Raw genomic sequence first — 56,325 nt, forward strand, 5'->3', positions numbered from 1 at the left:
AGCTGGTAGTCGGACATGATCAACGGCGACAGCGACATGAGACCGCAGGTCAGCGCTAGGTCCACGAGGACGAGCGGCCACCGCCTGCCCCACGTCGTGCTGTAGGCGCGGCTCGTGAAGACGGACCACAGCGCCATCACCCCGAGCGTGGTCCACGCGAGCCACGGCCGTACGTAACCGGACTGGTTCGCGATGATGTTCGCCGTCGCGAAGAGGAATGTGACTATGCGTAGCGCAATCGTCCCGCGCCACAGGGGCGTGGTCGGGTCGTCGATCACCTTCGTCACACGTTCGGCAGGCTCTTTGCGCACTCTGTGCTCCCTTCGGACACCATCCTGCCGCGTGAACGTGTGCTGGCTAACCCCCAGGTGGCCGTCTTCTGCCGAACGGAGGAATGTGCGACGCTCTCCGGGTTCGGGGGAGGGCGAATGCAGGTGCGGGACTGGCCGTTGTGGACTTTGCGGCGGCCCGCGCTCTGCTACTGGTTGTTCATCGACATGGTCGCGCTCGCGACCGTCGTGCACGCGATCGTTTCGTCGGAAACGCCGTCACCCTCCGAAATCGCCAGGTTCGCGGCCATCGCGGGCACAGCGGGCGCGGTGATCATCGGCAGCTCCATCTACAGCCACCGGCTGGGCGAGACCGAGCGCAACCCGTGGGCGGCCCACCTCTGCTACCTGACGGCGGGCATCCTGGCCCTGCCGCCGAACCTCCTGGTGCTCCTGCTCTTCGGCCCGGCCCTGCACTGCCTGCTGGCCCAGCGCCCGGAGACCCACCGCTGGCTCTTCACCCTGAGCGCCACCGCCCTCGCGGTCTTCGGCACCCGCTACGCCCTCGGCTGGGTCGACCCCCACGCCAACCTGCTGGTCCTCACCCTGGGCGCGGCCCTGCTGCTGATCCTGCGCGCGGGCCTGATCTCGTTCGGCCTCAAGCTCCGCAGCCCCTCCGCGACGTTCGAGGAGAACGTCGGTGAACCCATCGACGCCGTCCTGGGCATCGTCGCGGTGTCGATCGGCGGCCTCATGGGCTGCGTGGCGGAGACGAACGCCATCCACGCCCTGATCGCCGGCCCGCCGCTGGCCCTGCTGGAACGCGCCGCCCAACTCCCCCAGTGGCGCCGCTCGGCCCAGCGCGACGCCAAGACCGGCCTGGCCAACGCGGTGCACTGGGACAGCCGGGCCCGCTACGAACTGACCAAGGGCTCCGGCCGCACCCGCCCGATGGCCGTGATGCTCATGGACCTCGACCACTTCAAGCGCGTCAACGACGAGGTCGGCCACCTGGCGGGAGACGCCGCGCTGGCCGCGATCTCGTTGCTGCTGCGCGGCACCGTTCGCCGCGGGGACCTGGTGGGGCGGTTCGGCGGCGAGGAGTTCGTCGTGCTGCTGCCCGAGGCCACGCCGGACGAGGCCGAGTCCGTCGCCGAACGCGTGCGCAAGGCCGTGGCGGCTCTTCGCGTGCCGACGATGGCCACGAACGGGAAGCCTCACGAGCTGCACGGGCTGACAGTGTCCATCGGGGTGTCGACGACGACTCGGTTCGGGTACGAGCTGCCGGACCTGCTGGTTGCGGCCGACGCGGCGTTGCTGGCGGCGAAGGCCTACGGCCGCAACCTCGTCTCGATGGCTTAGAGCTCCTTGACCCGTTCGCTCTTGTCGTCCTTCGGCGCCGTGTCCTGAGGGTTCAGCACGTCCACCTTCTCCGGCTTCTGCTCGGCGTCCGCATCGGACACCAGCGACCGGATCCCGGAGTTCAGCACCGCGAGCAACGGCACGGCCAGCAACGCCCCGGCGATGCCCCCGGTGACCAACCCACCGGCGATCGCCAGCACCACGGCCAACGGGTGCAGCTTGACCGCACGCCCCAGCAACAGCGGCTGCAACACGTGCGACTCCAGCTGCATCACGCCGATGAGCACGGCCAGCACCACAAGCGCCGCGATCGGTCCGTTGGTCACCAACGCGATCAAGACCGCGACGGCACCCGTGAACACCGCACCGATGATGGGGATGAACGCACCGAGGAACACCAACGCGGACAGCGGCACGACCAACGGCACCCCGATGATCGCCAGCCCGACGCCGACACCGACGGCGTCCACGATCGCGACCACGGCCGTGGCGCGCACATAAGAAACGAGAGAGCCGAACCCGCGACGCCCCGCCACGTCGACACGCTGCCGCACGTCCCGAGGCACCGCACGCGTCACGAACCGCCAGATCCCGTCACCGTCGTGCAAGAAGAAGATGAGCGTGAACAGCGCCAGCAACAGCCCGGTGAGCAGCTCGCCCAGAGTGGCGGCGGTCGTCAGAGCACCGGACGTGATCTCCGCCTGGTTCTCCTTGATCGTCTTCACGATCTCGTTGACGTAGTTCTGCAGCTGCGCGTCCGACAGGTGCGCGGGCCCGTCCTTCAACCACGTCTGAATGGTGTCGAGCGACGCCGCCACCTGCGACTGCAGCTCCGGCAGACCGCGGGAGAACTCGCTGATCACGAACGTCAGCACGCCGCCGAGCGCACCGATGCCGATGATCATCATCAGGGTCACCGCCACGCCGCGCGGCACCCGCCACTCGACGAGCTTCGACACACCGGGCGAGAACAGGGCGGCCAGCAGCAACGCGATAGCGACCGGGATCACTATCGACGCGAGGAAGCTGAGCGCGTACGCGACCACGTACAACGCGGCGATCACGACGACGAAGCGCCAGCTCACCGCCGCACTCACGCGCAGCAGCTTCGGGACGCGGCCGCTGATCTCCGACTCCGGCGTGCTCATGTGCCTCACGTTAACTGTTCGGACCCTCGCCAAGCCGGAACTCCACCAGGGATGATCCGACTCGTCAGGGGAGGACGAAGTGATCAAGCCGGAAGACTTGACCGAAGTCGAGCGCCAGGTCGCGGCGGCTTATGCGGGCGGGACCGAGTTGGACCTGACCGGACAGAGCGCTCGCGGCGAGGTGCTCACCGGTCTGCTGACCGGTTTGTACCGCGTTCCGCGCAAGGGACTACCCGCTCTGAGGCTCCGCAACGCGCGGATCACCGGCAAGTTCGAGCTCGAGGGCACCCGCGTCACACGCGTCATCGACCTCACCCACTGCACGTTCGAGGAGTCGCTCGACCTCCGCATGGCCCGCCTGATCGGCCTGAGGCTGCGCGGCACCCGCGTTCCCGGTCTCCAGGGCCGCAACCTCAGGGTCTTCAGCGACCTCGTCCTCGAGGCCGGCTTCACCTGCACCGGCACCGTCGACCTCACCGACGCCGCCGTCGACGGCACCCTGCGGCTCGCCGGTTCGGTGCTGCGGTCCGAGACCGACCACGCGCTGCTCGGCGCGCGGATCCGGGTCAGCGGCTCGGTCCAGGCCATCGCGATGCGCGCGAACGGCGAGGTGCGGCTGCGGGGCGCGGCGATCGGCGGCAGCGTCCACCTCGGCGGCGCGCGGTTGCTCAACACCGGCAAGGACGCGCTCGACGCGTCCGGGATCGTCGTCGTGGGCAACGTCTTCTGCAACGCCGAGGGCGGCCGCTTCACCGCGGACGGCCGGGTGCTGTTCGACGGCGCGCGCGTCAACGGCAACGTCGAGTTCACCGGCGCCCGCCTCAGCTCCGCGCACCGCGTCGACAACCAGGTGCTGGTCCTGCCGCACGGATCGGCGGACGAAGCGGCGACGCTCGTGGCCGACCGCATCCGGGTCGAGGGCAACCTGGAACTCGACGACGGCTTCACCAGCACCGGCACGGTCCGCCTGCCCAACGCGAGCATCGGCGGGTACCTCCGGCTGTCCGGCGCGGTGATCGGGCCGCGCGACGTCGCGGAGGAGCTCGCCGGTGACGTCACGAACCGCATCCCCGTCGCACTGCACGCGGACGGCATGCAGGTTCGTGGTGACGTCGAGGCCCGTAGCGCGGTCAACGGCGCGGGCACCCGTTCGCAGCCGTTGCACACCTACGGCCAGGTGCGGCTGTCCAACGCGCACATCATGGGCAGCGCCAGCATGTCCGGCGTCTCGTTGCACGGGCCCGGCATCGACGTCCTGTTCGCCGACCGCCTCCAGGTCGGCGGCACGCTCTTCCTGCGCGAGCTGAAGGCCAAGGGCTCGGTCCGGCTGCAGAACGCGAACATCGGTTCCACGCTCGACATGTCCGGCGCCGAGCTGACCCTCCCGCGGCTCCGCCCCAACGGCACGCAGAAGCCGTCGCTCGACGCCCGCGCCATCACGATCGGCAAGGACCTCCTGTGCAGCCGCGGGTTCACCGCGGTCGGCGGCGTCCGGCTCCGGCTGGGCGAGGTCGGCAAGATGGCGACGTTCAGCGACTCGCACCTCGGCTCCACGTCCGCGGACATCGCGCTCAACGCCTACGGACTCACGGTCCACCAGTTCCGCCTGCACATCCCCGAGGGCCAGCAGCCCAAGGGGAAGATAGTGCTGAGCCGCCTCAAAGCGGTGTCGGTGACCGACGGGCCGGGGCTGTGGGACGCCGAGGGCGGCGTCGCCGTGGACGACTTCGAGTTCGCCGGCATCACCGCCGACCCGGACGTGCCGGTGCAGACGCGGCTCAAGTGGCTGCTCAAGGTGCAGCCCGACTTCGCGCCCGGACCTTACGAACAGCTCGCCGCCGTCTACCAGCAGGGCGGTGAGGAGGAGCTCGCGCAGAAGGTCCAGCTGGAGAAACAACGGCGCCGCTACTCCGAGCTCGGTCGTGCGGGGCGGATCTGGGGCGTCGTGCAGCGGTGGACCGTCGGCTACGGCTACCGCCCGTGGCTCGCGATCTGCTGGCTCGCCGTCTTCTGGCTCTTCGGCGCGCTCTGGTTCGCCTGGCACCCCATGGTCAAGCTCAACAAGGACGAGGACCCGGTGTGGAACGCCGCGTTGCTCGCGCTCGACCTCCTGATCCCGATCATCGACTTCGGCCACGACGGCAAGTGGCAGTTCACCGGTGCGTCGCAATGGATATCTTCGCTGCTCGTGGCCGTCGGATGGGTCCTCGCGTCGACCGCGGCGGCCGGTGCCGCACGCGTGCTGAAACGGGTGTGAGCCAAGGGAAGCCGTTCACACGATGTGGTTAACCGAGCGCTCAGAGCGTGCATTCGGGGTGGATGGACTGGCAGAGTCGCCGACGTCGACTTGATCAGCTTGATCGTCGGCGAATCCCTTGAGCGCCACCGAGTAGCGAGGTTTCCTGCGTTGTTCTCCACTGGTCAGCGAGCGAAGACGGGAGCGAACGGCATGCGCCGCTTCGCCACCCGAGCGCTGCTCGCCGTCGGTGGAGCGATCGCGGGAACGGCCGTTGCCTGGGCGCTCACCACGTCGTCCGCCAGCGCGGCGGATGCGGTGTCCCCCGCGGACGCGCAGCAGTTCGACGTCGTCAGCAAGATCGTCGCCAAGACGGACGAGAAGCTGCCGGTCGTCGTTCCCGCTGCCACCGCGGTGCACAAGCTCGACGAGACCTTGCGCGCCGAGCAGGAGAAGGCTCGCGCCGCCCTGCCGGACGTGCAGGTCTCCCAGGCGGTCGAGAAGATCGCCGCTCGAATCCTGCCGCAGGTCACCAGGATCGGTCAGTCCAGCAGCCCCGCCACCGAGCGGGCCATGGACGTGACGTTCCCGGAGATCCCGGCCCCGGCCGCGGATGCCGTTCAGTCGTCGGCACCCGTGGTCTCGCAGTTCACCGGCACGTCCGGTGGCAGTTGGACGGATCTGTTGGAGCACAACGACGTTGTCGTGCCCTCCGAGCAGCGTCCGTCCCTGCCCAGCAACCCGTTCCCGAAGCTGCCCGTCCCGGCCCCCGCGCCGGTGCAGTGCTCTTCGTGCAACGACGGTTCTGGTTCTGCCAAGGGCAGCCTGATCGCTGCTCTCGCTGCACCCGGTGACGCTCACGGCATCTCGTCGACGCGCGCTCTCGCGCCGTCCACCGACGAGGTCACCGTGACGCCGGGCAAGCAGCCCGGTATCAACCCCGACTGATTCCAGCGCGCGGTCCGCGACAGCCCACCTCCCCTGGCTGTCCGGAAGTCGACCGTCGCGCTTTTTTCTTGCGCTCAAACAGGTCGATCACCGCGTGCGACTCCCCCGGTGATGACGCGCCTTCCCCTGCGCGTTTCGGCCCCACCCCCTTGAGCCCCCGTCGCTTTCTCGACGGGAAACCGATGAAGGAGATCTAATGCAGACCTGGGCAAAGCGCGGACTTCAGACCGCGTTTGTCACTGGTGGTTTGCTGATGCTCGGTACGGGCATCGCTTCTGCCCAGGAGAACGTCGACCCGGACGCAGCGCCGCCGGCCGTCGACGTCGCGGCCTCCGTTCCGGTCAAGGCCGACCAGAACAAGCTGGCCACTCCGGTCAAGGAGATCACGGTCCCCAAGGTGGACCGCACGATCAGCACGGACCGCGTCACCAGCGCGGTGCCCACCCGCACGGCAGCGCCCGTCGCGAACCCGCTGGTCCGCCAGGCAGGCGAGCGCCTGCAGGGCACCCCGCTCCAGAACCTGGTGCGCGGCAACACGATCCAGGCGCACGTCGATGTGCCGATCAACATCTGCGGTAACGCGATCGCGGTTCTCGCCAACACCGAGGCGACCGGCGACTGCTCGCAGCACACCCACCGTGACGGTTCGATCGTCACGGACGGCGCGGGCCAGGCACTTGCCGGCAACGTCGTCGCCGTCAACCACATCCTGCCGGTCCAGATCACCGGCAACGCGATCGCGGCCGGCGGCAACGCCGCGACCAACACCAACGCCGAGCAGGTCTCCACGACCGGCGGCGACATCAAGACCAGCGGTGACCGCGGTGCCATCTCCGGCAACGTCATCGCCGAGCAGGGCGCGACCCCGGTTCAGATCACCGGCAACGGCGTGGGCGCGGCGGGCATCGCCGACGTCAACTCCACCGCTGACACGTTCGCGTCCTCCGAGGGCGACGTCTGGACGAGCGGCAAGAACAGCTCGATCTCCGGCAACGCCGTGCCGATCCCGCTGTCCCCGCTCGCCGAGGTCAACGGCAACTCGGCCGCCGCGGCCGGCAACTCGGCCACCGACTCGACGCAGTCCGGTGCCGCGTACGCCGGTGGCACGACCGTCACCAACGGCGACCCGGCCACCCTGGCCGGCAACATCGTCGAGCCCGCGCTCGCCGGCCCGATCACGGTCGACGACAACGCCGCCGCTGCCGGTGGCAACGCGGCTGCGGTCAGCGACACCACGAACGACTCGCGCGCCGGTGGCTCGCACCACACCACGGGCCACGGCTCGACCGCGTCCGGCAACGTCGCCGGTGCGCCCATCTCGCTGCCCGCCGCCGTGGGTGGCAACGGTGCGTCGATCGTCGGCAACGCGCTGACCGACCACACCAACGAAGCGAACTCGACCGCCGGTGGCAAGACCTTCACCGTCGGCGACAAGTCCGTGCTCTCCGGCAACATCGCGGACGTCCCCCCGGCCACCGCCGTGGACGTGTGCGGCAACGGTGCCACGCTCGCCGGCCAGGCCGCGGGCACCTGCGAGAACGACGTCAAGTCGATCACGTCGGGCTACCAGGGCACGACGGGCAACGACTCGGTCGTCTCCGGCAACATCGCGTCGACCCCGGTCGCCACGCCCGCCGAGGTCTACGGCCTCGCCGCCGCTCTCGGTGGCCAGGCCGCCGGCTCGGCCGACGAGGTCAAGCTGGTCCAGTCCGGTGGCACCCCGAACACCGAGGACGACCGCGGCACGGTCTCCAGCAACATCGTGACCGCGCCGACCGCGGCCGCCCCGCAGGTCTTCGCCGTCACCGCCGCCCTCGTGGGCAACACCGTGTCGGACTCGGCGAACGACACCACGGTCACCGCGGGCGACGCGCCCCACGCGACCGGCAAGAAGAGCTCGGTGTCCGGCAACATCGTCCAGGTCCCGACCTCGACGCCGGCCCAGGTCTTCGCCGACGGCGCCACCCTGGTGGGCAACAACGACACCAAGGGTGTCAACGCCACCGACATGAAGGCCGGCGGCGACGCCATCACCACCGGCGAGGCGGGCTCCATCGCGGGCAACGTCGTGTCGGCTCCGGTCGCGACCGGCACCCAGGTGCTCGGCTGGTCGGTCGGCGGCGGCAGCAACGTCAACTCGACGGCCACCAACGACCTCAGCTCGGTCGCCGGCGGCGACGTCAACAGCAACGGTGACAAGGGTGCCGTCTCCGGCAACCTGATCGGCGCGCAGCCGGCCGTGCTCCCGGCGGTGCCGGGCAACACGGTCGCGGCGGCCGGCATCACCAACTCCGACGTGGTGTCCGACACCAACGTCGTGTCGGGTGACGACAGCTACTCCTCGGCTGAGGACGCCTCGGTCTCCGGCAACCTGGTCAACGTCCCCGCCAACGCCTTCGCCGGCGTGTACGCGGACGCGGTCGCCGTCGCGGGCAACGCGACGACGGTCACGGACAAGGCCTCGTACACCCAGGCCGGTGGCGAGACCCTGACCGAGGGCTCCGGCCCGCTGACCGCCCGCGACATGCACGTCCCGGTCGAGGCGGCTGCCAAGCTCGCGCGCATCCCCGTCGAGGTCGTCGGCCAGGCGACCACGCTGGGCACGAGCGACGACACGCAGCTCACCGGCGAGGACACCGACGGCACGCTGCGCGCCACGCAGCTCAAGGGCCTGGAGCTCCCCAAGGGTGTCGACAGCCTGCTGAAGGCCAACGAGGTTCCGGCGTTCCACGGCATCGACGGTCTCGACGGCAAGCTGCCCGTCAACCAGTTCCCGAACCCGGCTGACCTGGCGGCCATGGCCGGCCAGCTGCCCACCCCGGCTCTGCCCGGTGTGGCGCAGGAGCGCTCCGCCCTGCCGCTGAACGGTGGCACCGGCAGCATCACCCCGAACGTCCAGGGCCTGCCCCTGGGCCAGCTGCTCAACGCCGCGCAGGGCCTCGTCCCGGCCGGCGCCACCCAGCGCTCGCTGCCGTCCCTGCCCGTGACGGCCCCGGCCCTGCCGGTGCCCGTGCAGCTGCCCGCGCTCCCGACCGAGCGTTCGCTGCCCGCGCTGCCCGTCGACGGCCCGGCCTCCATCTCGGGTCTCAACCTGAACCCGACCCAGGGCCTGGCCCCGAAGGCCGACGAGCGCGCGCTGCCGCAGCTGCCGTTCAACGCCCCGGCGCTGGCCATGATCGACCCGGCCAACCTGTTCCAGACGGTGACCGGCTCGCTGTAAGCAGCTACACCCCGCACCACGTAACACCCTCCCTCCGGTAAGAAGCTGAGCCCCAGCGACACGACGGTGTCGCTGGGGCTCAGTGCCGTTCGGGGGGTGTTTGTGCTGTGACCAGCAGTTCTTCCGGTTCGGCGGTGCCATCGCTCGTCACCCAGTGGACCTGCGGCCGCTCCCCGGCCAGCTGCCGGACCAGTTCGGCGATCGGCGACCCGTCCCCGAAGTCGTGCTCGGCCAGCACCGCCAGCACCGCGTCGCCGAACCGTGCGACCGTGAAGTCAGGCCTCAGGTTCTGCCGCAACGCTTTCGCCGCGGCCAGCACGTCGTCCGGTCCGGTGACCAGCACCAGCGTGACGAGCGTGCCGCGTGTTCGGGCGCGGACGAGCGACTGCTCCAGGCGGTCCAGCAGCAGCGCGTGTCCGGGCAGCCCGGTCAGCGGGTCGTGCAGCACAGTCCGGTTCTAGCCGAGCCCAGGCCCGTTGACCAGCACCGAGACCCGCACGGGTGAGTCGCGCTTATGAGCGGATCGGGTGACCGGTGTCGGTCATATCTCGTGTGCTCCTGCACCCGCCTCGGGCGTGCCGTCGGTCAGCAGGGGGCACACCCGGCCGGCCCGCCGTCACCGTCGCAGGGAAGTCGACTTCTCCGTGCCGCAGAGCGTTGCCGCCATCAGGCGTGCTCGACGGCGTCGGCCTGCGGGCCCCGGTCGCTCTGCCGGATGCGGAAGCGCACCCGCTCGCCGGCCACCAAGGGCTCGCCGGAGACCACCGAGACGTGCACGAAGAGGTCGGGCCCACCCGCGTCGGGGGTGATGAAGCCGAAGCCGCGGTCGGCGTCGTAGCGGGCCACCGAGCCGTTGCCGGCGCGGGCCGCGGGCCGGGCGGCCGAACGGGCCTGGCTGGGGGCCGCGGTGGCCTCCACCGGCTCGCTGGCGGCCACGAACCGCACCTCGCGCGCCTGACGACCCTGGTCCGCGGTGACCGTGGTGAACGAGACCCGGTCGCCCTCGGCCGGCAGGTAGAACTCGTCGACCAGGGCGCGCACGTGCAGGAAGACGTCGCCCGCCCCGTCGTCGGCGGCCACGAAGCCGAACGCCTTCTCCTCGTCGAACCACAGGACGGAGCCGTCGGCACCGTCGCCGGCCGCGACCAGAGGGGCTCGGCGGACTCCGGCGTCGTGGCTCAGCGGCACCAGGTGCTGGGCCTGCGGCCCCTTCTCGCCGGCGGTGACGACGAAGGCCACCCGCTGCCCGGCCGCGAGGACGCCCCCGGTGACGATGGAGGAGGAGTGCACGAACACCTCCGCACCCCCGCCGTCCGGCGCGGCGAACCCGTAGCCCTTGGCCGGCTCGTACCAGGAGACGGTGGCAAGCACACCCAAGGGCGCGTCGGGCGCGACGTCCCCGGTGACGGCGACGTTCAGCGCCTGCGGACCGCGGGGTCCCTCACCGGCCTCGAACTCCACCGTCTGACCCTCGCGCAGCGCGCGGGCCGCACCCTCGCCCTGCACCTGCGAGACGTGCACGAAGATGTCGTCGCTGCCGTCATCGGGGGCGAGGAAGCCGAAGCCGCGCTCGAGGTCGTACCAGCGGACGGTTCCCTGCTGCACGGTGCACTCCTGGTCTAGCGGGTGGTCGAGGGTCCAGTGTCCCAGGCCCCGAACGCCGCAGCGCTACCGCGACCGGCGTGCCGCCGGGCAGGTGCTCGACGACGGCGGCGATGGACGGACGCACGCCGTACCAGGCCACTGTGCTCGTGCGAGGCCCGCGCCGTGACCAACCTACGAGGCGGTGACCGTGGCGGAGCTTTCGCCTCGAGATCAACGGCAAGCTCGCTCGGGTGTTCGCCCGTCGCACCGCGCAGGAACGCGCGATGCGACGCGGCACCCGGCAAGACGCCCACGCGCTGGTGTTCGCGGACTGACCGCGTCGGCTCAGGTCTGGGCCAGGTCCGTGAACCGGCTGTAGTGCAGCTGGTGCGCCACCACGATGGTCGCCGTGGGCCCGGCACGGTGCTTGGCGATGATCAGGTCGGCCTCGCCGGCACGCGGGTCGTCGCGCTCCCACGCGTCGGGGCGGTTGACCAGGATGACCATGTCGGCGTCCTGCTCGAGCGAGCCCGACTCACGGAGGTCGGAGAGCATCGGGCGCTTGTCGGTTCGTTGTTCCGGGCCGCGGTTCAGCTGCGAGATCGCGATGACCGGGACGTGGAGCTCCTTGGCGATCAGCTTGAGGTTTCGGGAGAACTCCGAGACCTCCTGCTGGCGCGACTCCGTCTTCTTGCCCGAGGACATCAGCTGGAGGTAGTCGACCACTACGAGCTTGAGGTCGTGGCGCTGCTTCAAGCGACGCGCCTTGGCCCTGATCTCCATCATCGTGAGGTTCGGGCTGTCGTCGACGAACAGCGGCGCCTCGCTGATCTCGCTCATCCGGCGGGCCAGGCGGGTCCAGTCGTCGTCGCTCATGGTGCCGCCTCGCATGTCGCTGAGGCGGATGCGCGCCTCGGCGGAGAGCATGCGCATGACGATCTCGGTGCGGCTCATCTCCAGGCTGAAGATGGCGCTGGTCATGCCGTGCTTGACCGAGCACGACCTGGCGAAGTCGAGGCCCAGCGTCGAGTTGTGGGTCGGGATCATCGTCTCGCCCGCGAGGTACAGGTGGTCGTGGTTGTCGACCTCCACGCACCTCACCGGGACCGAGGCGACCGGGCGGACCGCGACGATCTCCACCTGGGCGTGCCGGCCGAGGCCCGCGATCAGTTCGTCGGCGTCGCGGCGCAGGCGGGCGAAGCGGCCGTCGATCTGCAGGGCTGCCAGCAGTTCTTCGCGCTGCTTGCGGGACGCGCGCAGGTACGTGGCCGGGATGTGCGGGTCGTCGGCCAGGTCGAGGGCCTTGGCGACGCGCAGTTCCTCGTCCGTCAGCTCCAGGTCGCCCAGGCCCGAGAGGAACAGGCCCAGCGCGCGGGGCGAGAGGGGCAGCGGAGCCTCGGGCAGGTCCCAGGCCGAGGACATGCGGACGAACATGCGGCAGAGGCCGACCCGCTCGAACAGCTGCGCGGTGGTGCGGATCGCCCAGAAACCGCCGGTCTCGCTGCACGACTCCGTCAGCCACTGGTGCTCGGCGTCGGCGACGATGACGGTGCCGTCGGAGAACTCGACCTCGAAGCACGGGCGGCCCGTCATCACCTCGGTCGCGGCGACGACCCTGGTCGGGCGGCCGTCGGCGCCGATCAGGAACGAGCCGACCGTGACGGCGCCCATCGTCGTCCAGCCGGACGGGGTGGGCAGCGGGGTGTCGAGGGCCAGCGCCTTGCCGACGCCGGGGCGGGCGGCGACGATGATCATCTGGCCGCCGTGCAGGCCGTTGGTCAGGGCGTCGAGGTCCGCGAAGCCCGTCGGGATGCCCTGGGAGATGCCGCCTCGGGACGCGATGGCGTCGATCTCGTCCATCGTCGGCTGCAGCAGGTCCTCGAGGGCCACGTAGTCCTCGGTGGTGCGGCGGTCGGTGACCTCGTAGATCGCGGCCTGGGCGCGGTCGACCACCTCGTCGACGTCCGCGCCCTCGGCGCCGTTGTAGCCCAGCTGCACGATGCGCGTGCCGGCCTCGACCAGGCGGCGCAGCACCGCCTTCTCTGCCACGATCTCGGCGTAGTAGCCGGCGTTCGCGGCCGTGGGGACCGTCGCGATCAACGTGTGCAGGTACGGTGCGCCGCCCACGCGCAGCAGCTCGCCGCGGCGTTCGAGCTCGGCCGAGATCGTGATCGGGTCGGCGGGCTCGCCGCGGCCGTAGAGGTCGAGGATGCAGTCGTAGATCGCCTGGTGAGCAGGGCGGTAGAAGTCGTTCGGCGCAAGCGCCTCGATGACGTCCGCGATCGCGTCCTTGGACAGCAGCATGCCGCCGAGGACGGACTGCTCCGCCGCGAGGTCCTGGGGCGGCTGACGCTCGAATGCGGGCTCCGCCATGCCCCGGTCGTCCACGAGCGCCACTGCCGAATCACCCCTGCGAAGAGTCGAGAGACGGTGCCTGAGTCCCCTAGTTGTACAGCGAGGCACCGACAATTTCGGGCGGCCACGCTGTGCGATGGCCCTGCCCTGACATCGACGCTAGAGGGACCCGTCCGGAGCAAGCAAACCAGCGTGTGGATCGCCCTGTGGACAACTGGGGGACAACCTGTGGATGGTTGCTCACAGGGGTCGTGGCGCTGGGGACAACCTGTTGACAACCGGTGGAGTGACAGAAGTAACTGCAGCTCAGGGGCTGTGTACAAGTTGTGGAAAAAGTTGTGCGCCGCACTGTCGGCGTGTCGCGAAAAACACTCTCGTCGGCGTGTCGCGCCCACGATAAACATCCGGTTTATCCACAGGACGTGGACAGAGCGGCACTGATCCGAACGAGCGAAAGCGCCACCCACCCGGAGCATTCCGGGTGGGTGGCGCTTCAGCAAACCGAACCGTGGGCGATCCCCACCAACGTGTGGGGAACCACCGCACGACGCGATGCCACAAGGTCGCCCGTGGGGTCTGCGGGGGTCGCCCCCGCAACAGACACACACGCGGTGGCGAGCAGGGCTCGCCAATCGCCGGAGGACTTGCTACTCGCCCGCGGTGACGACCAGCGGCAGGGCGACGGTGACCTCGGGGTGGAGGCGAACCGTGACCGAGTGCTTGCCCGTGGTCTTGATGTGACCCGGCAGCTCGATGGCGCGCTTGTCCAGGACCGGACCGCCGGCGGACTTGACGGCAGCCGCCACGTCCGACGCGGTGACCGAGCCGAACAGCTTGGTGCTGCCCGAAGCGGCCTTGGCCTTGAGCGTCACGGAGAGACCCTCGAGCGCGGTCTTGATCTCCTTGGCGTGGTCCAGGTCGCGCACGCGGCGGGTGTCCTGCGCGCGGGTGATGACCTGGATCTGCTTCTGCGCGCCACGGGTCGCGACGATCGCGAGACCACGCGGGAGCAGGTAGTTGCGGCCGTAGCCGTCCTTGACCTCGACGATGTCGCCGGGAGCGCCAAGGCCGGAAACGTCAGCGGTGAGGATGAGCTTCATCGCAGTGTCTCCTTCTCTTAGCGGGCGGTCGAGGTGTAGGGCAGCAGGGCCATCTCACGGGCGTTCTTCACGGCAACAGCGACGTCGCGCTGGTGCTGCGAGCAGTTGCCCGTGACGCGGCGGGCACGGATCTTGCCGCGGTCGGAGATGAACTTGCGGAGCAGCGTCGTGTCCTTGTAGTCGATCAGGGACGCGCTCTTGTCCTTGCAGAAGGCGCAGACCTTCTTCTTGGGCTTGCGCACAGGCGGCTTGGCCATGTGTCTCTAACTCCTGAATACGCGATGTGTGAAGTACTGGATGACCGGTGCAGTCGGTCTAGAAGGGGGGCTCGTCGGCGAAGCCACCGCTGGAACCGGCCTGCGGGGCCGAGCCCCACGGGTCGTCCGCGGGCGCGCCGCCGCCACCGCCGCGAGACTGCTGACCGCCGCCGCCGCCGAAGCCGCCGCCACCGCCGCCGTCTCCACGGCTGACCTTGTTGACCTTCGCGGTCGCGTAGCGCAGCGAGGGGCCGATCTCGTCGACCTCCAGCTCCACGACAGTGCGCTTCTCGCCTTCCTTCGTGTCGAAGGAACGCTGGCGCAGCCGTCCGGAGACGAGCACTCGCGAACCGCGGGTGAGCGACTCGGCCACGTTCTCGGCGACCTGACGCCACACGTTGCACCGCAGGAACAGCGCTTCGCCGTCCTTCCACTCGCCGGACTGGCGGTCGAAGGTGCGGGGCGTGGAGGCGACCGTGAAGGACGCCACCGCGGCACCGCTCTGGGTGAAGCGGAGTTCGGGATCGGCAGTCAGGTTCCCGACTACCGTGATCGTCGTCTCACCAGCCATGTCTTGGGAGCTCCCCTAATCGAGGTTCGTCAGGCCTTGACGGCCGACTTGGCGGGCTCGCGGCGCAGGACCTTCGTCCGGAGCACCGTCTCCTGCAGACCGAGCTGGCGGTCCAGTTCCTTCACCGCGTCAGGCGTCGAGGTCAGGTCGAGCACCGCGTAGATGCCCTCGCTGTTCTTGTTGATCTCGAAGCTCAACCGGCGCTTGCCCCACACCTCGACCTTCTCAACGTTTCCGCCCGTGGTGCGGATGACGTTGAGGAACGTGTCGAGAGACGGCGCGATCGTGCGCTCGTCGAGACTGGGGTCGAGGATGACCATCACTTCGTAATGACGCATGAGGACCACTCACCTCCTGTGGACTCGCGGCCACGGGCTTTCCGTGGCAGGAGGGTCGTCGCGTCAGCAACTGACAAAGGTTAACAGAGCGCGTCCGGCGACTACGCAGGGGTGCGGCGAAGCGCCCAGGTCCGCACCAGCGCGCCCGTGACCAGGGCGAGCATCAGCACCGCGACCAGCACCGGAGCGCCGACACCGCCGGGACCGCTCAGCCGGGGCAACGCCGTCGCGCGGCCGGCGGCCTGCACCAGGTCGCCCTCGACACCGGTGCCGTTGGACGCGCGGGGCACCTGCGAGCCGTACCGGACGCCGGGAGACGGCGAGTACAGGCCGGGCATCGCGAACGGCAGTGAGCCGTAGCTGAACAGCGGCACGCGGCCGAAGTTCGAGCCGATGGGGTAGAGCGAGAAGTCGCGGTTGCTCGGCGCGCCCGCGCCGACACCGGGAACGCCGGGCTGGGTGCCCGGCTGCGTGCCGGGCTGACCGGGCGGCGTGCCCGGCTGGGGCTGCTGACCAGGCGGTTTCGGTGCACCCGGGACCGCCCCGACGGCCTGCTGGGACGCGTCCGCGACGGCCTTCGCGCCGTCCTGGACGGGCGCCGCGACCTGGTTGACCCCGGTCACGGTCACCTTGCAGCCGCTGGTCAGGGTCGCGCGGACGGTCTGGTCGAGCGTGCCGAGGATCGGCCCGAGCAGCGGGATCTTGTTCACCTCGGCCATGACCGCGTTCGCGATCGTGCCGCCGCTGATGGTCGTCGTGCCGACCTGCACCGCACCGATCGGAATGGGCTTGACCTGCGCGAACGCCTGCTTGAACGGCTCCGCGAGCGGCGGGCCGAGCAACGGGACGGCGCGCACCAGGTCCGTGATCGGCTGCGTCACCGCGGCCGGGCTCAGAGAGATGGGGGTGCCGGGCGCGCCCTGCACGGTGGTGGCACAGCTGCCGACCACGATGGGATCAGCCGCGTGCGCGACCCCGCCCACCGAAGCGGACGCCAGGGCCAGCAACGCCGTGGCGGCGACGCTCAACAGCCTCATGCGAACCCCTTTCCTACTCTCTAGTAACGACCGTAGGTCCTGGTGGTGACGTAGACCATCCCCAGTTTTTCCAATTACTCCTATCGGCGGCGGCTGCGATGGCGTTATGGACGCCGACTACCCTCCTGCGTATGCGCATCGGGGCCCATGTACGCGACGACGACCCGGTCGGCGCCGCGGCCGAACGCGGGGCCGAGGTCGTCCAGTTCTTCCTCTCGGATCCCCAGGGCTGGAAGAAGCCGAAACCTCATCCGCAGACGGAGGCGCTGCTCGCCTCCGATCTCGAGGTGTTCGTCCACGCCCCGTACCTGATCAACATCGCGTCGCTGAACAACAAGATCCGGATTCCGTCCAGGAAGAACGTGATCCAGCACGCGGAGGCCGCCGCGACCGTCGGCGCCAAGGGCCTGATCGTGCACGGCGGCCACGTCACCAAGGGCGAGGACCCGGCGGACGGCTTCGCGAACTGGCGCAAGTTCTTCGAGCGCCAGGTCGCCGAGGGCGGCTTCGCGGTCCCGGTCCTGATCGAGAACACGGCGGGCGGCGAGAACGCCATGGCCCGCACGTTCGACTCCCTGAAGCTCCTCTGGGACGCGGTCGGCGAGTTCGGCGCGGGCTTCTGCCTCGACACCTGCCACGCGTTCGCCGCCGGTGAGGACCTGGTCGGCATCGTCGATCGGGTGAAAGCGATCACCGGCCGGATCGACCTCGTGCACCTCAACAGCTCGCGCGACGAGTTCGGTTCCTCGCGCGATCGGCACGACAACATCAAGACTGGCACCATCGACGCCGACCAGCTGGCGGCCGTGGTCGCCAGTGCCGGATGCCCCGTCGTGGTGGAGACGCCGGACGAGGGCCAGGCCGACGACATCGCCTTCCTGCGCGACCGCGCCGGCCGGTGAACACCGTGCACGAGGTGGTGAGCGTGACGCCCGAGCGTGGCGAAGGCGGGCGTTTCGCGAACCGCTTCGGCAGGCCCGCCGCTGTCGTCCTCGTGCTCCTGTGCGGGCTCACGCTGCTGCTGGGCTTCGTCAACAAGGACCGCTGCACCGGTCCCGCGTTCGACCAGTGGGGCCGCACGCAGCCCGACTACGACGAGCGCAACAAGCAGGACGTCTGCTACTCCGACATCCAGCACCTCTGGATCGGGCGCGACATCGACCGGCACGTCTTCCCGTACGTCGACGGCAACATCAACGACAAGGGAATCCTCATCGGGGGCTCGGTCGAGTACCCGGTGCTGTCGGGCCTGCTCATCTGGGCCGGCGCGATCTTCGCGCACAACGACGCGGAGTACCTGCTCTACTCGTCGCTGCTGATGGCGCCGTTCGGCCTGCTCACGGGCTGGTTGCTCGGCAAGCTGGCCCGCTGGCGCGCGCTGCTGTGGGCGATCGGGCCACCGCTGATCCTCTACGCGTTCCACAACTGGGACCTGCCCGTCGTGCTCTGCTCGGTCGCCGCGGTCTTCGTGGTGCACCGCTGGAACCGGCCGCTGGTCGAAAGAGCGACGGTGGCCTCCGTGCTGCTGGGGCTCGGGTTCGCGTTCAAGGTCTACCCGGCGGCGTTCGTGCTGCCGCTGATGCTCTTCGTCGCCACCGGTGGCTGGCGCGGCCAGGAGCTGCCGAACGGCAAGAAGGTCGACGTCGCCGGCGCGGTCAAGGTCGGGCTCGCCTCGATCATCACGGTCGTGCTGGTCAACCTGCCGTTCGCGATCGCCGGGTACGACGGCTGGGCGGCGTCGTTCGAGTTCCAGCAGCTGCGCCGGGTGGACATCACGACGAACTCGATCTGGTACTGGGGCCTGCGGCCGTTCATCGGCGACGACGCGATGCAGTCGCTGGTCGGCGTCATCTCGCCGATCACGATCCTGATCTCGTTCGCGATCGCCGCCGGCTACGGCTGGACGCGGTTCCGGCGCGAGGGCACCTACCCGTGGATCGCGGTCTCCGGCGCGATGCTGTGCGGCTTCATGCTGCTGCACAAGGTCCACTCGCCGCAGTACACGTTGTGGCTGGTGCCGTTCCTGGTGCTGCTGCGCGTGCGGCTGGTCTGGGCCTTCGCGTACTTCGTGGTCGACCTGGCCATGGGCATCGGCATCTTCCGCTGGTTCTGGGCGATCGAGTTCGGTCAGCCCGCCGGGATCTACGACAGCTTCTCCGCGCAGGCCGTGATGATCGGCGTGTGGGGCCGTGCCGCGCTGCTCGTGGCGCTGTTCGTGGTGTTCCTCAAGTCCAGGGACGTCACCGAGGACGACCACGAAGATCTGAAGTTCCTCCGCGGATCGGTAGCCGCCAGGGCCTGATCCGCCGCAGACTTCACCCGTGAGGGTGATCATCGTGCTGGCGTTGCTGCTGGCCTGCGGCGCCTCCGGCGTGCCCGTGCGGTCGGAGGTGATCCGCTGGCTGCCCGTGTGGCAGGCCGTGCCGACGCTCTCCGGTTCCGTGCCGGACCCGAGCGTGCGCACGACGGTCGACCTCGCGGCGGGCGGCACCTCGGTCCGGGTGCGGCTGTCGAACCTCATGGGCACCAAGCCGGTCCGCGTCGAGCAGGCCACCGTAACGGCGGACGGCGAGACGCGGCAGCTCACGTTCGGCCGCTCCCGCGCCGTCACGATCAGGGCCCGTGCCGAGGTCTACAGCGACGCCGTGCAGCTGAAGACCACCAAGACGCTCGAGGTCGGCACGTACTCCCCCGCCGGCACACCGTGCCAGGCCCGCGCACACCGCACGATCACGTCGACCCGCGAGCAGATCTGCCTCGTCTCGGCCGTCGAGGTCGCGGGCTTCACCGCGCCGGGGGCGGTGGTGATGTTCGGCGACTCGATCACCGAGGGCTTCTACGAGAACACCTGGCCGTCGTTGGTGCGGAGCGACTACGCGGTCCTGAACGCGGGCATCAACGGCAACGGCGTGGTGCTCGGCAACGCGCCGATGGTCACCCGTGTGTACAGGGACGTCCTGTACAGCAAGGAAGTCCGCAAGGTCGTGCTGCTCGGTGGCATCAACGACATCCAGAGCGGCGTGAACGCCGAGAACGTCATCGCGGGCATCCGCACCGTGCAGCTGCGATGCCAGAACGCGGGTGTGGAGTTCCACGTCGGCACCATCACGCCGTGGCGCGGCTGGTTCTCCTGGACCGAGGAACGGGAGCAGCAGCGGCAGAAGGTGAACGCGTGGATCCGCGCCACCTTCCCCGACGCCATCGACTTCGACGAGGCCGTCCGCGACCCCGCCGATCCGCTCAGACTGCGTCCGGAGTTCGACTCCGGTGATCACCTGCATCCGAACGGGAACGCATTCGGTGCAATGGCTCGCCTCGTGCGGGTCTGACCAACGGGCGGTCCGGCGCGTCGGCCAGCACGCCCTCCAACGGGTCGTCACCCGCCATCCGCACGAGGTCGCGCTCCGGGTGGTAGATCTCCTTGAGGATCATCACGCACAACGCGATGACGGCGGCGTCACGCAGCAGCACGGCGCCGAGGAACCAGTCGATCGGCAGACCCTTGTTGTCCGTGCCGAGGTAGAAGTACATGCGCGGCACCCACACCAGCGCGTCGACCGCCATCCACGCCAGCAGCAGCTTCCAGCGCGGCAACGCGAGCACAGCCAGCGGCACCAGCCACAGCGAGTACTGCGGGCTCCACACCTTGTTCGTCAGCAGGAACGCCGCCACGACCAGGAACCCGAGCTGCGCGAGCCGCGGCCTCGTCGGCGCCGAGAGGGCGACGTAGGCGATGCCGGCGCAGCAGACGAGGAACAGCACCATGCTGACGGTGTTGAGCACCGTCGGCGGTTGTCCCTGAGTCAGCCCGGGATCGAAGCCGGGCCAGCCCGTCCACTGCACGAGCACGTTGTAGAGCGTGTCGGGGTCCGCGTTGCGTTCGGTGTTGAGGCGGAAGAACTCCCGCCAACCGGTCTGCGACGCCGGGTTCAGGGCGATCGGCGCGTTGACGAGCGCCCACGCGCCTATGGCCGCCGCGGTGGTGGTGATACCGACCTTGATCCTGTTGGACCGCCAGCACAACAAGAGCAACGGCCCGAGCAGGAACAACGGATAGAGCTTCGCCGCACCACCGAGCCCCAGCAGCACACCGGCGAGCACGGGTTTCTTCCGCGCCCACGCCAGCAGGCCGGCGGTCGCGAACGCCGTCGCGATGGTGTCGAAGTTCGTGAACGCGTGCACGACGACCAGCGGTGACACGGCGACGATGGCGGCGTCCCACGTACGCCTCCGGGCGATCCGGGCGACCGAGAACACCGTCACCAGCCAGGCGACGGCCAGCCAGAACGCCGTGACGTTGAAGAACACGATCACCGTCATGGGCATCCCGGGCACGAGCGCCACGAGCCCCTGCGCCACACGCGCGTTGAGCCACATGAACAAGCCGGTGACCACGGGGTACTCCATGTACCGGACGTGCTCGGTCGGCTTGCCCTCGTCGTCCTTCCACGACGTGATGTACGGGAAGGAACCGCGCTGGTCGAGCCGTTCCGCGGTGTAGAGCGGCACCGTGTCGGAGTAGCAGAGCGCGGTGAACTGCTTGCTGCCCCGCCAGTCGAGCTGCACGACGCCCTTGTCGTCCACGTACTGCTGGACGCACGGCGACTTCTGCACCCAGCCCAGCAGCAACGTGACCACGGCGAGCATCAGGACCACCCGCAGCGCCGTCCAGAAGTAGTTCCGGCCGACCTGCGCGTGCTCACCGAGCGGACCGCCGAACGGTCTGCTCAGGCCGCGAGCGAGTGACTCGGTCCACGTGGGTGCGACGCGCTCTTCGCGGGAGAGCGAGTCGGTCTCCTCGGCGAGGTCCTTCTCGGACGCCTCGGGGGGAAGCTCGGCAGGGCTGCTGGGCACGGGGCGGATGTTACGGCCAAGACCGTTTCGCCGTGGTCAACATCCCAGGTAACGCACAAAGCGAAGGGGCCCGGTGCGAGTGCACCGGGCCCCTTCAGCGGTCAGCCACCTGGTCGAGGTCGACCACTGGTCGACGTCTCGGGATCATCGGACGGGTCCGGGCAGTTGATCCCCGGGATGCAACCGGGGTTCTGCGGCTTCGTCGAGGTCGGCTTGCCCGGCTCCGACGTCTGCGTCGGCTGGTTGTTGTTGCTCGACGGCTGGTTGTTGCTGGACGGCGGCGCCGGCGGCTCGGACTTCTTGGGCGGGTTGAACTGGCCCAGCGGAACCGGCTTCGGGAACGCTTCCTTCTGCGCGCCCGCGAGGGCCCCGTCCATGAACTTCTTCCACATCAGGCCGGGCAGACCACTACCGAAGATGGCCTTGCCCTCCTTGTTCTTGATCGCCACGTTGCCCTGGTCCTTGCCGACCCACACCGAGGCGGACAGCTGCGGCGTGTAGCCGACCATCCAGGCCTTCGAGTTCTGGTCGAGGCTGCCGGGGAGCTCGTGCGTACCGGTCTTGCCGGCACACGGGCGGCCACCGGCACAGGCGATCGCGCCCGACGGGATCTCCTTCAACGTCTCGGTGACGTTGTCGGCGATGTCGCGGCTCTTCGTCTCGACCGGGTCGAACGCCGGAACGGGCTGGTCGACGTGCTGGTAGAGGACGTCACCGGTCGGACCCACGATCTTCGTGACGAAGAACGGGGCGCGGTAGATGCCGCGGGCCGCGAACGTCGCGAAGGCCGAGGCCATGTCGAACGGCCGCACCTGGGCGCTGTCGGCGCCGATGGAGATACCGGCGGTGGGCGGGTTGCCGCCCTCACCGACCAGCGTCTGCTTCGCCTGGCCGCCGACCATCACGGTCTTCGGGATGCCGGCCGCGTGCGCCGCGTCCGCCACCGCCTTCGTGCCGGTGCCCTCCGGGCCCGCCACCATGTCGTAGAACACGGTGTTGAGGGACTCCTTCATGGCCTGCTTGATCGGGCACTGCTTGCCGCACTGGCTGTTGCCGGCGTTGCGGATCTCGACGCCGGCGATCTTGCGCGGCGTGGCGTCGTAGGTGTCGCCGATGCCCTTGCCCATCTTCAGGGCGGCCACCAGGTCGAACGGCTTGAACGACGAGCCGGCCTCCTGGATCGTGCCCTTGGCGTAGTCGATGCCCTTGAGGCCGTCCTTGCCCGGGTAGTAGGCCCTGACGGCGCCGGACTGGGGCTCGATCGCGCTGAGCGACGTGCGGAGGTCCGGGTCCTGACCGGCCATCACCGAGTTCACGGCGTCGGTCGCGGCGGCCTGCATCTTCGGGTCGATCGTCGTGGTGACCGTGACGCCGACCTTCTGCGCCTTCTCCATCGTGAGGCCGACGAGCTCGCTGTCGATCTCGTTCTGGACCTGCTGGCTGACGCGGGCGAGCGGGCCTTCGAGGCTCGCGGGCTGCGTCTGCTCGAACGGCAGCGGCGTCGGGTACTGGCGGGCGTCGTAGTCCGCCTGGCTGAGCCACCCCTTCTCGCGCAACTGTTTCATCACGAATTCCCAGCGCTTCTTCGCGTGGTCCTCGTCCTCCGACCACGAAGGAATCTGGATCATGCCGGCGATGAACGCGGCTTCCGAAGGAGTCAGGTCCTTCATCTGCTTGTTGTAGTAGACCTGCGCCGCGGCCTTCATGCCGTTCGCGCCACGACCGAAGTACACGGTGTTCATGTACGCGGTGAGGATCGTGTTGTGGTCCGACTCGTTGCTCATCTTGTAGGCCTTGACGAGCTCGGTGAACTTACGAGTCAGCGTCGCTTCCTCTTTGCCGGTCGCCTTCTTGATGTACTGCTGCGTCAGACCGGAACCACCCGAGCTGCCGCCGGTCGCCTGGAGCCACACGGCGCGGACGATGGCCTTCGCGTCGAAGCCGGGGTTGTCGTAGAAGTTCGCGTCCTCCGCGGCCATGACGGCCTGCTTGACGGTGTCCGGGAGCTCCTCGTACGTGAGCAGCGTGCGGTTCTGGCCGGGCGAGGTGATCTTGCCCATCTCGGAGCCGTCCGAGTAGAGCAGGGTGATCGTCTTGTCCTGGGCGTCCGCGATCTCGTTCGGGCGCGGCCAGTCGACGAGCGGGTACGCGACCGCGATGGCGATCACCGGGCCGAGGAGCATCAGACCGATCGAGACGAACGCGGCGATCCGGACACGCTTCCAGATCTTCTTCTTGCGCAGACGACGCTCCTCGTCTTCGGTGAGCTCCGGCTCGTCGTCGTAGTACTCGTCCTCGTCGTCGTCCACGCCGGCCATGAGGAACTCGTCGTCGGGCTCGCGGTGGGTGATGAGCTCGGGCTCGCGCTGCGTCGGCCGGTTGACCGGCGGCATCTGCGTGGTGCGCTCCTCGCCGGGGACGCGCGGGGGCATGCCGGGGCGACCGGGGCCGCCAGGGCCACCCTGCGGACCGCCGGGACCGCCCGGTCCACCGGGGCGACGAGCACCGGGGGGCGGGGCGATGGGCATGCCACCGGGAGGCGTCGGCGGGCGGTTGCCCGGACCACCGGGACCACCTGGACCGCCCTGCGGACCTCCGGGGCCTCCTTGCGGAGCTCCGGGACCGCTCACGGGCCGCCCTGGCCCACCCTGCGGCCCACCGGGCACACCCTGCGGACCGCCTGGTCCGTTCGGGCGGCGTGGGGGCTGCTGCTGTGGGAAACCACCAGGTGGCGTGCCACCCTGGGGAGGGCGCGCGAAACCACCGGGCGGGGTGCCCGGTCGTGGCTGATTCGGGACATCGCGCCTCGTGCCGCCGCCGTCCGGGTCGTCCCCGGTCGGCCACTGCGGCTCGCCTCCGCGCTGCCGGTCATCATGCTGGTCGTTCACGTGAAAAGGCCTCCCAGACCGGCGTGCATCAGCACACGGTTCGGTGGTCGTACTTCATTCGGAGCAGTGTCGCCTGAACGTCATTCCGCCGCGGTCCTCCTGCGTGGCTTTTCCAGCCCACGCTTCCCCAGGACGTATGACTGCACCAGGTGGTTCCAACTGCACGTGCGACAAACTTCAACTAGGTACACGGAGAACTCGTCGAAGAGGTTCGCCATCTTCACCAGTTCTTCAGGCGTGCGCGCCGAGCCGGCCGCGTGCTTGAGCTCGTCACCGTAGACCCACGACACGTGAGTCAGCGGTTCCTTGCGGCACACGGGGCAAGGCACTTCGGTCGCCGTTCCGTGGAACTTCGCAGCTCGCAGCAGGTACGGGTTCGCGTCGCAGACCTCCATGGTGCCCGTGCGACCGGCATAGACCTCCGCCAGCAGCGCACGGCGCTGCAGCGAGTAGTCCACCACCTGTCGTTGGGTCAACACGTGACAAGAGTACGTGCCGGGCGCTTTCCGATGATGGGCCGTTCAGGGCAGCAGGGCCCGACGCGGTATCACGGTGTGCCACATCCCACAGTTGAAAGAGGCCATCGATGTATCGAGCCGATATAATCGCCTCACCTATCGGTGCAGGTGCGAGGAGGTGACTCGTGTTCGAGTTCGCGCTGCTCGGCCTGCTGCACGAGGCGCCCATGCACGGCTACGAGCTGCGCAAGCGCTTGCATGACCTGCTCGGAGCGTTTCGCGCGTTCTCCTACGGATCGCTGTACCCAACACTGCGGCGACTCCAGAGGGCGGGCCTGATCGTGGAGGAGGGGCCGGAGGACTCGGCTCTTTCTTGGGGACGTCGGGCTCGCAAGGTCTACGAGCTGACACCGGAAGGCAAGGAGCGGTTCGCCGACCTCCTGGCCGACGCGGGTCCGCAGACCTGGGACGACGACTCGTTCGGAGTCCACCTGGCGTTCTTCTCGCGCACGCCGGCCGACGTCAGGATGCGCATCCTGGAGGGCCGCCGGCGGTGTGTCGAAGAACGCAGGGAAGGGCTTCGCGAGCGGCTCACGCGCACGGGCGAGCAGATCGACCGCTACACCCGTGAGCTGCACAGCCAAGGCCTGGAAAGCACGGAGCGCGAGGTGCGGTGGCTCAACGAGCTCATCGCGCACGAGAAGTCCGAGCAGGACGAGTAGCGATTCACTGTTGATCAAGGAGGACTCGGCAATGGGCGAAAACCGCCGCACCGTTCGAGTGGCCATCGTCGGGGTGGGCAACTGCGCGGCGTCGCTGGTGCAGGGCGTCCACTACTACCGTGACGCCGACCCGAGCACCCGCGTGCCCGGTCTGATGCACGTGCAGTTCGGTGACTACCACGTGCGCGATGTCGAGTTCGTCGCAGCGTTCGACGTCGACGCCAAGAAGGTCGGTGTCGATCTCTCCGAGGCCATCGGGGCCAGCGAGAACAACACGATCAAGATCGCGGACGTGCCGCCGCTCGGTGTCGTCGTCCAGCGGGGTCACACCTACGACGGTCTCGGGAAGTTCTACCGGGAGACGATCGAGGAGTCCGACTCCGAGCCGGTCGACGTGGTCGCGGCGCTGCGCGAGGCCGAGGTCGACGTGCTGGTCTCGTACCTGCCCGTGGGTTCTGAGGACGCGGACCGCTTCTACGCCCAGTGCGCCATCGACGCCGGTGTCGGCTTCGTCAACGCCCTGCCGGTCTTCATCGCGTCGGACCCGGAGTGGGCGGAGAAGTTCCGCGCCGCCGGCGTCCCGATCGTCGGTGACGACATCAAGTCCCAGGTCGGCGCCACCATCACGCACCGCGTGCTGGCGAAGCTGTTCGAGGACCGCGGTGTCCAGCTCGACCGCACCATGCAGCTGAACGTGGGCGGCAACATGGACTTCCTGAACATGAAGGAACTGGAGCGACTGGAGTCCAAGAAGGTCTCCAAGACCCAGGCCGTCACGTCCCAGGTGGACCGCGAGATGGGCAAGCGCAACGTCCACATCGGCCCGTCCGACTACGTGGCGTGGCTCGACGACCGCAAGTGGGCCTACGTGCGTCTCGAAGGCCGCGCCTTCGGCGACGTGCCGCTGAACCTCGAGTACAAGCTGGAGGTCTGGGACTCCCCGAACTCCGCGGGCATCATCATCGACGCGGTCCGCGCGGCGAAGATCGCCCTCGACCGGGGTATCGGCGGCCCGATCCTCTCGGCGTCGTCGTACTTCATGAAGTCCCCGCCCGTGCAGTACTCGGACTCCGAGGCGCACGAGGCCGTCGAGAAGTTCATTCGCGGCGAAGTCTGACGTGATGAGGGCCGCTCTCCCGCGGGAGGGCGGCCCTTGCCGTCAGCGCTTGGACAGCCGCAGCTTCTGCCAGCTGTCGTCCGCGGTCCACCCGCCGTCGACCGGCAGCGCGACCCCGTTGATGTACCTCGCGTTGTCGCCGGCGAGGAACCGCACGGCCTGAGCGATGTCATCGGGCGCCGCGAACCGGTTCATCGGCACGTGGTCGGTGATGTCCTCGTCGACGTAGTACCCGCCGGCCTGCGACTCGACGTCCATCTCGGTCTTGACCCAGCCGGGACACACGGCGTTGACCCGGATCCCCCGCCCGCCCCACTCGACGGCGAGCGTGCGCGTCAACCCGATCAGCCCGTGCTTCGTCGTGTTGTACGCGGCCCGGTCCGCCACCCCCTGCAGCCCGGCGACGCTCGCGATGTTGACGACACTGCCGCTGCCCTGGGCCAGCATGACCTTGCCCAGCGCCTGCGTGAGCAGGAACGGCCCGGTCAGGTTGACCGCCATGATCCGTTCCCACTGCTCGAGGCTGGTGTCCTCGAACGGCACGATGCCGGCGATCCCCGCGTTGTTGACCAGCACGTCCACCCGCCCGTGGGTGCTCGTGACGTGCTCGGTCAGGCGCTGGACGTCGGCGGCACTCGCCACGTTGCCGACGATCCCGTCCTTGCTCTCCTGCAGGTCGAAGCCGACGACGGCGAACCCGTCCTCGCGCAGCACGTCGGCGATCCGCAGGCCCATGCCCTGGGCGGTGCCGGTGACCACGGCAACTCGTTGCGTCATGCCGCCACGCTAGGCAGCGGTGGCCCTTCCGGCACAGACGCGTTCGCGGGTTCGGAGTCTCAGCGAAAGTGCTGCTTCCGCTAGGTTCGCCCGGTGCGCACGCTGCTCGTCGCCCTCCCCGGCCTGGTCCTCGCCGGCATCGGCCTGACCCACCCGCACCACCTGGACGCGTCGACCGCCCAGTGGTGGCGGGACATGCACGTCATCCTCGCGGTGGTCTTCCCGCTCCTCGGTGCCGCGCAATGGGTTCTGCTCGACGGCAGCCCGCGCTACGTCCGCTACCCGGCCCGCGCGGCGACGTTCGGCTACGTCGTCTTCTACGGCGCCCTCGACGCGCTGGCAGGCATCGGCGGAGGTGCCATGACGCTGGCCAACGGCGGGCGGACCAGTGCGGACGCGCCGCTGTTCAAGATCGGCAACCAGCTCGGAACCGTCGGTGCGTGGTGCTTCTTCGCCGCCAGTCTCGCGATCGCGGTGTGCGCGTTGATCGACCACCGGCTGAAGGCGCTGCCGGGCGCGGTCTTCCTGATGCTGGGCAGCTACCTCTTCCTCAGCAGCCACATCTACTGGCCGAAGGGCGTCGTCGCCTGCACCTGCCTCGCCATCGGCATGGCCGCGACCAGCTACGCGAGCGCGTCCGGCAGGTCGGCGACCGAGGACAGCACCCGGACCTGAGCCAGCACGTCGGACGCGGGCGGGAAGTGCGGGTTCGGCACGGCCAGCACGGTCATCCCCGCTGCCAGCGCGGCCTTCAGACCGTTGGTCGAGTCCTCGACGGCGTAGCAGAGAGCGGGGTCGACGCCGAGTTGTGCGGCTGCCGCCAGGTAGACGTCCGGTGAGGGCTTGCCGGAGGCGCACGACTCCGACGACACGGCAACCGGTACGTCCAGGCCGGTCGCGTCCAGGAACGCCCTGATCAGCACGGCCGGCGCGGACGACGCGATCGCGACCTGGAACCGTGACGAGACGAGACGGACCGTCTCGTCGGCGCCCGGGATGAGCGGGAGATGCGCGGCGTAGGCCTTCTCCATCTCGGCGATCACGCCGGCGGACGCCTCGGCCGCGGTCAGCCGCACGCCCAGCGACACCAGGTACGCGCCCCACTCCGGCGTCGACATCCCCTGCATGGCCCGGGTCGCCTCAGCGGTCCACGTGCCGCCGTGGGCGGCGGCGAACGACCGGCGCACCTCGTCCCACACCTGCTCGGAGTCGATCAGCACGCCGTCGAGGTCGAAGATCACCGCATCCACGCCACGAACCGTACCCTGTGGCCCACGATACTTCGCTATGCTAAGCAAAATCAGTTAGGATAGCTAAGTGAATTTCAAGGCTCAGCCCAAACAGGTGTGGATCACCGCGTTCGCCGCGGTCATCGCATTCATGGGGATCGGGCTCGTGGACCCGATCCTGCTGTCCATCGCAGAGGGTCTGCACGCAACACCCGCGCAGGTCACCCTCCTGTTCTCCTCCTACCTCGGCGTCCAGGTCGTGGCGATGCTCTTCACGGGCGCGGCGACGGCGCGGTTCGGGGCCAAGCGCACGCTCGTGGGAGGCCTCGCGCTGATCGTCGTGGCGACGCTCGCCTGTTCCGCGGCGGGGAGCATCGGCCAGCTCGTCGGACTGCGGGCCGTGTGGGGGCTCGGCAACGCGTTCTTCATCGCCACCGCGCTCAGCGTCATCGTCGGCGCTGCCAGCGGCGGGCAGAAGGCCGCGATCCTGCTCTACGAGGCCGCGCTCGGTCTCGGTCTGAGCGTCGGGCCGCTCCTCGGCGCGTTGCTCGGCAGCTTCTCGTGGCGCGGGCCGTTCCTCGGGACGGCGGTCCTGATGGCGGCGGCATTGATCCTTTGTGCAACGTTCCTGGCCAAGGACTCGCACGTCGAACGTCCGAGGATCGGCCTGCTCGACCCGCTCAGGGCGCTGCGGAACCCGACCCTGCTGCGCACCTCGATCGGAGCGGCCCTCTACACGGCCGCGTTCTTCACAGTTCTCGCCTGGTCGCCGTTCGTCCTGCAATGGGGTGCCGTCGAGATCGGACTGATCTTCTTCGGCTGGGGCGTGTGCGTCGCCGTGTCGAGCGTCTTCCTCGCGCCGAGGCTCGCTGACCGGGTCGGTGAGAAGGCCGCGATCATCGGATCCGTGCTGGCCTTCGCCGTGCTGATGCTGCTGATGGCGGTGCCCGCCAAGCCTCTGCTGGTGGTCGCGGTCGTCCTGAGTGGCCTGGTGAGCGGCCTGCTCAACACGTTGTTCACCGGTACCGCGATGAGCGTCAGCGACGCGCCGCGGCCGGTCGCCAGTGCCGGGTACAACTTCCTGCGGTGGCTCGGCGGCGCGCTGGCCGCGACGTTCGTGAGCCACCTGGCCCAGCCGTTCGTCGTCGCCGCGGTCCTCTGCCTCGTGGCCGCCGCACTGCTGACGTTCAACCGGACGGACACAAGGGACGTTCCGTCCGAAGCTGTCCTCGCGGGTGAACAACTTGTGGGTTAACAAAGCATGAACGGAAGCCTACGGTCGGTGCTGGTTCCCGCACCGACCGTAGGAGGCCACCACCATGATCCCTCTGCCACTCGTCAACCACCGCGTCGGCAGAGCGGCGGTGACATGCGAGTACCGCTGCGGGGACGCGTGCTTCCACGAGGTCCCGAACACCTCGGACAACCCGTACTTCGGTGACCTGGTCAGCCGCCGCACCGCGCTCAAGGCCGGTGCGGTCGTCGCGGCCGCGGCCACCATCGCCGCACCCGCGACGGCAGCGGCCGCCGCGGAACCCGAAGCGAAGTCCCAGGGCCGCCCACCCAGGGGACTCGACTTCAAGCCCGTCGCGGTCAACACCAAGGACGAGGTCGTCGTCCCCGAGGGGTACGAGCAGGGGATCGTGATCCGCTGGGGCGACCCGCTCTTCCCCGGCGTTCCCGAGTTCGACTTCGACGACCAGACCGCCGCGAAGCAGGAGAAGCAGTTCGGCTTCAACTGCGACTTCGCCGCCATCCTGCCGCTGGACCCGCTGGAGCTCAGCGGGATCATGGTCACGAACCACGAGTACACCAGCGAGCCGTTCATGTTCCGCGGCTACGACGCGAACAACCCCACCGAGGAGCAGGTGAAGATCGGCTGGGCCGCCCACGGCCTCTCGGTCTTCATGATCAAGCGCTCGCTGTTCTCCGGCCACTACCGGCCGCGGTTCAGCAAGTACAACCGCCGCATCACCCTCAACACCCCGTTCGAGGTGCGCGGTCCGGCGGCCGGCAGCGACCTGCTGAAGACCTCCGTCGACCCCACCGGCAAGAAGGTCTTCGGCACGATCAACAACTGCGCCGGCGGCGTCACGCCGTGGGGCACGATCCTGTCCGGCGAGGAGAACTTCAACCAGTACTTCGGCAACGCCGCGACCCGCAACGACCCGAGGCTCACGAGGTACGGCGTCACCGGCACCGCGACCACGCGCAAGTGGGAGCGCTTCGACAAGCGCTGGGACCTGGCGCAGGAACCCAACGAGGTCAACAGGTTCGGCTGGGTCATCGAGCTCGACCCGCACGACCCGGACTCCACGCCGGTCAAGCACACGCACCTCGGCCGCTTCAAGCACGAGACCGCGAACATCCGCGTCGCCGACGACGGCCGCATCGTCGCCTACTCCGGTGACGACGAGCGGTTCGAGTACATCTACAAGTTCATCTCCAACGGGAAGATGAAGCGCGGCAACAGCAAGGCCGCGCGCCGCCACAACATGACGCTCCTCGACGACGGCACGCTCTACGTGGGCCGCTTCAAGGGCGACAGCCCGGTGAGCGAGATCGACGGCACCGGAAGGCTGCCCAGCGACGGCAAGTTCGACGGCACCGGCGAGTGGATCCCGCTGGCGGCGGGCAAGAAGTCGTTCGTGCCGGGCATGACGGCCGAAGAGGTGTACGTCTTCACGCGCATCGCCGCGGACAAGGTCGGCGCCACGAAGATGGACCGCCCCGAGGACATCCAGTGCCACCCGCGCACCGGCACGGTCTACTGCGCGCTCAGCAACAACGTCGAGCGCGGCGTCACCGCCGGCAAGGAGGGCGCGACCGAGCCGAACCCGCGCGTCAACAACCGCCACGGCCAGGTGCTGGAGCTGACCGAACGCCGGGGCGACGCGCTCGCGCTGACGTTCAACTGGGGCCTGTTCCTGGTCTGCGGCTTCCCCGAGGACCCGAACACCTACTTCGGCGGCTACGACAAGACGCAGGTCAGCCCGATCTCCAGTCCGGACAACGTCGCGTTCGACCGGCACGGCAACCTGTGGATCTCCACCGACGCCGACGGCAAGCTCGACGGGCTGAACGACGGCCTCTACGGCGTGCCGCTGGAAGGCCCGGAACGCGGTCACCTCAAGCTGTTCCTCACGGTGCCGCGCGGGGGCGAGACGTGCGGCCCGGTGATCGGCGAGCGGGTGATCACCGTGTGCGTCCAGCACCCCGGTGAGGTGGACGGCGCGAGTGCCGACAAGCCCGTCTCGAACTGGCCGGACCGGGGCACGTCGAGGCCCAGGCCGTCCGTCGTGGCGGTGTGGCGCAAGGGTCATCGTCAACTGGGAGAGATCGGCTGATCACGGCGCGTGCTGTGATCGTTCGGGTGTAGTACGAGTTCGCCCGCCGTTCATCTTCTGGACGGCTGGCGAACTCGTTCGGCTCTTAGGTTCGGCCAGTTCCCACACTGACCGATCTCGGAGGCCTGCGTGTCCTCACCCACCGATCGGGGCCGTCGTCTGCTGCCCCTCCTCACGGCCGGCCACCCGCTCGGGCGGCAGGCGGTCACCTGCGAGTTCCGCTGCGGCAACGCCTGCGCGCACGAGGCGCCCAACTCGTCCGCCAACGCGTACTTCGGCGACGTCGTCAAGGAGGTCGTGAGCCGCCGCGGCATGCTGAAGGCCGGTGCGGTCGTCGCGGCCGCCGGTGCCGGCGCCCTCGCGTTCTCCGGTTCCGCCACCGCCGCTCCGGCGAACGCCGAGGCCCGCGGTCACGGCGGCGGCAACGACCCCGGCGGTCTGAACTTCGAGCCGGTGGCGCCCAACACCCTCGACCAGATCAGCGTCCCCGAGGGTTTCCAGCAGGACGTCGTCATCCGCTGGGGCGACGGGGTGCTGGACGACGCGCCGAAGTTCGACTTCGACAACCAGACGCCCGAGGCGCAGGCCAAGCAGTTCGGCTTCAACAACGACTTCTGCGGTCTGGTCCCGGTTCCGGGCTACCACGACAGCTGGCTCATGGTGAGCAACCACGAGTACACGACCGAGTCCTTCATGTTCAAGGACTGGTCCACGACCACGATCACCGAGAAGCACGCCAAGATCGCGTGGGCCGCTCACGGCCTGTCCGTCGTGATGGTCGACCGCGACCCGCGCACCGGCAAGCTCTTCGTCTGCCCGGACGACAAGAAGAAGTACAACCGCCGCATCACCCTCACGACGCCGTTCGAGGTCAAGGGTCCGGCCGCCGGGTCCAAGTACCTCAAGACCTCCGCCGACCCGACGGGCCGCAAGGTCCTGGGCACGCAGAACAACTGCGCCGGTGGCGTCACGCCGTGGGGCACGATCCTGTCCGGCGAGGAGAACTTCAACCAGTACTTCGCCAACGGCGGCAACGTCACGGACCCGGACACCAAGGCCAAGTTCGCCCGCTACGGAATCAGCGGCGGCGCGTCCCTGCGCCAGTGGGAGCGCTTCGACAAGCGCTTCGACCTGGCCCAGGAACCCAACGAGGCCAACAGGTTCGGCTGGATCGTCGAGATCGACCCGCTCGACAAGAACTCGACGCCGGTCAAGCACACCGCGCTCGGCCGCTTCAAGCACGAGGGCGCGAACGTCATCGTCGCCAAGGACGGCCGTGTGGTCGCGTACATGGGCGACGACGAGCGCTTCGACTACATGTACAAGTTCGTCACCGACGAGAAGATGCAGAAGGGCCAGTCGAAGCGCGCCCGCGAGCACAACAAGCAGCTGCTGGACAAGGGAACGCTCTACGTCGCCAAGTTCACCGGTGACAGCCCGGCGGCCGAGATCGACGGCACCGGCAAGCTGCCCGCCGACGGCGAGTTCGACGGCTCCGGCGAGTGGATCGCGCTGGCGCACAACGACAAGTCGTTCGTCCCCGGCTTCACCGCCGAGGAGGTCTACGTCTTCACGCGCCTCGCCGCGGACAAGATGGGCGCCACGAAGATGGACCGCCCGGAGGACGTCGAGCCCTCGACGCACAACCGCCGGATCTACGCCGCGCTGACCAACAACACCGACCGCGGCAAGGCGGGCAAGGAAGGCCCGACCGAGATCAACCCGCGCAACGGCAACAAGCACGGCCACGTCCTGGAGATCGAGGAGCGCCGCAGCGACAACACGGCGCTGACGTTCTCGTGGAAGCTGCTGCTCGTCTGCGGCGACCCCAAGGACCCCGGCACGTACTTCGGCGGCTACGACAAGTCGCAGGTCAGCGCGATCTCCTGCCCGGACAACGTCGCGTTCGACACGCACGGCAACCTGTGGATCTCCACGGACGGCAACGCGCTGGGCTCCAACGACGGCCTGTTCGCGGTGCCCGTCTCCGGCAAGCGCCGCGGCCAGGTCAAGCAGTTCCTCACCGTCCCCAAGGGCGCGGAGACCTGCGGCCCGGTGATCACCGAGGACTTCGTGCTGGTGTCCGTGCAGCACCCCGGCGAGATCGACGGCGCCTCGGCCAACAACCCGCTCTCGCACTGGCCGGACGGTGGCACCTCGCAGCCGCGTCCGTCCGTCGCGGTGGTGTGGCGCAAGGACCGTCGCAAGATCTGCGACTGATCATGTGGTCCGGGTCACTCTGACCTTGTGAACCGGTGCGGCCGCCCGTCCGTGTGATGGGTGGCTGCACCGCGGACAGCCAAAGGAAAGTCCACTTTGGTCGTCCACTTTGGAGTGAGTCGTGAACGTTCGTCTTCTCGTTGGTGCTGCTGCTCTTCTGGGTCTTGCTGCGTGTGGCACCCCCACCGCCGGCACCGCTACCCCCACTCCCGTCGCTCAGGCGGAGGACACGCCCGTCGCGGCAGCGGTCCAGGTCCCCGCGGGTCAGGAACTGGTCGGCGAGTACCGGGCCACGGGTGTCCAGACTTACTCCTGCACGGGCAACGCGTGGAAGGGTCTGGAGCCCACCGCGACGCTCGTGGACAAGAACGACAAGCCGATCATCATCCACTCCCGCGGCCCCGTCTGGATCTCCACGGTGGACGGCAGCGCGGTCGAGGCGGCACCCGTCGACGGTGCCAAGAACGACGTCAAGGGCGCGGTGCCCGAGCTCCTGCTCAAGGCCAAGGCCGTGCGCGGCGACGGCCTGTTCGGCAAGGTCACCTACGTCCAGCGCCTCGCGACCGAGGGCGGCGTCGCCCCAACTGGTGGCTGCAAGGCCGGCGCGCAGACCTCGGTCTCGTACAAGGCCCTCTACACCTTCTACGCGCCCGCCAACTGAGACGGCACTGAACCGGTCCGTTTTTCGGCCCGTACGACAGCAGGTGATGAAACGAACTGGCATCGTCCTGGTCGCATCAACCCTTCTGGGCATCCTGGCGGGAGGTGTCGGCTCCACCGCGGCGCCGACCCCGGCTGCCATGGACGACTACGCCGCGAGGGTCGCACCCGCGGTCCAGGTCCCGTCCGGTAACAAGGTCGTCGAGAAGTTCTACGCCAAGGGCGTGCAGACCTACACCTGCACAGCCGGAGCGTGGAAGGGCCTCGAACCCGCTGCGACACTGGCGGACCGGCTCGGCAGGGCGGTCGGACTGCACTCGCGCGGTCCGATCTGGGTCTCCACCGTCGACGGCAGCGCCGTCGAGGCCGCCCCGGTCGACGGAGCCCGCAACGAGGTGCCCGGAGCCGTTCCGGAGCTCCTCCTGAAGGCCAAGTCCACCAGGGGCGCGGGTGTCTTCGCCGGCGTCAGCTACGTGCAGCGCCTCAACACCAAGGGCGGCGTCGCACCCGCCGGCAGCTGCACCGAAGGCGCCCAGACCTCCGTCAAGTACGAAGCGCTCTACACCTTCTCGGTCCCTGCCCTCTGAACGAGCGCGACGACCGCTGCCACGACCATCGTGATGCCGACGACCCAGAGGCCGGTCTTCTGGGTTCCGGTGAGGTCGCGGAGCGTTCCGGTGACGTAAGGGGCGACGAAGCCGCTCAGGTTGCCCAGTGAGTTGATCAACGCGATCCCGCCCGCCGCGGCCGCACCGCCGAGGAAACTCGTGGGAAGTGCCCAGAACGTCGGCAGTGCGGCGCAGACACCGATGGCGCAGACGGAGACCGCGACCATCGCCGCGACGGGGTTGTCGAGGTGCAGAGCGAAAGGGATCGCCGCTCCACCCAGCAGCATGGGCGCGGCGACGTGCCACTTCCGCTCTCCGGTGCGGTCGCCGTGCCTGGCCCACAGGACCATGGCGACCGCGCCGAGGACGTACGGGATCGCGTTGATCAGCCCGCGCTCGACGATGCCCGCGTCCGGCGCGAGCCCCTTGATGATCGTCGGCAGGAAGAACCCCAGCGTGTACAGCCCGTAGACGATCCCGAAGTACACGAAGCTCAACGCCAGGATCCGCGGGTGCGTCAGGGCCTTCTTCAACGGCCAGTGCTCTTCCTTCGGCTGCTCGACCGCCTCGGCGGGCCTGTCCGGCAGCCAGAACCACGTCACGAACGCCAGCGCGATCGCCGGCAACCCCTCGATGAGGAACATCGTGCGCCAGCCGGTCCACTCGATCAGCAACCCGCTGAACGTGGCCCCGAGCGCCGTCGAGATCGGCACCGCCACCATGAACAGCGCGACGATCCGCGCCCGTTCCTTCTGCGGGTACCAGTACGTCAGGTACAGGATGATCCCCGGGAAGAACCCGGCCTCCGCCACGCCCAGCAGGAACCGCAGCACGATCAGCACGGTCCCGTTCGGCACGAACGCCATGGCCGTGGCGACGATCCCCCAGCTGACCATGATCCGCGCGATCCACCGCCTCGCCCCGAACTTGTGCAGCGCCAGGTTGCTCGGCACCTCGAGCAGCAGGTACCCGATGAAGAACACCCCGGACGCGAACCCGAACACCGTCGCGCTGAGCTGGAGCTCCTCCGACATGCCGTTGGGCCCGGCGAACCCGATGTTGACCCGGTCCAGGTAGTTGATGAAGTAGAGCAGGCACAGGTACGGCAGGATCAACTTCCTGGGCACTATGGTCCCCCCATGAGTGATCGTCCGGTCGCCCTCGTCACCGGGGCATCCAGCGGAATCGGCTCGGCCATCGCCCGAAGTCTGGCCCCCACCCACGACCTGCTGCTAGGCGGACGCGACGAGGACTCCCTGTCCGTCCTGGCCGCCGAGCTCCCCGGAGCGCAGGCCTGGCCGTTCGACCTGACGAACGTCGCGTCGGCCGACCTGGGCCCGCTCTCCCGCCTCGACGTGATCGTCCACAGCGCCGGCATCGCCCTGCTCGGACCGCTGGGCGAGGCCACCCAGGAGGACTGGCGCAGGACGTTCGACGTGAACGTCTTCGCCGTCGCCGAGCTGACGAACCTCGTCCTGCCGCAGCTCCGCGAGGCCGGCGGCCACGTCGTGCTGATCAACTCGGGTGCGGGCCTCGCCGCGAACCCGGGCTGGGGCGTCTACGCCGCGTCGAAGTTCGCACTGCGGGCCTATGCCGACGCGTTGCGCGGCGACGAGCCGGCGCTGAGGGTGACCACTGTCTACCCCGGCCGCACCGCCACGCCCATGCAGGAGGACGTGCGGCGCCAGGAGGGCGGCGAGTACGACCCGTCGAAGTACATCGACCCGGCCTCGGTGGGGCGGGCGGTGGCGTCGGCCGTGCTGGCGACGCCCGACGCCCACATCACCGAGATCAACGTGCGGTCCCGCCCGCACTAGTTGTCCACAGGTCTGTCAACAGCCTGTGGTTACGGGTTGACGCTCCGCAGTCGTCGCGCCACCGCGGTCACGCCGGCCTGCGCCTCGTGCCGGTCCACCCGCGTGGACTCCCCACCGGCCACGACGTGGTCACCGGCCACCCACACGTCGGTGACCCGGCGCGATCCGGCGGCCCACACCAGGTTCGCCAGCAGCTGCCCGTCCGGCGCGTCCAGCCCGGTCGCGAACGCGGGGTCGTCGGCGTCGATGTGCACGACGTCGGCCCAGCGCCCGGCCTCGAGCGCGCCGATGTCGTCGCGGCCGAGGGCGTCGGCGCCACCTCGGGTGGCCATCAGCAACGCCTGCGCGGCGCCGAGCACGGTGGCGTCCATCTTCGAGACGCGCGCGAACAGCCCGGCGAGCCGTGCGGCCGCCAGCAGGTCCAGGTCGTCGCTCGAGGCCGGGCCGTCGGTGCCCAGGCCGACCGGCACGCCGGCGGCCAGCATCTCCGGCACCCGCGCGATTCCCGACGCGAGCTTCGCGTTCGACGCCGGGCAGTGCGCCACACCGACGCCGTACGACGCGTACAGCGCGATGTCGTCGTCCGACAGGTGCACGGAGTGTGCGGACAGCACGCGGCCGCCCAGCACGTCCGAGGCCTTCATCAACGCGGGCACCGAGCCGAACTCGGCGCGGGCGGCCTCGTCCTCGAACGGCGACTCGGCCACGTGCACCATGAACAGCGCGTTCCGCTCGCGGGCCTCGTGAGCGATCGACGTCAGCTGCGGGGCCGACAGCGTGTAGGCGGAGTGCGGCCCGTAGGCCAGCTCGACCCGCTCACCGGGGCCGAAGCGCAGGCCGTCGGCGTCGATCCACGCGGAGATCTCGCCGGTCAGGCCCTTCCAGTCCATGCCGGGCACGTCGAGGATCGCGCCGCCGAACACCACGCGTGAGCCGGCCGCGAGCACCGAGGACACCAGCTCAGGGCCGTGGAAGTACATCTCGGCGGACGTCGTGACGCCGTGCCGCAGCATCTCGACGGCGCCCAGCAGCATGCCGGTGCCGATGTCGGCGGGCGTCATGTTCGCCTCGTTCGGCCACATGGCCTCCTGCAGCCACCTCAGCAGCGGCAGGTCGGAGCCCAGGCCGCGCAGCACCGTCATCGGGCTGTGCGCGTGGGTGTTGATCAGGCCGGGCATCAGGACGCCGGACAGCGACCGGACCTCGCCGTCGAAGGCGGGGGCCTCCGAAGCGGCACCCACGTAGGTGATCCGGCCGTCGACGACGTCCACGACCGCGTCGCGCAACACGGCGCAGGACGGGTCGCAGGGCAGGACCACCGGAGCGTGCAGACGCAGTGACATGCGATGAATCCTGCCACTGTGATGCCGGTCACAAGCACGCATACTTCCGGACGTGATGGGAATCCTCGTCCTGTCGGGCGCGGGCCGACCCCCAGGGTCCGCCCCGGCCTAAAACTTTTCCCCATCCAAGGGGCCCGTCACGCATGAGCGACGGGCCCTTTGTGCATTCACGAGCAACCACGGGTAGGACAGGGGCGTCTCAAGATCATGTCGAAGAAGCCGTGCACGTCCAGTGGACAGTTCCGCCGCGCGCAGAAGCCCGCCACCCCCAAGCCGCCGACCCGGCGCTGAGTTGGCATGATCACAACCCGCGACCGGGCGTGATCATGCGGAGGCAATCAGTGGCCGACATCGACCCTCAGAACGACGACCAGCTCAGCGATCTCGAGATGACTCAGGAGTTCGAAGTCATCCGCGACGACAGCTGAGCTAGCTGATCGGCAGATCGGCGCGGACCGTCCATCCAGTCGGTTCGCGTCGGCCTGCGGAGAACGTGCCGCCCAGCAGTTCCGCGCGCTCGCGCATGCCGACGAGCCCGTAGCCTCCCGAGCCCCCGACGGGCACGCCGGACGCGACGCCGTCGTCGAGCACGGCCAGGTGCAGCACACCGTCCCCAGAGGACAGTGAAACCTCCACTGAGGACACCGCAGCCGCGTGTTTCTGGGTGTTCGTCAGTGATTCCTGCACCAGCCGCAGCACGGAGCGCGCCAGCTCCTGCGGCACCGCGTCCTTCAGGTCGAACGCGAGCCGCACGGGCAGCTCGGACTCGGCGGCCAGCTCCCGCACGTCGTCCATCAGCGACGAGGACGCGGCGGGACCCTCCGAGGAAGATCCGTCCCGCATGGTGCCGACCAGGCGGCGCATCGCCGTCAACGCCTCCGTCCCGGACGACGCGATCGCCGGCAGCACGTCGACCTCGCGGTTGAGCTGACCTGCCTGCGCGTGCACGACGATCGCCGTCACGTAGTGCGCGACCACGTCGTGCAGCTCGCGCGCCAACGCCATCCGCTCGGCGTTCTGGGCCGCCGCAACGGAAGCGGCGAGCTGCGAGGCCCGTTCGTTGTCCCGGGCCCGGAAGTACATCCCGCTGCCGACCGACAGGACGAGCAGCACGAACGCCGCGATCCCGAAGTTCCACGTGTCCGGGCTCCACTCGCGATAATCGCGCGGTGCCACGATCGGCCAGCCCAGGATCTCCGCGAACGCCATGGCCGCGAGCACGACCAGGGTTCCGGCGACTGCCTTGATACGCGGGGAGTCCCGCACGAGAGTCGCGATGGTGGCCATCGCCGCGCCGGTCATCGAGATGCCCGCGCCGCTCCAGAAGAGGTGTGGTTCGAGCGCCACCCCGAGCAGCCGCATGTAGACGGCCACGCAGGCGACGGCGAACGCCAGCGCGAGGGCGGCGTCGAACGGTCTGCGCGGTGCGAGCACGGCGATCACGCAGATCACCGCGATTCCCGGTACCTGCCACCAGCCGAGATCGGTCGAGATCGACCCGGTCTCCAGCAGGGCGATGGCGGTGAGCGCGATCGCCAGCGGCCACTGACGTTCGGCGAGCCGCCGCCAGGTCAAGTCCGTGCTCTCCACCCGAGCCACAGTAGGGCCGAAAGAGTGATCGCGCGTCCGACCTTGGTTCTACCCGGGCATCAGCCAGAAGGCTGAGGGGACGACCTGCGGAAACACTCTCACGGCGGATGCCGGATTACGCGGTGGTCACGGACTCTGGAGGAGCGGAAGTACGGAAACGGAGGACGCCATGTTGTCAGTTGTGTTCACTTGGGCCGCCGCGGTGGTCGGCCTGTTGGTCCTTGCGTTGATGGCTCTGTCCGGCGTGATGATCGACTCGAAGAACTAGTCGCCGGACCAGCGTGTGATGGGGAAGTCAGACGCTGGTCAGGGAACTGTGCTGGCGGAGCAGCTCCGCCAGCCTGCTCGTCGGTTGAGGACGGGTTTCGTCCAACGCGGCCGTGAAGCGCGCCGGAGAACCGTTCCGTGCGCGCGCCGCGGCCGCTGTGTCGAGCCGGAAAGCCGGACGCGCCGCCGAAGGGCGTTGGCGCGAACGCAGCCAGGCGAGACGGTGCAACGCTTCGGCGTGGTGGTCCGTGATGGTGACGGCCGCCTTGTCGAACGAGTGCAGCACTGCAGCGTTCAGGTGAACGGTCGCGAAGTCCCGCCACAGCGTGCGTTCGGACGAGGTGTCCAGGCCCAACGCCTCGGCGACCTCGCGTGCCACACCGTAGGCACCTTCCTCGGCCAGTGACCGCGTGCCGATCTCGGCGCCGACGAACCACGAGTTGAACGGCGCGGCGGGGTAGTTCACGCCACCGATCGACAGCCGCATGTTCGAGATGACCGGAACCGCGTGCCAGCGCAGGCCCATCTCGCCGAACCACGGCAGAGTCGGGTGCTCCAAAGGAACTTCGTGCACGATCTCGGACGGCAGCGTGAACAGCCGCGGGCCCTCGTGCTGCGTCTCCACCACCAACGGCAGCAGATCGAAGCGTGAGCGCCGCACGGGCGGACGCCACCCCATCCCCTGCATCGTCTCGGTGAACTGGGTGTACCGGCGGTCCCCCATCCCGTCGGCGTACCCGGCGTACCGGATCAGCTGCTCGTTCCAGATCACCGGACCGGGCGTGCCGGGTGCGTCCGGCGCGAAAACCGTGACCAGCGGCCGGATCTCGCCGCCGTTGGTCGCGAGCCGCAGGTGCTCGACGCACTCGCCGGCGACGGCGGCGGCGTTGCGGTAGCCGCGCAGATCGCGGACCTTCAGACGGCGCCAGGGCACACCGGAGGTGCACCAGCCGGAGTCGCGCAACGCGATCCGCGCGCCGTACGCGAGCTCGTTGGTGGTGTGGCGGTAGGTTCCGGTCTCGGTGATCTCGGCGCGCACCTGGGCGATGCGGGCGGTCAGCGAGCCTGCGTCGGAGTGCGCCGCGTGGAACATGCGGACGAACTCCTCCGCGACGGGGAGGACGTCGGGGGTCACGGAGCGAGACGCTAAGGCCGGAACAGCCTCACGCGTCACTGCCACTCGGGGCATTTCGGGTGATCAACACCGGCCACTCCGTCGAGTGAACGGTAGACCCTTGGTGTTCACTCGATCGGCTTGAGACCTCGATCAGGTGAGGTCGTTCCGCCTGAACATCAGGTCGTGCGAGACCCGGTCCTCGTTGACCGCGCGCTGCTCGAACTTCGTGACGGGCCGCCAGTCCGGCCGTGGGGCCCAGCCGTCGTACACGTTGGTCAGCAGCCGCTCGCCCGAACACACCTCGAGCATCTGGTCGGCGTAGTTCTCCCAGTCCGTCGCGAGGTGCAGCACGCCGCCCGGCTCCAGCCGCGACGCGATCAGCGACACGAACTCCGGCTGCACGAGCCGGCGCTTGTGGTGCTTCTTCTTCGGCCACGGGTCCGGGAAGAAGATCCGCACGCCGTGCAACGACGCGGGAGCGATGTGGTCGGTCAGCAGGACGACGGCGTCACCGCGCAGCACCCGCAGGTTGTCGAGACCGCCGAGGTGCTCGGCGCGCAGCAGCAGCTGGGCGAGGCCGGGCTTGTAGACCTCGGCGGCGACGTAGTTCAGCTCGGGCGCGGCGGCCACGAGCTGGGAGGTGGTCTCGCCCATGCCGGAACCGATCTCCAGCAGCACGGGCGCGGAACGGCCGAACCACGAGTCGAAGTCCAGCGGCCCCTCGGGCAACGACTTGACGTCGTTGCCCATCTTCTCCCAGTACGTGTCCCAGGCACGTTCCTGGCCCACGGTCATGCGCTCGCCGCGCTGGACGAAGCTGACGATGGAACGGGGGAACTCAGGCCTGGTCACGACGGGACATTCTAGGCAATCAGTTCGATGTCCTCGATCTGAGTACGCAGGTCATCGACGGTGAAGTCGATCGGCGACGGCCGACCGGCCCCGCGGTGGGCGGGCACGAGGTGGATGAACCCGCGGTGCGAGTCGGTGAACTGCACCGTTGTCGGGGTCGCGGGCCCGTAGACACCGCTCTCCGACGGGACGTACTCCCAGTAGCCGATCTCGCCGTAGTCGGCCCACGGCACGAAGACCCAGCCGGGACGGGCAGCGAGCAGGTCGGTCACCGCGTCCTCCACGGCATGACCTTCGGCACGTGACTTCAGCTTGCCGCGGTCGAGCGCCCGCAGCCACCACGGCGCGGGAGCGTTCCCCACCGCGCTCACGGCGCGGTAGGTGGAGAGGACCTGCTCCTCGTCCGCCTGGTTCACCCAGGAACGACGCGCCTCCGCGGGCGCTCCGGCCAGGTCAGGAGAGTTGGGGACCTCGAGTGCTTCAGACCACTCGAGACTGAGCATTGCTTCGACGTGAACCGTCACAGGCACCTCCGGGACGGGGATAACCCAATTGAACGCGAATCCAAACGCCAAGGATGTCCAGAATGCGGCTTTTCACGGGTTGTTAACAGCTCTCTTACGCAACGTGTGACGCCAGGCACGTTGCGCCTTGACCTGGAAACACGATGTAGCTGACGTGCCCTTGCTGCCCGCGCTCGCCGTCGCGCTGCCGTTGCTGCTCGCCGCGCAGTCGATCGAGGAGCAGGAGTGGCACCTCGACGCCCTCGACGTGTACTCGGCGCAGGCTCAGGCCCGCGGGGACGGCGTGATCGTCGCGGTGATCGACTCCGGCGTCGACGCCCAGCACCCCGACCTCGCCGGGCAGGTCCTGCCCGGAGCGGGTTTCGGCAGGTCCAAGGGCACCGACGGCACGAAGGACACCGACGGCCACGGCACCGGGATGGCCGGCATCATCGCCGCGACCGGCCGGGGCGGCGGCGCGCTCGGCATCGCCCCCGGCGCCAAGATCCTGCCGATCGCCAGCGCCGACGAGAAGGAGCAGTTCGGGCTCGACGTCGTCGCGGAGAGCATCAGGTGGGCGGCCGACCACGGCGCCAAGGTCGTCAACATGTCGCTGGGCTTCTCCAGCTCGATGACGCCGACGCTGGTCAAAGCCGTCAACTACGCGATCGAGAAGGACGTCGTCCTCGTCGCCGCCACCGGCAACGAGGGCAAGGAGGTCTCCGCGCCCGCCAACATCAACGGCGTGATCGCGGTCTCGGGCACGACCAAGGACGGCAAGCCGTGGGCGTCGTCGAACGTCGGCGTGGACACGGTGCTCTCGGCTCCGGCGGTCGGCATCGTGACGGTCGCCCCCGAGAGCGTCTACTCCAGCGGGTACGCCGAGATGGACGGCACGAGCGCGGCGTCGGCGATCGTGTCCGGGGTCGCCGCGCTGGTGCGGGCGAAGCACCCGGACATGGCGGCGAAGGACGTCGTCAACGCGCTGGTGAAGACCGCGACCGACATCGCGGAGCCCGGCCGGGACACGACGACCGGGTTCGGCCTGGTCAACCCGATGGGCGCGCTCACCGCGCAGCTCCCGCCGGTGGAACGCAACCCGCTGCTGCCGCCGCCGAAACCCGCGACGACCCAACCGGCTCCGAAGGTCGCGGCGAAGCGGTCCGAGCAGCCGGTGGACATGTCCGACCGGCTGCCCTTCATCGCCGCGGTCTCGGGCGGCACCGCGCTGATGACCGGGCTGCTCATCGCGTTGCCCGCCATCAGGTCACGGCGCCCCAAGCCCGTGCTCAGTGAGCGTGGTACTCCACCGACTCCTTGGTGAGCTGCATGAAGGCCTCCTCGAGCGAACCCCGCTGAGGGCTGAGCTCGTGCAGCACGATCTGGTTCTCCGCCGCGAGCTCACCGATCTGCTGCGCCGGGATGCCGTGCACCACGAGGGATCCGCTCACCGAGTCGTCCGTCACCGTCGCGTGCGCCGCGAGGATCTCGCGCAGCTTCGCGGCGTGCGGCGACCGCACCCGGACCGTGTCCTGGGTGGCGTCGGCGATGAACTGCTCGGTGGAGGTCTGCGCGATCAGCTGACCCTTGCCGATCACGATGAGGTCCTGCGCGGTCTGCGCCATCTCGGACAGCAGGTGGCTCGACACGAACACCGTGCGGCCCTCCTCCGCGAGCCGGTGCATGAACTGCCTGATCCAGAGGATGCCCTCGGGGTCGAGGCCGTTGACCGGCTCGTCGAACAGCAGCACCTCGGGGTCGCCGAGCAGCGCGCCCGCGATGCCGAGCCGCTGGGACATGCCGAGCGAGAACCCGCCCGCGTTCTTGTGCGCGACCTCGGTGAGACCGACGATCTCCAGCACTTCCTGGACCCGGCTGACCGGGATCTTGTTGGAGACCGCGAGCCACTTGAGGTGCGAGCGCGCGGAACGGTTGGGGTGCACCCACTTCGCGTCGAGCAGCGCGCCGACCTTGCGCAGCGGCTGGCTTAGCTGGGCGTAGTGCTTGCCGTCGATCCTGACGTCGCCGCCGGTGGGGGTGTCGAGGCCGAGGATCATCCGCATGGTCGTGGACTTGCCGGCGCCGTTCGGACCGAGGAACCCGGTCACGCGTCCCGGCCGGACGACGAACGACAGGTCGTCGACGGCCTTGGTCTTGCCGTAGTGCTTCTGCAGCCGCGTTGCTTCGATCATGACCACTCCCGGTTCGCTCGACAGAACTGACAGGGACCTGGGTCACCCCCCGACGGATGACCCAGGCCCCTCTCCCCCTTATTCGGAACGGGTCACGCGTCCCGCCGCTTCGCGACGATCAGTGCGACCACCAGGAGCACGACCGCGACTCCGGCGAAGTAGCCGAGCGAACCCCACTGGCTCAGCTTGAAGTCGACGCCCGCCCCCGCCTGCTCGGCCATGTTGTCGCCGCCGAGCTGCAGGAAGTGGTTGGCGTTCATGAAGGGCAGCCACGCCTGGATCTTCACGCCGACCTTCGGGATGATCCCGATCAGGCCTTCCAGCAGCATGTTCCAGACCAGCAGGATCGCGACGGCGCCGGCGGTCTGGCGGACCAGGATGCCGACCGCGATCGCGATGATCGCGCCGATGCCGTACAGCAGGCCGACGCCCGCCACGTGCCGCCATTCGCCGCTCGTGTTGATCGCGAGGTCCGAGGCCGGCGAGAGCACCTTCGCGATGCCCACCGAGCCGAACGCGATGATCTCGCCGAGGACACCGGCGATGAACGCCACCACGACGGTCTTCGCGACCAGCGCGGACGTCCGGTTCGGCACCGCGAGGAAGGTGGCACGGATCGTGCTGAAGCGGTACTCGGTCGTGACCGCGAGGGCCGCCATCACCAGCACGACGGACAGCGCGAGCTGGCTGCTGCCGAACTGCGTGACGCCGAGGGACAGCTGGCCGTTGTCGGTCGAGGCCGCGATGATCGCGGTGAGTCCGACACCGAGGACCAGGGCGAGCGCGCTGCACCAGTACGGCGAGCGGGTCGAGAAGAGCTTGATTCTCTCAACTGCCAACAGGGTCATCAGACTCACTTCCCGATCTCTGCGTGGTACTCGACAGCATCGCCGGTCAGCTGCATGAACGCCTCTTCGAGCGAACCGCGCTGGGGGCTCAGCTCGTGCAGGACGACACCGTTCGCAGCGGCGATGTCCCCGATCTGGTCACTGGTCGCACCCGATACGGAGAACGAGCCGTCCGCACCGTCACGAACCGTGAAGCCCTTGTCGACGAGCAACGGGCCGAGCTTGAACAACTGAGGACTGCGCACGAGGACCGAGTTACCCGTCGAACGGTCGATGAACTCCTGCGTCGTGCTCTGCGTGATCAGCTTCCCCCGGCCGATCACCACGAGCTCGCTGGCCGTGAGGGCCATCTCCGACAGCAGGTGGCTCGACACCAGGACCGTGCGGCCCTCGGCGGCGAGGTTCTGCATGAACGTGCGGATCCAGAGGATGCCCTCGGGGTCCAGGCCGTTCACCGGCTCGTCGAACAGCAGCACCTTCGGGTCGCCGAGCAGTGCCGCGGCGATCCCCAGCCGCTGCGACATGCCGAGCGAGAACCCGCCGGCGTTCTTGCCCGCGACCTGCGTGAGGCCGACGGCCTCGAGCACCGCGTCAACCCTGTTCTTCGGCAGGTTGTTGGACTTGGCGAGCCAGCGCAGGTGAGCGCGGGCGGAGCGGTTCGGGTGAACCCACTTGGCGTCGAGCAGCGCGCCGACCGTCTGCAGTGGACGGTTCAGCTCGGTGTAGGGCTTCCCGTCGATCAGCACGCGGCCTGCCGTCGGACGGTCGAGCCCCAGGATCATGCGCATCGTGGTCGACTTGCCGGCGCCGTTCGGACCGAGGAATCCGGTCACCCGTCCAGGTTGGACGGTGAACGACAGGTCGTCGACCGCGACCGTCCTGCCGTATCTCTTGGTGAGGCCGATTGCCTCGATCATGGGCTTTCCCCTCTCGGTGATGGGATCACTCTGTCGTTCCGAGGGGTGCTCGCACATCGACCTGCGGTCTGCGGTCTGCGTCAACTTCCGTCGTCCGGTGCCGCTACCTCCGTCGTAGTTGAATGAGCCACATGGGATACACGGAGGCGCCCGACGGCTGGTGGCGCGAGTTCGTCCTGGCCAAACCCGCCCGCACCGCCAAGCTCGCCGTCACCCGCAAGGACGGGTCACCGCACGTCGCACCGGTCTGGGTGGACCTCGACGGCCCGGACCTCGTCTTCCTGACCGCCCGCGACACGATCAAGGGCAAGTCGATCCTGCGCGACGGCCGGGTGGCCCTGTGCTTCGACGACGAGACCCCGCCGTTCAACTTCGTCACCATCACCGGCCAGGCCGTGGTGGACGAGGACGTCGAGCAGCTCAAGTACTGGGCCGGTCGCACGGCCGCGCGGTACATGGGCGACGACCAGGCCGACGCGTACGCCGAGCGCAACGGCGTGCCCGGCGAGATGGTGGTCCGGGTGAAGATCGACAAGGTCGTCGCCGTGCAGAACGTCTCCGACTGATCCCCGTCGACCACCCGACCACGTACCGGCTGAGCGTGTTCGTCCCGAACCCCTAGGCGGGGAAGAAGCGGTTCAGCACCTGGGCGGCGCCGTCCTCCAGCACGGTCGGCGCCACCTCGTCCGCGATCGCCTGGACGCTCGCCGGCGCCTGTCCCATCGCGACGCCCAACCCCGCCCACGTCAGCATCTCGACGTCGTTGGTCCCGTCCCCGATCGCGAGCGCGTCGGCCGGCGAGATCCCCAGCGAGGCGCAGAGCTCATCCAGCGCCGCGCCCTTCGAGACGTTCGGCGGCACGGCGGTCAGCCACGCCTCGGTGTGGTCGACGGACCACTCGACACCTGGCAGCTCCAGCTCCCGCACGGCGAACGACAGCTCGGCCGGCGTGTGGTCGAGCCAGCGCATGACGAGCCGCGGGGTGGGCACCGCCATCTCCTCGAACGTCACCTGTGCCGTCTCGCCCCACAGGTCTCCGGGCAGGAACTCGCCGAGTGAAAGGCTGCCGACGCCCGTGCGTTCCACGGCGAACACCGAGTTCGGCAGCAGCGCCTGCAGCGTCTTGATGGTCGGGCCCGGATCGAACGTCGTCCGCTTGGTCACCGACTCGGTCGCCGGGTCCCACCACACCGCGCCGTTCGAGCACAACGCGTGCGAGACGGGCAGCTGCGCGGCGACGGCGCTGATGCCGATGAGGCTGCGACCAGTGCAAAGCACGACGTGGGCGCCGTGGTCGGTGGCCCGCGTGATGGCCGCCTTCACGGCGGGCGAGATCTCGTTCGAGCCGACCGGGGTCAGGGTTCCGTCGATGTCCAGCGCGATCAGTCGCGGTCTCCAGGTCACGTGACACCACCCTAGGCGAAGGTTAGTGAATTGTGGTTCACTAACTGCGTGGCACGACCTCGCACCATCACCGACGAACGGATCCTGAACGCCGTCGCGGCCGTCATCGACCGGCGCGGGCCGGAGTTCACCGTCGCGGACGTGGCGGCGGAGGCCGGGGTCTCGGTGGGGGCGGTGGCGAAGCGGTTCGGCTCCAAGAGCGGGCTGTTGCAGGCGCTCACGAAGGCGGGCACCGACGAGGTCGTGCGACGGATGCGCGAGGCGGGCAGCGTGCGCGCCGCGCTGATGATGTGGTTCGACCGGCTCGCCGACCCGGTGGTCGCCACGAACAACCTGGCGCAGCTCGGCGTCGACCTGATCAACCCGGAGCTGCGTGCGTTGCTGGCCCTGCACTACGCGGCGCTGGAAGAGGAGCTCGAGATCCTGTGCGCGGCCGAAGACCTGCCGCCGAACGCGGCCCGCGTCCTCGCCGCGCTGGTCTACGGGATCTCGATGGACTGGTCGGTCCGCCCGCGCGGCGACCTGTTGGCGCGCATGAGCGAGGACATCGATCTGGTGCTGGAAGGGATGCGCTGAAATGGCTACCTGGGCGGAGTTCGCGGCCGAACAGCCCGACATGGCGGCGTTCGTGCAGGCGCGGTTCGCCGCGGACCGGCACGCGTTGATCGCGACGCTGCGCAAGGACGGCTCACCGCGGATCAGCGGCGTGGAACCGGACTTCAGCCGCGGCGAGCTGTGGGCGGGCATGATGCCCGACTCGCTGAAGTCGAAGGACTTGCGGCGCGACCCGAGGTTCGCGTTGCACTGCATGTCGACGACCGCGTCCATGACGGAGGCGGGTGACGCGAAGATCAGCGGCACCGCCGAGTTCTGGACCGACAAAGAGACCTATCTGGACGAGCTGTTCGAGCGCACGGAGTGGCGGCCGAAGCCGGAGGAGATCGACCTGTTCCGGTTCGACGTCACGGAGGTCGTGCAGCTCACCGTCGAGGGCGACGGGATGGTCGTCCTCTCCTGGCACGAGGGAAGGGGAACTCGCCGTGTCTGCAAGAAATGATCCCGATCTGAGCGGGAAGGTCGCGGTCGTCACCGGCGCCACACGTGGTGCGGGACGCGCGATCGCGGTCGAGCTGGGAGCGGCGGGGGCCACGGTGTTCGTCGCCGGCCGGACCACGCGGGAGCAGCAGTCCGAGGTCGGGCGGGCGGAGACGATCGAGGAGACCGCCGAACTGGTGGACGCGGCCGGCGGCAGGGGGATCGCCGTCCGCTGCGACCTCACGAACCCGTCCGATGTGGACGCTCTGGCCGCGAGGATCGAGAAGCTCGACATCTTCGTCGACAACGCGTGGGGCGGCGAGAACCTCGTCGAGTGGGGCAAGTTCTGGGAGCACGACCTCGACAAGCAGCTGCACATGTGGCGCAACGGCGTCGAGACGCACCTCGTGGCGCTGCACAAGCTCATGCCGATCCTGCTCAGGTCCGACGACGGGCTCGTGGTCGAGGTGACCGACGGCGAGGACGGCGAGGCGTACTTCGTGAACCTCACCTACGACGCGGTGAAGAACACCGTGCGCCGCTTCGGCGAGGTGCTCGCCAGGGACCTGAAGGACCACCCGAACGTGACGGCACTCGCGGCCACCCCGGGGTTCCTGCGCTCCGAGCAGATGCTGGAGACGTTCGGCGTCACCGAGCAGAACTGGCGTGACGCGATCGAGAAGGTGCCGGACTACGCGATCTCCGAGACGCCGCACTACCTCGGCCGCGGCATCGCGCACCTCGCGGCGGACGAGGACCGCAGGCGGTTCGCCGGGCAGTGCCTCTCGTCGTGGAAGCTCAAGCGCGAGTACGGGTTCACGGACCTCGACGGCACGCAGCCCGACTGGGGCCACTGGTGGGACGACGTCGTGAAGCCGCGCATGGAGGGCAAGACCGTCGACGCGGACCCGGAGAAGTACCGCTAGGGCGTGTTTCCCGGGTCTCGTTCGACGAGAGTCGCGGCGGAGGTGGTTCCTGGCGGTGCGGGCGGCCGACCCGCATACCGGTGCTGTATTCGGGTCGGCCGCCCGCACCTCCAGGGGCCGCCTCAGCCCCGACTGTCGCGGACAGGACCCGGGAAACACGCCCTAGGCATCGCCGGGGCGGACGAGACCGGTCTCGTAGGCCAGCACCACGGCCTGCACCCGGTCTCGCAGCTCCAGCTTCGCCAGGATCCTGCCGACGTGCGTCTTCACCGTCGCCTCGGACAGGAACAGCTTGCGGGCGATCTCGGTGTTCGACAGGCCCTTCGCGATCAGCACGAGCACCTCGCGCTCGCGTTCGGTCAGCACGTCGAGCATCGAGGCGTCCCGCAGCTCGCCGCCGCCGTCGCCGAGGAACCGGCCGAGCAGCCGCTTCGTCACCGACGGCGAGACCACCGCGTCACCCGAGGCCACCGCGCGCAGGGCCGAGACGAGGTCGGACGGAGGGGTGTCCTTCAGCAGGAACCCGCTGGCGCCGTTGCGCAGCGCCGACAGGGCGTACTCGTCCATGTCGAAGGTGGTCATGACCAGCACCTTCGCCGAGTCGGCCTCGGCGATGCGCTTGGTCGCCTCCACACCGTCCATGACGGGCATGCGGACGTCCATGAGCACCACGTCGGGCCGGAGCTTGTCGGCCATCTGCACGGCGTCGAGGCCGTCGGCCGCCTCGCCGATCACGTCGATGTCTTCCTGCGCGCCCAGAACCATGCGGAACCCCATGCGCATGAGTTCCTGGTCGTCCACCAGCAGCACCCGAATCACTCGATCACCCTATGCGGCTAGCGGGAATGTCGCGCGCACGCGCCAGCCCCCGCCGGGGTTGGGGCCCGCCTCGAACTCCCCGCCCAGCACCGCTGCCCTTTCCCTCATGCCGATCAGCCCGTTGCCGCCGGACACCTTGACCACGTCGTGGGGAGTGCCGAACCCGTTGTCGGTCACCTCGAGCCGCAGCTCTTCCGGCGTGCGCGCCAGGCGGACCATGGCGGTCGTGCCCGCTCCGGCGTGCTTGATGGTGTTCGTCAGTGCTTCCTGCACGATCCGGTAGATGCTCAGGCCGACACCCACGGGCAGGTCGTCCACGTCGCCGTTGATCTCCAGGCGGACCGGGACGCCGGCGGCACGGGTGTTCTCCGCGAGCTCGACCACGCCCCGCGCGTCGGGCTGCGGAGCCCACTGCGTCTCGGCGTCCTCGCTGCGCAGCACGCCCAGCAGGCGGCGCATCTCGGTCAGCGCCAGGCGGCCGGTGTCGGCGATCGTCCGGACGGCGTTCTCCGCCACCTCCGGTTTGGTCCTTATCGTGTACGCGGCGCCGTCGGCGTGGACGATCATCACGCTCACCGCGTGGGCGACGACGTCGTGCAGCTCGCGCGCGATCCGGGACCGCTCCTCGCCCACCGCGATCTTGGCCTGCTGGTCGCGTTCGGTCTCGAGGAGCACCAGCCGTTGCTCCATCTCGTGCTGGTAGGCCCGGCGGGCGCCGATGAACTCGCCCATCGCCCAGCTGAACCCGAAGATCACGAGGACCAGGAACACCAGGAACACGGCCTGGATCTCGCCGACCTGGAAGATCGCCCAGAGCAGCGTGCCCGCGAGCAGCCAGCCCAGGTAGATCAGCGCCGTCTTGCGGGTCGTGTACGCGACGAGCGTGTACAGCGCTATGGCCAGCGCGAAGTCGGACATGCGCACCGGGAGACCGTTGACGCCGCCGTGCGAGAAGAGCTGCAGGAACCCGCCCGCGAGGATCAGGTAGCTGGTGCCGAGCGGGTGGTAGCGGCGGAACGGCAGCGGCCCGAGCATCAGCAGCGTCACCGCGAGATAGGCGGAGAACGACACTCCCTGGTCGACCGCCGTGACCGCGATGCCCATGTCGAAGAGCAGCAGGATCCCGGCGATCAGGGAGTCCCCGAACGCCGGATGAGCCTTCATCCACAGGCTGAACCGTCGCACTGAACAAGGTTAGGTGCGGGCCGAACTTCCGCGCGTCGCGCCACGGGTTGACGCTGCGTACGACTTCAGTGTGAGTTATTGTGTCGAGGAGTTGGTACAAAGTTCGGGGGATTCGCCATGTACGACGTTCTGGCGCCGGCCGGCGCCGGCTTGGTGCTGCTGGTCGTCCTGTGGCCGACGCAGTCGACCGGCAAGCGTCTGCTCAAGAGCTGGAAGGTGCCGGATCCGACGCCCGCGCAGGTCGACGACGCCATCCGGTACCTCAAGCGGCGGCGGTTGCTCTACCCGTGGCTCTTCGTCGGGATGTCGTTCGTTCCGTTCGCCAGCGGTCGCGGCCTGGGATCGTTCGCGGCGATCGTGCTCGGCGGCACGCTGCTGGCCGAACTGATCGCGCTGTCGTTGCCGCGCGAGGGCCGTGAGCGGGTGGCCTCGCTCGCTCCGCGTGGTCTGTTCGACATCGCCTCGCGGTACGTGCTGGGTGCGTACGCGGTGATCGTGGTGTTCGCGCTGGTGTGGCTCGTCGTGACCCTTCAGATCGGGCAGCTGCCCGTGTTCGTGGTGTCCGTGGCCGCGGTCGCGACGGTCATGTGGGCGGCCGTCGCCCGTCCGGTGGACGGCGACGAGGAGGTCGACCGGGTCCTGCGCACCCGCAGCGTGCACGTGTCGGCGGGCATCGGCGCGGCCATGGTCCTGGTGCTCGTCGGTGGCGGATACCTGTTCCTCGGCATCTTCGCCTGGGTGATGATGGCCAACACGAACGTCGTGTCCAAGAAGATTGCGTGGTGACCGCTCCCCGCATCGTCGTCGACGTCGAGAACGGTGTCGCCCCCTGGCGTCAGGTTCGCGACCAGCTGGTGAGGTTGATCAACGGCGGTGTGCTGCCGGTCGGCTCGCGCTTGCCGACGATCCGTCAGCTCGCCGCGGACCTCGGACTCGCCGCGGGCACCGTCGCACGGGCGTACCGGGAGCTCGAGACCTCGGGCGTGATCACGACAGGACGAAGGCAGGGCACCGTGGTGGCTGCCCTGCCTTCGCATGCACCGGACCCGCTCTCCGCCGCCGCGGCGGAGTTCGTCGCCATCGCTCGGTCACTCGGCGCCAGTGAGGGGGAGGCACTGAACGCCGTGCGAGCCCATTACTTGGGTGAGTAAGGCGACTCGATCTTGGGTGCGGGTCGCGGTTCGCTGATGTGCGCCTGACGTTCTTCCTGGCGCTCTTCGTAGATCCGGTGTTCTTCCGCCATCTGGTCAGCGAGCTGCTGCTGCATCTGGCGATCCCGGATCCTGGACAGGATCGCCATCGTCGCCCCGTGGGCCAGTGCCAGCAGCAACAGCACAAAACCGAGCTTCACGACGATGTCCTTCACCGCGTCACCGGTCTCGACCTCGATGGTCGACACCAACGCGAGCAGGCCGAGCACGACGAGGTGGAAGAGCACGGCCGTCAGCTTCATCATGCCGCTGGCCTGCTCGTCGTCGTACGCAGCGCGCCGGAGGTATCCCTTGCCGCTGTGGTAGATCAGCTGGCCGTCGACCACGACCAGGACGATCCCCAGCACTAGGAACGTCACGTAGCTGTCACCCATGCGCTGTGGCTACCCGCGCACGCACGCACACAAACCGTGGCACGATCAGTGCTCGTGACGGCGTTGCAGGGACAACAGCTGGCCGGTCCGCTGTGTGCGGCCGTGGCCAATTTGTGCGTTGCCCTGCAGTCGCAGGTCTCTCCGCAGACCGCCGCCGGTTTCCAGGAGGTGCTGCGCCGGCTGCACGCCCCGTTGCAGGTCGCGGTAGCCGGCCGGATCAAGTCCGGCAAGTCGACGTTGGTCAACGCGTTGATCGGACGCCGGGTCGCGCCCACCGACATCGGTGAGTGCACCCGGCTCGTGACGCGCTACCAGTACGGCACGGTCGACCGCATCGAAGTCGTGCTGCGGGACGGCAGACGGCAGGTGCTGCCGTTCGACGCCAACGGCATGATCCCCGCTTCACTTGGCGTTGCAGGCGTTTCGCACATCGAGGCGTACCTGACGAACGCCGTGCTGCGCGACATCACCGTCATCGACACGCCTGGCCTCGGTTCGCTGGACGCGGATTCGGTCGCCCGCACCGAGGAACTGCTGGATCCCGTGTCGCGTAACGCGGTCGCGGGTGCCGAGGCCGTTCTCTACGTCGTGACGCAGGGCGTGCGCGCGGACGACCACTCGACGCTGGCCGCCTTCTCCGCCGCGACCGCGTCCCGCGAGGCGGGGCCGGTCAACGCCATCGCCGCGTTGAACAAGGTCGACGCCGTCGCGCCGGAGACCGTCGAGGGCTCGGAGGGGGACGTCTGGCGGGCCGCGCAGATCCTCGCGGCGAAGCAGGCAGACCTGCTCAAGCCGCGGGTCGCGGACGTGCTGCCGGTGATCAGCCTGCTCGCCGAGTCCGCGGAGACCGGCGAGTTCACGTCTGCGGACGCGGAGGCGCTGCGGGCTCTGGCCGCCCTGGACGCGGACACCCGCACGATGATGCTGATGTCCGGCGACCTCTTCACGTCGTGGGAGTGCGACGTCGCGGCCGGTGTGCGCTCCCGGCTGCTGGAGAAGCTCGACCTCTACGGCATCGGCCAGGCGCTCCAGGCCCTCGACGCCGAACCCGCGCTGCCCGCCGGGGCGTTGCGGCGGGTGCTGTTCGACGCGTCCGGGTTCGCCGAGGTCCGCGCGCGGTTGGACGCGGTCTTCCGGGCCCGTGCCGACGGGATCAAGGCCGCCGCCGCGCTGGCCTCCGTCACGTCGCTGGCCTCGGCTGACGCCGGTGAACGGCAGCGCGTGCACGACGCGATCGAGGTCCTGCTGGCCCGGCCCGAGGCCCACCAGCTGCGGCTGCTGGAAGCGTTGACGCTGGTCTCGTCCGGCGCGGTCGTCCTGGCCCCGGACCTGACGGAGGAGGTGCTGCGCGTCGGGGGCACCCCGGACGTCGCCGCACGGCTGGGCATGCCGGGCAGACCGGGCGCCGAGCTGGTCGCGTTCGCGCTGGAACGGGCCGGGTGGTGGCGTTCGTTTGCCTCCTTCGGCGCGACTCCGGCGCAGGCTCGGGTGGCGCACGTCGTCCACCGGGCGTATTTCCTCATCTGGCAGCAACTACGTGCTGGGGGGCACCGATGAGCACGAACGGAACCGAACCCGCTGATCTGGCGTCGGACAACGGTGTGGAGACCATTGCCGACGAGCTGCTCGACCAGGCGCTGGCCGAGCGCCGCGCCCTGGTCCAGCTGTGCCTGTACGCGCTGGACCGCGCCAGTGCGGGTGTGGTCCAACGCATCGAGGAAGGTCTGTCGTCCATAGGCGTCACGGCGTGGCGGGCGGACGGTGAGCAGTTCGACCCGTCGCAGCACGAGGCCGGCGGCACCCTGCCGACCGACGACCTGTCGTTGCAGGGCAAGGTCGCCGAGACCGAGGTGCCGGGATTCAGCGACCGAGGCCGCGTGCTGCGGGCTCCGATCGTGACGGTCTACACGGCCCGATGAGCAACCTTTCGCAGACGGTCCGGCAGACGCGCGAACGCCTCACCTCTCTCGTGCGCGAGCTGGACCCGTCGATGGCCGACTGGGTGACGCGCCGGGCGGCACCCGAGGTGTCGTCGGTCGTGATCGTCGGCGAGACGAACCGGGGCAAGTCGTCGCTGGTCAACGCCCTGCTGTCGGCCCCGGGCCTCTCGCCGGTCGACGCCGACGTGGCCACCTCGACGTACCTCGTCTTCCAGCACGGCCCGGCCTGGGCGGCCCGTGCCTGCTACCCCGGCCTGCTCGCGCCCGTCGGCTTCCCGCTGCCCGCGCTGATCAACTGGGTCTCCGCCGCCCACGACCTGCCCGAGGGCGAGCTGCCCCCGCGCTACGTCGAGGTCGACGCCCCGATCCCGCTGCTCGAACGGATGTCCGTCGTGGACACTCCCGGGGTCGGCGGCCTGGAGTCCGTGCACGGCGAACTGGCGCTGGAGGCCGTCACCTCGGCCACGGCACTGATCTTCGTCGTGGACGCGTCGTCGCCGTTCACGCGCGGTGAGCTGGACTTCCTGAAGCGGGTCGGCGACCGGGTCGAGACCGTCGTCTTCGCCCTCACCAAGACCGACCAGTACCGGGGCTGGCGCCAGGTCCTCGACGCGAACCAGGCGCTGCTCGCCGAGCACGCCCCCCGTTTCGCCGACGCCACCTGGTACCCCGTGTCGTCC

55 protein-coding genes and 1 pseudogene (2 of these 56 running past the window's edge) are annotated in these 56,325 nt (G+C 69.1%); 27 read left to right on the forward strand and 29 right to left on the reverse strand.

Features of this window, described 5'->3' with window-relative positions; translation table 11 throughout:
- Window positions 1-311, reverse strand: the start of a protein-coding gene (gene macS, locus ACWF7A_RS11785) for a MacS family sensor histidine kinase (protein ID WP_452250406.1). 850 nt of this gene lie to the left of the window's left edge; the window shows 311 of its 1,161 coding nt (coding positions 1-311); it begins with the start codon at window positions 309-311; its stop codon lies off the left edge, out of view.
- Window positions 312-428: 117 nt separating this feature from the next.
- Between macS and ACWF7A_RS11790 the strand changes: the two genes are divergently transcribed.
- Window positions 429-1,631 carry a diguanylate cyclase gene (locus ACWF7A_RS11790; RefSeq protein WP_452250407.1) on the forward strand — a complete coding sequence of 401 codons (1,203 nt, stop codon included), beginning with the start codon at window positions 429-431 and terminating at the stop codon, window positions 1,629-1,631.
- Here ACWF7A_RS11790 and ACWF7A_RS11795 read toward each other — a convergent pair.
- Window positions 1,628-2,779 carry an AI-2E family transporter gene (locus ACWF7A_RS11795; RefSeq protein WP_452250408.1) on the reverse strand — a complete coding sequence of 384 codons (1,152 nt, stop codon included), beginning with the start codon at window positions 2,777-2,779 and terminating at the stop codon, window positions 1,628-1,630. The two genes, ACWF7A_RS11790 and ACWF7A_RS11795, sit on opposite strands and share 4 nt — an antisense overlap.
- 79 nt (window positions 2,780-2,858) lie before the next feature.
- Between ACWF7A_RS11795 and ACWF7A_RS11800 the strand changes: the two genes are divergently transcribed.
- The 3 genes from ACWF7A_RS11800 to ACWF7A_RS11810 all read left to right on the forward strand — a co-directional run bounded on the left by ACWF7A_RS11800 (window position 2,859) and on the right by ACWF7A_RS11810 (window position 9,183).
- Entirely contained in the window at window positions 2,859-5,036 is a 2,178-nt protein-coding gene (locus ACWF7A_RS11800; RefSeq protein ID WP_452250409.1) for a hypothetical protein, read from the forward strand.
- Between the two features lie 192 nt (window positions 5,037-5,228).
- Entirely contained in the window at window positions 5,229-5,963 is a 735-nt protein-coding gene (locus ACWF7A_RS11805; protein WP_452250410.1) for a hypothetical protein, read from the forward strand.
- A 196-nt stretch (window positions 5,964-6,159) separates the two neighbouring features.
- The gene (locus tag ACWF7A_RS11810) at window positions 6,160-9,183 is read left to right on the forward strand and encodes a chaplin family protein (RefSeq protein WP_452250411.1); all 3,024 of its coding nucleotides are present in this window, start codon (window positions 6,160-6,162) and stop codon (window positions 9,181-9,183) included.
- A 79-nt stretch (window positions 9,184-9,262) separates the two neighbouring features.
- Here the strand turns inward: ACWF7A_RS11810 and ACWF7A_RS11815 are convergent, their stop codons facing one another.
- From ACWF7A_RS11815 to ACWF7A_RS11855, 9 genes and pseudogenes are all read right to left on the reverse strand, one after another.
- Window positions 9,263-9,631, reverse strand: coding sequence for a hypothetical protein (locus ACWF7A_RS11815; RefSeq protein ID WP_452250412.1), 369 nt, complete (start codon window positions 9,629-9,631; stop codon window positions 9,263-9,265).
- A 218-nt stretch (window positions 9,632-9,849) separates the two neighbouring features.
- Window positions 9,850-10,554, reverse strand: a complete 705-nt coding sequence (locus ACWF7A_RS11820) for a cold shock domain-containing protein (RefSeq protein WP_452250665.1) — start codon at window positions 10,552-10,554, stop codon at window positions 9,850-9,852.
- 30 nt (window positions 10,555-10,584) lie between these two features.
- A pseudogene (locus ACWF7A_RS11825) lies at window positions 10,585-10,788 on the reverse strand (cold-shock protein); the annotation flags it as partial.
- 324 nt (window positions 10,789-11,112) lie between these two features.
- A complete protein-coding gene (dnaB, locus tag ACWF7A_RS11830) occupies window positions 11,113-13,140 on the reverse strand; it encodes a replicative DNA helicase (RefSeq protein ID WP_452250666.1) in 2,028 nt (675 codons plus the stop codon).
- Window positions 13,141-13,769: 629 nt separating this feature from the next.
- The gene (gene rplI, locus ACWF7A_RS11835; protein WP_452250413.1) at window positions 13,770-14,222 is read right to left on the reverse strand and encodes a 50S ribosomal protein L9; all 453 of its coding nucleotides are present in this window, start codon (window positions 14,220-14,222) and stop codon (window positions 13,770-13,772) included.
- 17 nt (window positions 14,223-14,239) lie between these two features.
- Entirely contained in the window at window positions 14,240-14,479 is a 240-nt protein-coding gene (gene rpsR / locus ACWF7A_RS11840) for a 30S ribosomal protein S18 (RefSeq protein WP_030480165.1), read from the reverse strand.
- Window positions 14,480-14,537: 58 nt separating this feature from the next.
- Window positions 14,538-15,050, reverse strand: a complete 513-nt coding sequence (locus ACWF7A_RS11845; RefSeq protein WP_266036224.1) for a single-stranded DNA-binding protein — start codon at window positions 15,048-15,050, stop codon at window positions 14,538-14,540.
- A 29-nt stretch (window positions 15,051-15,079) separates the two neighbouring features.
- On the reverse strand, window positions 15,080-15,388 hold the full coding sequence (gene rpsF, locus ACWF7A_RS11850) for a 30S ribosomal protein S6 (RefSeq protein WP_112276372.1): 309 nt from the start codon (window positions 15,386-15,388) through the stop codon (window positions 15,080-15,082).
- Window positions 15,389-15,489: 101 nt separating this feature from the next.
- Window positions 15,490-16,425 (reverse strand): hypothetical protein, encoded by a 936-nt coding sequence (locus ACWF7A_RS11855; RefSeq protein ID WP_452250414.1) that lies wholly within the window; start codon window positions 16,423-16,425, stop codon window positions 15,490-15,492.
- Window positions 16,426-16,556: 131 nt separating this feature from the next.
- Here ACWF7A_RS11855 and ACWF7A_RS11860 point away from each other — a divergent pair, with 131 nt between their 5' ends.
- Genes ACWF7A_RS11860 through ACWF7A_RS11870 form a run of 3 tightly spaced genes read left to right on the forward strand, consistent with a single transcriptional unit; the run spans window position 16,557 to window position 19,754 of the window.
- Window positions 16,557-17,327: a deoxyribonuclease IV gene (locus tag ACWF7A_RS11860; RefSeq protein WP_452250415.1), complete on the forward strand. Its 771-nt coding sequence runs from the start codon at window positions 16,557-16,559 to the stop codon at window positions 17,325-17,327.
- Between the two features lie 23 nt (window positions 17,328-17,350).
- On the forward strand, window positions 17,351-18,727 hold the full coding sequence (locus tag ACWF7A_RS11865) for a glycosyltransferase family 87 protein (RefSeq protein WP_452250416.1): 1,377 nt from the start codon (window positions 17,351-17,353) through the stop codon (window positions 18,725-18,727).
- Window positions 18,728-18,746: 19 nt separating this feature from the next.
- A complete protein-coding gene (locus ACWF7A_RS11870; RefSeq protein ID WP_452250417.1) occupies window positions 18,747-19,754 on the forward strand; it encodes a GDSL-type esterase/lipase family protein in 1,008 nt (335 codons plus the stop codon).
- Here ACWF7A_RS11870 and ACWF7A_RS11875 read toward each other — a convergent pair.
- The 3 genes from ACWF7A_RS11875 to ACWF7A_RS11885 form a co-directional block, all read right to left on the reverse strand.
- Window positions 19,666-21,279, reverse strand: coding sequence for a glycosyltransferase family 87 protein (locus tag ACWF7A_RS11875; protein WP_452250418.1), 1,614 nt, complete (start codon window positions 21,277-21,279; stop codon window positions 19,666-19,668). The genes ACWF7A_RS11870 and ACWF7A_RS11875 overlap by 89 nt on opposite strands.
- Before the next feature lie 101 nt (window positions 21,280-21,380).
- Window positions 21,381-23,711, reverse strand: coding sequence for a transglycosylase domain-containing protein (locus ACWF7A_RS11880; protein WP_452250419.1), 2,331 nt, complete (start codon window positions 23,709-23,711; stop codon window positions 21,381-21,383).
- A 536-nt stretch (window positions 23,712-24,247) separates the two neighbouring features.
- Window positions 24,248-24,646, reverse strand: coding sequence for a DUF5318 domain-containing protein (locus ACWF7A_RS11885; RefSeq protein ID WP_189157467.1), 399 nt, complete (start codon window positions 24,644-24,646; stop codon window positions 24,248-24,250).
- 164 nt (window positions 24,647-24,810) lie between these two features.
- Between ACWF7A_RS11885 and ACWF7A_RS11890 the strand changes: the two genes are divergently transcribed.
- The gene (locus ACWF7A_RS11890) at window positions 24,811-25,347 is read left to right on the forward strand and encodes a PadR family transcriptional regulator (RefSeq protein ID WP_452250420.1); all 537 of its coding nucleotides are present in this window, start codon (window positions 24,811-24,813) and stop codon (window positions 25,345-25,347) included.
- A 31-nt stretch (window positions 25,348-25,378) separates the two neighbouring features.
- Window positions 25,379-26,464 (forward strand): inositol-3-phosphate synthase, encoded by a 1,086-nt coding sequence (locus tag ACWF7A_RS11895; protein WP_452250421.1) that lies wholly within the window; start codon window positions 25,379-25,381, stop codon window positions 26,462-26,464.
- 42 nt (window positions 26,465-26,506) lie between these two features.
- On the opposite strand, the gene ACWF7A_RS11900 is transcribed toward ACWF7A_RS11895, so the two are convergent.
- On the reverse strand, window positions 26,507-27,241 hold the full coding sequence (locus ACWF7A_RS11900; RefSeq protein ID WP_452250422.1) for an SDR family NAD(P)-dependent oxidoreductase: 735 nt from the start codon (window positions 27,239-27,241) through the stop codon (window positions 26,507-26,509).
- A 93-nt stretch (window positions 27,242-27,334) separates the two neighbouring features.
- On the opposite strand from ACWF7A_RS11900, the gene ACWF7A_RS11905 reads away from it, so the two are divergent.
- Entirely contained in the window at window positions 27,335-27,916 is a 582-nt protein-coding gene (locus tag ACWF7A_RS11905) for a hypothetical protein (protein WP_452250423.1), read from the forward strand.
- Here the strand turns inward: ACWF7A_RS11905 and ACWF7A_RS11910 are convergent.
- Window positions 27,865-28,491, reverse strand: a complete 627-nt coding sequence (locus ACWF7A_RS11910; protein WP_452250424.1) for an HAD family hydrolase — start codon at window positions 28,489-28,491, stop codon at window positions 27,865-27,867. The two genes, ACWF7A_RS11905 and ACWF7A_RS11910, sit on opposite strands and share 52 nt — an antisense overlap.
- A 67-nt stretch (window positions 28,492-28,558) precedes the next feature.
- On the opposite strand from ACWF7A_RS11910, the gene ACWF7A_RS11915 reads away from it, so the two are divergent.
- The 5 genes from ACWF7A_RS11915 to ACWF7A_RS11935 all read left to right on the forward strand — a co-directional run bounded on the left by ACWF7A_RS11915 (window position 28,559) and on the right by ACWF7A_RS11935 (window position 35,284).
- The gene (locus tag ACWF7A_RS11915) at window positions 28,559-29,725 is read left to right on the forward strand and encodes an MFS transporter (protein WP_452250425.1); all 1,167 of its coding nucleotides are present in this window, start codon (window positions 28,559-28,561) and stop codon (window positions 29,723-29,725) included.
- A 64-nt stretch (window positions 29,726-29,789) separates the two neighbouring features.
- Complete coding sequence (locus tag ACWF7A_RS11920) at window positions 29,790-31,817, forward strand: PhoX family protein (protein ID WP_452250426.1); 2,028 nt, start codon at window positions 29,790-29,792, stop codon at window positions 31,815-31,817.
- Between the two features lie 129 nt (window positions 31,818-31,946).
- Window positions 31,947-34,037 carry a PhoX family protein gene (locus tag ACWF7A_RS11925; protein WP_452250427.1) on the forward strand — a complete coding sequence of 697 codons (2,091 nt, stop codon included), beginning with the start codon at window positions 31,947-31,949 and terminating at the stop codon, window positions 34,035-34,037.
- 121 nt (window positions 34,038-34,158) lie between these two features.
- Window positions 34,159-34,698, forward strand: a complete 540-nt coding sequence (locus ACWF7A_RS11930) for a DUF3455 domain-containing protein (RefSeq protein ID WP_452250428.1) — start codon at window positions 34,159-34,161, stop codon at window positions 34,696-34,698.
- Between the two features lie 46 nt (window positions 34,699-34,744).
- Complete coding sequence (locus tag ACWF7A_RS11935; protein WP_452250429.1) at window positions 34,745-35,284, forward strand: DUF3455 domain-containing protein; 540 nt, start codon at window positions 34,745-34,747, stop codon at window positions 35,282-35,284.
- Here ACWF7A_RS11935 and ACWF7A_RS11940 read toward each other — a convergent pair.
- Entirely contained in the window at window positions 35,257-36,432 is a 1,176-nt protein-coding gene (locus ACWF7A_RS11940; protein WP_452250430.1) for an MFS transporter, read from the reverse strand. The two genes, ACWF7A_RS11935 and ACWF7A_RS11940, sit on opposite strands and share 28 nt — an antisense overlap.
- A 12-nt stretch (window positions 36,433-36,444) precedes the next feature.
- Between ACWF7A_RS11940 and ACWF7A_RS11945 the strand changes: the two genes are divergently transcribed.
- On the forward strand, window positions 36,445-37,122 hold the full coding sequence (locus tag ACWF7A_RS11945; protein WP_452250431.1) for an SDR family oxidoreductase: 678 nt from the start codon (window positions 36,445-36,447) through the stop codon (window positions 37,120-37,122).
- Window positions 37,123-37,151: 29 nt separating this feature from the next.
- Here the strand turns inward: ACWF7A_RS11945 and ACWF7A_RS11950 are convergent, their stop codons facing one another.
- Window positions 37,152-38,465, reverse strand: a complete 1,314-nt coding sequence (locus ACWF7A_RS11950) for an amidohydrolase family protein (protein WP_452250432.1) — start codon at window positions 38,463-38,465, stop codon at window positions 37,152-37,154.
- Window positions 38,466-38,686: 221 nt separating this feature from the next.
- Here ACWF7A_RS11950 and ACWF7A_RS11955 point away from each other — a divergent pair, with 221 nt between their 5' ends.
- Window positions 38,687-38,893 (forward strand): hypothetical protein, encoded by a 207-nt coding sequence (locus ACWF7A_RS11955; RefSeq protein WP_452250433.1) that lies wholly within the window; start codon window positions 38,687-38,689, stop codon window positions 38,891-38,893.
- Window position 38,894: 1 nt separating this feature from the next.
- Here ACWF7A_RS11955 and ACWF7A_RS11960 read toward each other — a convergent pair whose 3' ends face one another.
- The 4 genes from ACWF7A_RS11960 to ACWF7A_RS11975 all read right to left on the reverse strand — a co-directional run bounded on the left by ACWF7A_RS11960 (window position 38,895) and on the right by ACWF7A_RS11975 (window position 42,794).
- The gene (locus tag ACWF7A_RS11960; RefSeq protein ID WP_452250434.1) at window positions 38,895-40,055 is read right to left on the reverse strand and encodes a sensor histidine kinase; all 1,161 of its coding nucleotides are present in this window, start codon (window positions 40,053-40,055) and stop codon (window positions 38,895-38,897) included.
- Window positions 40,056-40,350: 295 nt separating this feature from the next.
- On the reverse strand, window positions 40,351-41,457 hold the full coding sequence (locus ACWF7A_RS11965; RefSeq protein ID WP_452250435.1) for a nitric oxide synthase oxygenase: 1,107 nt from the start codon (window positions 41,455-41,457) through the stop codon (window positions 40,351-40,353).
- A 132-nt stretch (window positions 41,458-41,589) separates the two neighbouring features.
- Window positions 41,590-42,234 carry a tRNA (guanosine(46)-N7)-methyltransferase TrmB gene (gene trmB, locus ACWF7A_RS11970; RefSeq protein ID WP_229693779.1) on the reverse strand — a complete coding sequence of 215 codons (645 nt, stop codon included), beginning with the start codon at window positions 42,232-42,234 and terminating at the stop codon, window positions 41,590-41,592.
- A gap of 68 nt (window positions 42,235-42,302) precedes the next feature.
- Window positions 42,303-42,794 (reverse strand): hypothetical protein, encoded by a 492-nt coding sequence (locus ACWF7A_RS11975; RefSeq protein WP_452250436.1) that lies wholly within the window; start codon window positions 42,792-42,794, stop codon window positions 42,303-42,305.
- A 175-nt stretch (window positions 42,795-42,969) separates the two neighbouring features.
- Between ACWF7A_RS11975 and mycP the strand changes: the two genes are divergently transcribed.
- Window positions 42,970-44,118 (forward strand): type VII secretion-associated serine protease mycosin, encoded by a 1,149-nt coding sequence (gene mycP, locus ACWF7A_RS11980; protein ID WP_452250437.1) that lies wholly within the window; start codon window positions 42,970-42,972, stop codon window positions 44,116-44,118.
- On the opposite strand, the gene ACWF7A_RS11985 is transcribed toward mycP, so the two are convergent.
- From ACWF7A_RS11985 to ACWF7A_RS11995, 3 genes are all read right to left on the reverse strand, one after another.
- Window positions 44,084-44,986, reverse strand: a complete 903-nt coding sequence (locus tag ACWF7A_RS11985) for an ABC transporter ATP-binding protein (protein ID WP_452250438.1) — start codon at window positions 44,984-44,986, stop codon at window positions 44,084-44,086. The two genes, mycP and ACWF7A_RS11985, sit on opposite strands and share 35 nt — an antisense overlap.
- Window positions 44,987-45,078: 92 nt before the next feature.
- Entirely contained in the window at window positions 45,079-45,834 is a 756-nt protein-coding gene (locus tag ACWF7A_RS11990) for a hypothetical protein (protein WP_452250439.1), read from the reverse strand.
- Between the two features lie 5 nt (window positions 45,835-45,839).
- A complete protein-coding gene (locus ACWF7A_RS11995; protein WP_452250440.1) occupies window positions 45,840-46,751 on the reverse strand; it encodes an ABC transporter ATP-binding protein in 912 nt (303 codons plus the stop codon).
- A 131-nt stretch (window positions 46,752-46,882) separates the two neighbouring features.
- Between ACWF7A_RS11995 and ACWF7A_RS12000 the strand changes: the two genes are divergently transcribed.
- A complete protein-coding gene (locus tag ACWF7A_RS12000; protein ID WP_452250441.1) occupies window positions 46,883-47,317 on the forward strand; it encodes a PPOX class F420-dependent oxidoreductase in 435 nt (144 codons plus the stop codon).
- A gap of 52 nt (window positions 47,318-47,369) precedes the next feature.
- Here the strand turns inward: ACWF7A_RS12000 and ACWF7A_RS12005 are convergent, their stop codons facing one another.
- On the reverse strand, window positions 47,370-48,155 hold the full coding sequence (locus ACWF7A_RS12005) for an HAD family hydrolase (protein ID WP_452250442.1): 786 nt from the start codon (window positions 48,153-48,155) through the stop codon (window positions 47,370-47,372).
- A gap of 48 nt (window positions 48,156-48,203) precedes the next feature.
- On the opposite strand from ACWF7A_RS12005, the gene ACWF7A_RS12010 reads away from it, so the two are divergent.
- The 3 genes from ACWF7A_RS12010 to ACWF7A_RS12020 are packed head-to-tail and all read left to right on the forward strand — an operon-like array spanning window position 48,204 to window position 50,116.
- The gene (locus ACWF7A_RS12010) at window positions 48,204-48,731 is read left to right on the forward strand and encodes a TetR/AcrR family transcriptional regulator (RefSeq protein ID WP_452250443.1); all 528 of its coding nucleotides are present in this window, start codon (window positions 48,204-48,206) and stop codon (window positions 48,729-48,731) included.
- Window position 48,732: 1 nt separating this feature from the next.
- Window positions 48,733-49,212 (forward strand): pyridoxamine 5'-phosphate oxidase family protein, encoded by a 480-nt coding sequence (locus ACWF7A_RS12015; RefSeq protein WP_452250444.1) that lies wholly within the window; start codon window positions 48,733-48,735, stop codon window positions 49,210-49,212.
- Window positions 49,196-50,116: an SDR family oxidoreductase gene (locus ACWF7A_RS12020; RefSeq protein WP_452250445.1), complete on the forward strand. Its 921-nt coding sequence runs from the start codon at window positions 49,196-49,198 to the stop codon at window positions 50,114-50,116. Before ACWF7A_RS12015 ends, ACWF7A_RS12020 begins: the two co-directional genes overlap by 17 nt.
- 162 nt (window positions 50,117-50,278) lie before the next feature.
- Here ACWF7A_RS12020 and ACWF7A_RS12025 read toward each other — a convergent pair whose 3' ends face one another.
- Both ACWF7A_RS12025 and ACWF7A_RS12030 read right to left on the reverse strand, forming a co-directional pair.
- Window positions 50,279-50,935 (reverse strand): response regulator transcription factor, encoded by a 657-nt coding sequence (locus tag ACWF7A_RS12025; protein WP_355297838.1) that lies wholly within the window; start codon window positions 50,933-50,935, stop codon window positions 50,279-50,281.
- 9 nt (window positions 50,936-50,944) lie between these two features.
- Window positions 50,945-52,120 carry a sensor histidine kinase gene (locus ACWF7A_RS12030; RefSeq protein WP_452250446.1) on the reverse strand — a complete coding sequence of 392 codons (1,176 nt, stop codon included), beginning with the start codon at window positions 52,118-52,120 and terminating at the stop codon, window positions 50,945-50,947.
- Between the two features lie 117 nt (window positions 52,121-52,237).
- Here ACWF7A_RS12030 and ACWF7A_RS12035 point away from each other — a divergent pair, with 117 nt between their 5' ends.
- Together ACWF7A_RS12035 and ACWF7A_RS12040 are read left to right on the forward strand one after the other, a co-directional pair.
- Entirely contained in the window at window positions 52,238-52,906 is a 669-nt protein-coding gene (locus ACWF7A_RS12035) for a hypothetical protein (RefSeq protein WP_452250447.1), read from the forward strand.
- Window positions 52,903-53,271: a GntR family transcriptional regulator gene (locus tag ACWF7A_RS12040; protein ID WP_452250448.1), complete on the forward strand. Its 369-nt coding sequence runs from the start codon at window positions 52,903-52,905 to the stop codon at window positions 53,269-53,271. The genes ACWF7A_RS12035 and ACWF7A_RS12040 overlap by 4 nt, the downstream gene beginning before the upstream one ends.
- Here the strand turns inward: ACWF7A_RS12040 and ACWF7A_RS12045 are convergent.
- Complete coding sequence (locus ACWF7A_RS12045; protein ID WP_452250449.1) at window positions 53,256-53,705, reverse strand: hypothetical protein; 450 nt, start codon at window positions 53,703-53,705, stop codon at window positions 53,256-53,258. The two genes, ACWF7A_RS12040 and ACWF7A_RS12045, sit on opposite strands and share 16 nt — an antisense overlap.
- Before the next feature lie 36 nt (window positions 53,706-53,741).
- Here ACWF7A_RS12045 and ACWF7A_RS12050 point away from each other — a divergent pair, with 36 nt between their 5' ends.
- The 3 genes in view from ACWF7A_RS12050 to ACWF7A_RS12060 are tightly spaced (each overlapping or abutting the next) and all read left to right on the forward strand, a layout consistent with a single transcriptional unit that may run on beyond the window.
- Window positions 53,742-55,262: a dynamin family protein gene (locus tag ACWF7A_RS12050; RefSeq protein WP_452250450.1), complete on the forward strand. Its 1,521-nt coding sequence runs from the start codon at window positions 53,742-53,744 to the stop codon at window positions 55,260-55,262.
- Window positions 55,259-55,624: a nucleotide exchange factor GrpE gene (grpE, locus tag ACWF7A_RS12055; protein WP_452250451.1), complete on the forward strand. Its 366-nt coding sequence runs from the start codon at window positions 55,259-55,261 to the stop codon at window positions 55,622-55,624. Before ACWF7A_RS12050 ends, grpE begins: the two co-directional genes overlap by 4 nt.
- A protein-coding gene (locus ACWF7A_RS12060) for a dynamin family protein (RefSeq protein ID WP_452250452.1) crosses the window boundary here: on the forward strand, window positions 55,621-56,325 show its 5' end (the start). It continues 1,116 nt past the right edge of the window; the window shows 705 of its 1,821 coding nt (coding positions 1-705); it begins with the start codon at window positions 55,621-55,623; the stop codon falls past the right edge of the window. The genes grpE and ACWF7A_RS12060 overlap by 4 nt, the downstream gene beginning before the upstream one ends.

This window comes from Lentzea sp. NPDC055074, assembly GCF_053608005.1.

Excerpts from the sequence above, each read along its gene's own strand:
- ACWF7A_RS12035 (WP_452250447.1), top strand. The coding sequence starts at position 52,238 with ATGTACGACGTTCTGGCGCCGGCCGGCGCCGGCTTGGTGCTGCTGGTC.
- ACWF7A_RS11845 (WP_266036224.1), bottom strand. The coding sequence starts at position 15,050 with ATGGCTGGTGAGACGACGATCACGGTAGTCGGGAACCTGACTGCCGAT.
- ACWF7A_RS12000 (WP_452250441.1), top strand. The coding sequence starts at position 46,883 with ATGGGATACACGGAGGCGCCCGACGGCTGGTGGCGCGAGTTCGTCCTG.
- ACWF7A_RS11900 (WP_452250422.1), bottom strand. The coding sequence starts at position 27,241 with ATGACGCAACGAGTTGCCGTGGTCACCGGCACCGCCCAGGGCATGGGC.
- ACWF7A_RS11920 (WP_452250426.1), top strand. The coding sequence starts at position 29,790 with ATGATCCCTCTGCCACTCGTCAACCACCGCGTCGGCAGAGCGGCGGTG.
- ACWF7A_RS11860 (WP_452250415.1), top strand. The coding sequence starts at position 16,557 with ATGCGCATCGGGGCCCATGTACGCGACGACGACCCGGTCGGCGCCGCG.
- rpsF (WP_112276372.1), bottom strand. The coding sequence starts at position 15,388 with ATGCGTCATTACGAAGTGATGGTCATCCTCGACCCCAGTCTCGACGAG.
- dnaB (WP_452250666.1), bottom strand. The coding sequence starts at position 13,140 with ATGGCGGAGCCCGCATTCGAGCGTCAGCCGCCCCAGGACCTCGCGGCG.
- ACWF7A_RS11895 (WP_452250421.1), top strand. The coding sequence starts at position 25,379 with ATGGGCGAAAACCGCCGCACCGTTCGAGTGGCCATCGTCGGGGTGGGC.
- ACWF7A_RS11880 (WP_452250419.1), bottom strand. The coding sequence starts at position 23,711 with ATGCCCCCGCGCGTCCCCGGCGAGGAGCGCACCACGCAGATGCCGCCG.
- ACWF7A_RS11855 (WP_452250414.1), bottom strand. The coding sequence starts at position 16,425 with ATGAGGCTGTTGAGCGTCGCCGCCACGGCGTTGCTGGCCCTGGCGTCC.
- trmB (WP_229693779.1), bottom strand. The coding sequence starts at position 42,234 with ATGACCGTGGGCCAGGAACGTGCCTGGGACACGTACTGGGAGAAGATG.
- ACWF7A_RS11995 (WP_452250440.1), bottom strand. The coding sequence starts at position 46,751 with ATGATCGAGGCAATCGGCCTCACCAAGAGATACGGCAGGACGGTCGCG.
- rpsR (WP_030480165.1), bottom strand. The coding sequence starts at position 14,479 with ATGGCCAAGCCGCCTGTGCGCAAGCCCAAGAAGAAGGTCTGCGCCTTC.
- ACWF7A_RS11945 (WP_452250431.1), top strand. The coding sequence starts at position 36,445 with ATGAGTGATCGTCCGGTCGCCCTCGTCACCGGGGCATCCAGCGGAATC.
- ACWF7A_RS11805 (WP_452250410.1), top strand. The coding sequence starts at position 5,229 with ATGCGCCGCTTCGCCACCCGAGCGCTGCTCGCCGTCGGTGGAGCGATC.
- ACWF7A_RS11975 (WP_452250436.1), bottom strand. The coding sequence starts at position 42,794 with ATGCTCAGTCTCGAGTGGTCTGAAGCACTCGAGGTCCCCAACTCTCCT.
- ACWF7A_RS11990 (WP_452250439.1), bottom strand. The coding sequence starts at position 45,834 with ATGACCCTGTTGGCAGTTGAGAGAATCAAGCTCTTCTCGACCCGCTCG.
- ACWF7A_RS12015 (WP_452250444.1), top strand. The coding sequence starts at position 48,733 with ATGGCTACCTGGGCGGAGTTCGCGGCCGAACAGCCCGACATGGCGGCG.
- ACWF7A_RS11795 (WP_452250408.1), bottom strand. The coding sequence starts at position 2,779 with ATGAGCACGCCGGAGTCGGAGATCAGCGGCCGCGTCCCGAAGCTGCTG.
- ACWF7A_RS11810 (WP_452250411.1), top strand. The coding sequence starts at position 6,160 with ATGCAGACCTGGGCAAAGCGCGGACTTCAGACCGCGTTTGTCACTGGT.
- ACWF7A_RS11985 (WP_452250438.1), bottom strand. The coding sequence starts at position 44,986 with ATGATCGAAGCAACGCGGCTGCAGAAGCACTACGGCAAGACCAAGGCC.
- ACWF7A_RS11790 (WP_452250407.1), top strand. The coding sequence starts at position 429 with ATGCAGGTGCGGGACTGGCCGTTGTGGACTTTGCGGCGGCCCGCGCTC.
- ACWF7A_RS12045 (WP_452250449.1), bottom strand. The coding sequence starts at position 53,705 with ATGGGTGACAGCTACGTGACGTTCCTAGTGCTGGGGATCGTCCTGGTC.
- ACWF7A_RS11950 (WP_452250432.1), bottom strand. The coding sequence starts at position 38,465 with ATGTCACTGCGTCTGCACGCTCCGGTGGTCCTGCCCTGCGACCCGTCC.
- rplI (WP_452250413.1), bottom strand. The coding sequence starts at position 14,222 with ATGAAGCTCATCCTCACCGCTGACGTTTCCGGCCTTGGCGCTCCCGGC.
- ACWF7A_RS11935 (WP_452250429.1), top strand. The coding sequence starts at position 34,745 with ATGAAACGAACTGGCATCGTCCTGGTCGCATCAACCCTTCTGGGCATC.
- grpE (WP_452250451.1), top strand. The coding sequence starts at position 55,259 with ATGAGCACGAACGGAACCGAACCCGCTGATCTGGCGTCGGACAACGGT.